General features: G+C 56.9%; 64 protein-coding genes, 1 other RNA gene and 1 riboswitch (2 of these 66 running past the window's edge). Of the genes, 46 read left to right on the top strand and 19 right to left on the bottom strand.

The window, feature by feature from the left end:
• The 9 genes from kdsC to npr all read left to right on the top strand — a co-directional run.
• Positions 1 to 446, top strand: the 3' portion of a protein-coding gene (gene kdsC, locus AB5Z09_RS19830) for a 3-deoxy-manno-octulosonate-8-phosphatase KdsC (protein ID WP_108542371.1). It extends 109 nt beyond the left edge of the window; only the last 446 of its 555 coding nucleotides appear in the window; its start codon lies beyond the left edge, outside the window; its stop codon occupies positions 444 to 446.
• Positions 443 to 1003: an LPS export ABC transporter periplasmic protein LptC gene (lptC, locus tag AB5Z09_RS19825; protein ID WP_005336338.1), complete on the top strand. Its 561-nt coding sequence runs from the start codon at positions 443 to 445 to the stop codon at positions 1001 to 1003. Before kdsC ends, lptC begins: the two co-directional genes overlap by 4 nt.
• Positions 990 to 1517 carry a lipopolysaccharide transport periplasmic protein LptA gene (gene lptA, locus AB5Z09_RS19820; protein WP_368196061.1) on the top strand — a complete coding sequence of 176 codons (528 nt, stop codon included), beginning with the start codon at positions 990 to 992 and terminating at the stop codon, positions 1515 to 1517. The genes lptC and lptA overlap by 14 nt, the downstream gene beginning before the upstream one ends.
• 3 nt (positions 1518 to 1520) lie before the next feature.
• The gene (lptB, locus tag AB5Z09_RS19815) at positions 1521 to 2246 is read left to right on the top strand and encodes an LPS export ABC transporter ATP-binding protein (protein ID WP_005336333.1); all 726 of its coding nucleotides are present in this window, start codon (positions 1521 to 1523) and stop codon (positions 2244 to 2246) included.
• A 65-nt stretch (positions 2247 to 2311) separates the two neighbouring features.
• Positions 2312 to 3751: an RNA polymerase factor sigma-54 gene (locus tag AB5Z09_RS19810; protein WP_005336331.1), complete on the top strand. Its 1440-nt coding sequence runs from the start codon at positions 2312 to 2314 to the stop codon at positions 3749 to 3751.
• 20 nt (positions 3752 to 3771) lie between these two features.
• Entirely contained in the window at positions 3772 to 4059 is a 288-nt protein-coding gene (gene hpf / locus AB5Z09_RS19805; RefSeq protein WP_005336323.1) for a ribosome hibernation promoting factor, read from the top strand.
• Positions 4060 to 4061: 2 nt separating this feature from the next.
• Positions 4062 to 4508, top strand: a complete 447-nt coding sequence (ptsN, locus tag AB5Z09_RS19800) for a PTS IIA-like nitrogen regulatory protein PtsN (protein ID WP_005336322.1) — start codon at positions 4062 to 4064, stop codon at positions 4506 to 4508.
• 45 nt (positions 4509 to 4553) lie between these two features.
• Positions 4554 to 5420, top strand: coding sequence for an RNase adapter RapZ (gene rapZ / locus AB5Z09_RS19795; RefSeq protein ID WP_005336320.1), 867 nt, complete (start codon positions 4554 to 4556; stop codon positions 5418 to 5420).
• 20 nt (positions 5421 to 5440) lie between these two features.
• A complete protein-coding gene (gene npr, locus AB5Z09_RS19790) occupies positions 5441 to 5713 on the top strand; it encodes a PTS phosphocarrier protein NPr (protein ID WP_231720003.1) in 273 nt (90 codons plus the stop codon).
• A 17-nt stretch (positions 5714 to 5730) separates the two neighbouring features.
• On the opposite strand, the gene AB5Z09_RS19785 is transcribed toward npr, so the two are convergent.
• The 12 genes from AB5Z09_RS19785 to AB5Z09_RS19730 all read right to left on the bottom strand — a co-directional run bounded on the left by AB5Z09_RS19785 (position 5731) and on the right by AB5Z09_RS19730 (position 16652).
• Complete coding sequence (locus AB5Z09_RS19785; RefSeq protein ID WP_368196044.1) at positions 5731 to 7635, bottom strand: transcription antiterminator; 1905 nt, start codon at positions 7633 to 7635, stop codon at positions 5731 to 5733.
• A gap of 107 nt (positions 7636 to 7742) precedes the next feature.
• Positions 7743 to 8483, bottom strand: coding sequence for a KDGP aldolase family protein (locus tag AB5Z09_RS19780; protein WP_368196043.1), 741 nt, complete (start codon positions 8481 to 8483; stop codon positions 7743 to 7745).
• The gene (locus AB5Z09_RS19775) at positions 8483 to 9598 is read right to left on the bottom strand and encodes a DgaE family pyridoxal phosphate-dependent ammonia lyase (RefSeq protein WP_368196042.1); all 1116 of its coding nucleotides are present in this window, start codon (positions 9596 to 9598) and stop codon (positions 8483 to 8485) included. The genes AB5Z09_RS19780 and AB5Z09_RS19775 overlap by 1 nt, the downstream gene beginning before the upstream one ends.
• Complete coding sequence (locus AB5Z09_RS19770) at positions 9582 to 10721, bottom strand: amidohydrolase/deacetylase family metallohydrolase (protein ID WP_368196041.1); 1140 nt, start codon at positions 10719 to 10721, stop codon at positions 9582 to 9584. Before AB5Z09_RS19770 ends, AB5Z09_RS19775 begins: the two co-directional genes overlap by 17 nt.
• Before the next feature lie 42 nt (positions 10722 to 10763).
• Positions 10764 to 11414 carry a DUF4310 family protein gene (locus tag AB5Z09_RS19765; protein ID WP_005355144.1) on the bottom strand — a complete coding sequence of 217 codons (651 nt, stop codon included), beginning with the start codon at positions 11412 to 11414 and terminating at the stop codon, positions 10764 to 10766.
• Between the two features lie 11 nt (positions 11415 to 11425).
• Positions 11426 to 12202 carry a DUF4311 domain-containing protein gene (locus AB5Z09_RS19760; RefSeq protein ID WP_005341754.1) on the bottom strand — a complete coding sequence of 259 codons (777 nt, stop codon included), beginning with the start codon at positions 12200 to 12202 and terminating at the stop codon, positions 11426 to 11428.
• Between the two features lie 39 nt (positions 12203 to 12241).
• Positions 12242 to 12538, bottom strand: coding sequence for a DUF4312 family protein (locus tag AB5Z09_RS19755; protein WP_227272907.1), 297 nt, complete (start codon positions 12536 to 12538; stop codon positions 12242 to 12244).
• Positions 12538 to 12903: an SFCGS family glycine-rich protein gene (locus tag AB5Z09_RS19750; protein WP_005355141.1), complete on the bottom strand. Its 366-nt coding sequence runs from the start codon at positions 12901 to 12903 to the stop codon at positions 12538 to 12540. Before AB5Z09_RS19750 ends, AB5Z09_RS19755 begins: the two co-directional genes overlap by 1 nt.
• A 17-nt stretch (positions 12904 to 12920) precedes the next feature.
• Positions 12921 to 13280, bottom strand: a complete 360-nt coding sequence (locus tag AB5Z09_RS19745; protein ID WP_005355140.1) for a transcriptional regulator — start codon at positions 13278 to 13280, stop codon at positions 12921 to 12923.
• A 314-nt stretch (positions 13281 to 13594) separates the two neighbouring features.
• On the bottom strand, positions 13595 to 14719 hold the full coding sequence (gene degS / locus AB5Z09_RS19740; protein WP_005336297.1) for an outer membrane-stress sensor serine endopeptidase DegS: 1125 nt from the start codon (positions 14717 to 14719) through the stop codon (positions 13595 to 13597).
• Positions 14720 to 14828: 109 nt separating this feature from the next.
• Complete coding sequence (locus tag AB5Z09_RS19735) at positions 14829 to 16190, bottom strand: Do family serine endopeptidase (RefSeq protein ID WP_005336295.1); 1362 nt, start codon at positions 16188 to 16190, stop codon at positions 14829 to 14831.
• Between the two features lie 81 nt (positions 16191 to 16271).
• Positions 16272 to 16652, bottom strand: coding sequence for a YhcB family protein (locus AB5Z09_RS19730; protein ID WP_058053452.1), 381 nt, complete (start codon positions 16650 to 16652; stop codon positions 16272 to 16274).
• Positions 16653 to 16792: 140 nt separating this feature from the next.
• On the opposite strand from AB5Z09_RS19730, the gene zapE reads away from it, so the two are divergent.
• From zapE to AB5Z09_RS19690, 8 genes are all read left to right on the top strand, one after another.
• Entirely contained in the window at positions 16793 to 17887 is a 1095-nt protein-coding gene (gene zapE, locus AB5Z09_RS19725; RefSeq protein ID WP_368196040.1) for a cell division protein ZapE, read from the top strand.
• 266 nt (positions 17888 to 18153) lie between these two features.
• Positions 18154 to 18582, top strand: coding sequence for a 50S ribosomal protein L13 (rplM, locus tag AB5Z09_RS19720; RefSeq protein WP_005336289.1), 429 nt, complete (start codon positions 18154 to 18156; stop codon positions 18580 to 18582).
• Positions 18583 to 18597: 15 nt separating this feature from the next.
• Complete coding sequence (gene rpsI, locus AB5Z09_RS19715; RefSeq protein WP_005336286.1) at positions 18598 to 18990, top strand: 30S ribosomal protein S9; 393 nt, start codon at positions 18598 to 18600, stop codon at positions 18988 to 18990.
• 295 nt (positions 18991 to 19285) lie between these two features.
• A complete protein-coding gene (gene petA / locus AB5Z09_RS19710; RefSeq protein WP_040068840.1) occupies positions 19286 to 19876 on the top strand; it encodes a ubiquinol-cytochrome c reductase iron-sulfur subunit in 591 nt (196 codons plus the stop codon).
• Positions 19877 to 19878: 2 nt separating this feature from the next.
• Positions 19879 to 21096: a cytochrome bc complex cytochrome b subunit gene (locus AB5Z09_RS19705; protein WP_040068842.1), complete on the top strand. Its 1218-nt coding sequence runs from the start codon at positions 19879 to 19881 to the stop codon at positions 21094 to 21096.
• On the top strand, positions 21093 to 21827 hold the full coding sequence (locus AB5Z09_RS19700; RefSeq protein WP_204384592.1) for a cytochrome c1: 735 nt from the start codon (positions 21093 to 21095) through the stop codon (positions 21825 to 21827). The genes AB5Z09_RS19705 and AB5Z09_RS19700 overlap by 4 nt, the downstream gene beginning before the upstream one ends.
• An 87-nt stretch (positions 21828 to 21914) precedes the next feature.
• Positions 21915 to 22544 (top strand): stringent starvation protein SspA, encoded by a 630-nt coding sequence (gene sspA, locus AB5Z09_RS19695; protein WP_005336279.1) that lies wholly within the window; start codon positions 21915 to 21917, stop codon positions 22542 to 22544.
• The gene (locus AB5Z09_RS19690) at positions 22541 to 22966 is read left to right on the top strand and encodes a ClpXP protease specificity-enhancing factor (RefSeq protein ID WP_005336278.1); all 426 of its coding nucleotides are present in this window, start codon (positions 22541 to 22543) and stop codon (positions 22964 to 22966) included. Before sspA ends, AB5Z09_RS19690 begins: the two co-directional genes overlap by 4 nt.
• Positions 22967 to 23008: 42 nt before the next feature.
• Here the strand turns inward: AB5Z09_RS19690 and dolP are convergent, their stop codons facing one another.
• The 4 genes from dolP to AB5Z09_RS19670 are packed head-to-tail and all read right to left on the bottom strand — an operon-like array spanning position 23009 to position 26292.
• Entirely contained in the window at positions 23009 to 23587 is a 579-nt protein-coding gene (gene dolP, locus AB5Z09_RS19685; RefSeq protein WP_005336277.1) for a division/outer membrane stress-associated lipid-binding lipoprotein, read from the bottom strand.
• Between the two features lie 4 nt (positions 23588 to 23591).
• Positions 23592 to 24182 carry an SIS domain-containing protein gene (locus tag AB5Z09_RS19680; RefSeq protein WP_005336275.1) on the bottom strand — a complete coding sequence of 197 codons (591 nt, stop codon included), beginning with the start codon at positions 24180 to 24182 and terminating at the stop codon, positions 23592 to 23594.
• Positions 24183 to 24191: 9 nt separating this feature from the next.
• Positions 24192 to 24584 carry a YraN family protein gene (locus AB5Z09_RS19675; RefSeq protein WP_085941981.1) on the bottom strand — a complete coding sequence of 131 codons (393 nt, stop codon included), beginning with the start codon at positions 24582 to 24584 and terminating at the stop codon, positions 24192 to 24194.
• Complete coding sequence (locus AB5Z09_RS19670; protein ID WP_234919907.1) at positions 24505 to 26292, bottom strand: penicillin-binding protein activator; 1788 nt, start codon at positions 26290 to 26292, stop codon at positions 24505 to 24507. The genes AB5Z09_RS19675 and AB5Z09_RS19670 overlap by 80 nt, the downstream gene beginning before the upstream one ends.
• Positions 26293 to 26491: 199 nt before the next feature.
• On the opposite strand from AB5Z09_RS19670, the gene rsmI reads away from it, so the two are divergent.
• The 16 genes from rsmI to lfiJ all read left to right on the top strand — a co-directional run bounded on the left by rsmI (position 26492) and on the right by lfiJ (position 41692).
• On the top strand, positions 26492 to 27325 hold the full coding sequence (rsmI, locus tag AB5Z09_RS19665; RefSeq protein WP_201958477.1) for a 16S rRNA (cytidine(1402)-2'-O)-methyltransferase: 834 nt from the start codon (positions 26492 to 26494) through the stop codon (positions 27323 to 27325).
• Positions 27326 to 27482: 157 nt separating this feature from the next.
• Positions 27483 to 27869, top strand: an RNA gene (gene rnpB, locus AB5Z09_RS19660) — RNase P RNA component class A.
• A 227-nt stretch (positions 27870 to 28096) separates the two neighbouring features.
• A complete protein-coding gene (lfiM, locus tag AB5Z09_RS19655; RefSeq protein WP_368196039.1) occupies positions 28097 to 28969 on the top strand; it encodes a lateral flagellar motor switch protein LfiM in 873 nt (290 codons plus the stop codon).
• A gap of 8 nt (positions 28970 to 28977) precedes the next feature.
• Entirely contained in the window at positions 28978 to 29355 is a 378-nt protein-coding gene (lfiN, locus tag AB5Z09_RS19650) for a lateral flagellar motor switch protein LfiN (RefSeq protein ID WP_019444828.1), read from the top strand.
• The gene (fliP, locus tag AB5Z09_RS19645; protein WP_005336248.1) at positions 29355 to 30089 is read left to right on the top strand and encodes a flagellar type III secretion system pore protein FliP; all 735 of its coding nucleotides are present in this window, start codon (positions 29355 to 29357) and stop codon (positions 30087 to 30089) included. The genes lfiN and fliP overlap by 1 nt, the downstream gene beginning before the upstream one ends.
• 1 nt (position 30090) lies before the next feature.
• Positions 30091 to 30360, top strand: a complete 270-nt coding sequence (gene fliQ / locus AB5Z09_RS19640) for a flagellar biosynthesis protein FliQ (RefSeq protein WP_005336246.1) — start codon at positions 30091 to 30093, stop codon at positions 30358 to 30360.
• On the top strand, positions 30357 to 31139 hold the full coding sequence (lfiR, locus tag AB5Z09_RS19635; protein WP_005336245.1) for a lateral flagellar biosynthetic protein LfiR: 783 nt from the start codon (positions 30357 to 30359) through the stop codon (positions 31137 to 31139). Before fliQ ends, lfiR begins: the two co-directional genes overlap by 4 nt.
• Positions 31136 to 32272 carry a flagellar biosynthesis protein FlhB gene (gene flhB, locus AB5Z09_RS19630; RefSeq protein ID WP_100646895.1) on the top strand — a complete coding sequence of 379 codons (1137 nt, stop codon included), beginning with the start codon at positions 31136 to 31138 and terminating at the stop codon, positions 32270 to 32272. Before lfiR ends, flhB begins: the two co-directional genes overlap by 4 nt.
• 3 nt (positions 32273 to 32275) lie before the next feature.
• A complete protein-coding gene (lfhA, locus tag AB5Z09_RS19625) occupies positions 32276 to 34351 on the top strand; it encodes a lateral flagellar biosynthesis protein LfhA (protein WP_076493233.1) in 2076 nt (691 codons plus the stop codon).
• Between the two features lie 175 nt (positions 34352 to 34526).
• Positions 34527 to 34614: riboswitch (cyclic di-GMP riboswitch) on the top strand.
• A gap of 135 nt (positions 34615 to 34749) precedes the next feature.
• A complete protein-coding gene (lafK, locus tag AB5Z09_RS19620) occupies positions 34750 to 36132 on the top strand; it encodes a lateral flagellar response regulator transcription factor LafK (RefSeq protein ID WP_368196038.1) in 1383 nt (460 codons plus the stop codon).
• Between the two features lie 3 nt (positions 36133 to 36135).
• Positions 36136 to 36465, top strand: a complete 330-nt coding sequence (gene lfiE / locus AB5Z09_RS19615) for a lateral flagellar hook-basal body complex protein LfiE (protein ID WP_080764955.1) — start codon at positions 36136 to 36138, stop codon at positions 36463 to 36465.
• A 17-nt stretch (positions 36466 to 36482) separates the two neighbouring features.
• Positions 36483 to 38225 (top strand): lateral flagellar M-ring protein FliFL, encoded by a 1743-nt coding sequence (gene fliFL / locus AB5Z09_RS19610; RefSeq protein ID WP_368196060.1) that lies wholly within the window; start codon positions 36483 to 36485, stop codon positions 38223 to 38225.
• Positions 38212 to 39240 carry a lateral flagellar motor switch protein FliGL gene (gene fliGL, locus AB5Z09_RS19605; RefSeq protein WP_040068863.1) on the top strand — a complete coding sequence of 343 codons (1029 nt, stop codon included), beginning with the start codon at positions 38212 to 38214 and terminating at the stop codon, positions 39238 to 39240. Before fliFL ends, fliGL begins: the two co-directional genes overlap by 14 nt.
• A gap of 12 nt (positions 39241 to 39252) precedes the next feature.
• Positions 39253 to 39945, top strand: a complete 693-nt coding sequence (gene lfiH / locus AB5Z09_RS19600; RefSeq protein WP_040068864.1) for a lateral flagellar assembly protein FliH — start codon at positions 39253 to 39255, stop codon at positions 39943 to 39945.
• Entirely contained in the window at positions 39938 to 41269 is a 1332-nt protein-coding gene (lfiI, locus tag AB5Z09_RS19595) for a lateral flagellar FliI-like assembly ATPase LfiI (protein ID WP_042053512.1), read from the top strand. The genes lfiH and lfiI overlap by 8 nt, the downstream gene beginning before the upstream one ends.
• A 9-nt stretch (positions 41270 to 41278) precedes the next feature.
• Entirely contained in the window at positions 41279 to 41692 is a 414-nt protein-coding gene (gene lfiJ / locus AB5Z09_RS19590; protein WP_040068866.1) for a lateral flagellar protein LfiJ, read from the top strand.
• Between the two features lie 9 nt (positions 41693 to 41701).
• Here lfiJ and AB5Z09_RS19585 read toward each other — a convergent pair whose 3' ends face one another.
• From AB5Z09_RS19585 to flgA, 3 genes are all read right to left on the bottom strand, one after another.
• Positions 41702 to 42145, bottom strand: coding sequence for a flagellar protein FlgN (locus AB5Z09_RS19585; RefSeq protein ID WP_040068868.1), 444 nt, complete (start codon positions 42143 to 42145; stop codon positions 41702 to 41704).
• On the bottom strand, positions 42142 to 42417 hold the full coding sequence (gene flgM / locus AB5Z09_RS19580) for a flagellar biosynthesis anti-sigma factor FlgM (RefSeq protein ID WP_040068869.1): 276 nt from the start codon (positions 42415 to 42417) through the stop codon (positions 42142 to 42144). The genes AB5Z09_RS19585 and flgM overlap by 4 nt, the downstream gene beginning before the upstream one ends.
• Positions 42418 to 42493: 76 nt before the next feature.
• Complete coding sequence (gene flgA, locus AB5Z09_RS19575) at positions 42494 to 43285, bottom strand: flagellar basal body P-ring formation chaperone FlgA (RefSeq protein ID WP_040069034.1); 792 nt, start codon at positions 43283 to 43285, stop codon at positions 42494 to 42496.
• A 59-nt stretch (positions 43286 to 43344) separates the two neighbouring features.
• Between flgA and lfgB the strand changes: the two genes are divergently transcribed.
• The 13 genes from lfgB to AB5Z09_RS19510 all read left to right on the top strand — a co-directional run.
• On the top strand, positions 43345 to 43734 hold the full coding sequence (lfgB, locus tag AB5Z09_RS19570) for a lateral flagellar basal body rod protein LfgB (protein ID WP_019444816.1): 390 nt from the start codon (positions 43345 to 43347) through the stop codon (positions 43732 to 43734).
• A 2-nt stretch (positions 43735 to 43736) separates the two neighbouring features.
• The gene (gene flgCL, locus AB5Z09_RS19565; protein ID WP_019444815.1) at positions 43737 to 44162 is read left to right on the top strand and encodes a lateral flagellar basal body rod protein FlgCL; all 426 of its coding nucleotides are present in this window, start codon (positions 43737 to 43739) and stop codon (positions 44160 to 44162) included.
• 3 nt (positions 44163 to 44165) lie between these two features.
• Positions 44166 to 44873 (top strand): flagellar hook capping FlgD N-terminal domain-containing protein, encoded by a 708-nt coding sequence (locus tag AB5Z09_RS19560; RefSeq protein WP_349930264.1) that lies wholly within the window; start codon positions 44166 to 44168, stop codon positions 44871 to 44873.
• An 18-nt stretch (positions 44874 to 44891) separates the two neighbouring features.
• The gene (gene flgEL / locus AB5Z09_RS19555; protein ID WP_368196037.1) at positions 44892 to 46091 is read left to right on the top strand and encodes a lateral flagellar hook protein FlgEL; all 1200 of its coding nucleotides are present in this window, start codon (positions 44892 to 44894) and stop codon (positions 46089 to 46091) included.
• A 9-nt stretch (positions 46092 to 46100) separates the two neighbouring features.
• A complete protein-coding gene (gene lfgF, locus AB5Z09_RS19550; RefSeq protein WP_368196036.1) occupies positions 46101 to 46835 on the top strand; it encodes a lateral flagellar basal-body rod protein LfgF in 735 nt (244 codons plus the stop codon).
• A 78-nt stretch (positions 46836 to 46913) separates the two neighbouring features.
• Positions 46914 to 47699 carry a lateral flagellar basal-body rod protein LfgG gene (lfgG, locus tag AB5Z09_RS19545; protein WP_040068879.1) on the top strand — a complete coding sequence of 262 codons (786 nt, stop codon included), beginning with the start codon at positions 46914 to 46916 and terminating at the stop codon, positions 47697 to 47699.
• Positions 47699 to 48370, top strand: coding sequence for a flagellar basal body L-ring protein FlgH (flgH, locus tag AB5Z09_RS19540; RefSeq protein ID WP_040068881.1), 672 nt, complete (start codon positions 47699 to 47701; stop codon positions 48368 to 48370). Before lfgG ends, flgH begins: the two co-directional genes overlap by 1 nt.
• An 8-nt stretch (positions 48371 to 48378) precedes the next feature.
• Complete coding sequence (gene fgIL / locus AB5Z09_RS19535) at positions 48379 to 49485, top strand: lateral flagellar basal body P-ring FlgIL (RefSeq protein ID WP_040068883.1); 1107 nt, start codon at positions 48379 to 48381, stop codon at positions 49483 to 49485.
• 8 nt (positions 49486 to 49493) lie between these two features.
• Positions 49494 to 49892, top strand: coding sequence for a rod-binding protein (locus AB5Z09_RS19530; RefSeq protein ID WP_019444809.1), 399 nt, complete (start codon positions 49494 to 49496; stop codon positions 49890 to 49892).
• Complete coding sequence (lfgK, locus tag AB5Z09_RS19525; RefSeq protein ID WP_368196035.1) at positions 49892 to 51211, top strand: lateral flagellar hook-associated protein LfgK; 1320 nt, start codon at positions 49892 to 49894, stop codon at positions 51209 to 51211. Before AB5Z09_RS19530 ends, lfgK begins: the two co-directional genes overlap by 1 nt.
• An 11-nt stretch (positions 51212 to 51222) precedes the next feature.
• Positions 51223 to 52140, top strand: coding sequence for a lateral flagellar hook-associated protein LfgL (gene lfgL, locus AB5Z09_RS19520; RefSeq protein ID WP_139442804.1), 918 nt, complete (start codon positions 51223 to 51225; stop codon positions 52138 to 52140).
• A gap of 152 nt (positions 52141 to 52292) precedes the next feature.
• A complete protein-coding gene (locus AB5Z09_RS19515; RefSeq protein ID WP_234879790.1) occupies positions 52293 to 53162 on the top strand; it encodes a hypothetical protein in 870 nt (289 codons plus the stop codon).
• A gap of 252 nt (positions 53163 to 53414) precedes the next feature.
• Positions 53415 to 53663, top strand: partial view of a flagellin gene (locus AB5Z09_RS19510; protein WP_368196034.1) — the 5' end (the start) only. The gene runs 882 nt beyond the window's last position; the window shows 249 of its 1131 coding nt (coding positions 1-249); its start codon is at positions 53415 to 53417; its stop codon lies off the right edge, out of view.

Below are 53663 nucleotides of genomic sequence, written 5' to 3'. Positions count from 1 at the left end.
TCATCTACATGGGAAACAACGGCGAAGAGCTGAAAACCTTCTGCACCCGCGATGGTGCGGGCATGCGAGCGTTGCTCAATGCCGGGATCGAGATCGCCATTATCACCGGGCGCAACTCCCGTATCGTCAGCGATCGGATGAAAAGCCTGGGGGTGGCTCATGTGGTGCAGGGGGCTGATAAAAAGCTGCCTCACTTCGAAGCGCTGCTGGCCAAGCTGGGGCTGAGTCCGGAACAGGCCGCCTATATGGGCGATGACACCATCGATCTGCCGGTGATGGCCGCCTGCGGCCTGGGTATCGCGGTGGCCGATGCCCATCCGCTGGTGCTGAGTCGTGCCGATATGGTGACCCGGCTTGGCGGTGGCATGGGCGCGGTGCGTGAGGTGTGTGACCTCATTTTGCAGGCGCAGGGCCACGACGATTATCAGCCCGAGGCTTCGGTATGAGCAGACAGACCCTGTTGTTTGCCCTGCTGTTTCTGGTCGCGCTGGTTGCTTGGCAGTTGGGCAAGGTTGAGCTGGTGCCTGAGAGCGCCGTCAAAATCGAAAACTATCAGCCGGATTTTGTCGCCAAAGATCTGGTGACCACCCGTTTTGATATCAACGGCAAGCGCACCGAGCGGCTGGAGTCGACCTACGCCGAGTATTATCAAATCCTCGAGCAGGCCACCTTCGACAAGCCGGTGGTCTACATGTATGACGATCAGGGTGCCGCCGAGTGGAAGGTGACCGCCGAAACCGGCGTGCTCAACACCGGCGACAACGTCATCCTGCGGGACAAGGTGCATCTGGATGGTCTGCTACCTACCTCTTTCATCTCCACACTGGATACCCCCTATCTGGAGCTGGATCTGGTGACACAGGATGTGCGCAGCAACCGGGAAGTGAACATTCTGGGTCGGGATTTCCAGACCCAAGGGGTTGGCCTCAAGGGCCATCTGGACCGCAAATATTTTGAGTTACTGGATCAAGGCCATGCCATCTATTTCAATGAAAAACGCTAATCTGGCCCTCGCAGCCCTGTTGTTGTGTGGTGCGGTGACCGCCAAAGAGTCCGACTTTGCCGAGAAGGTCTACGTCGATGCCGTCAAACAGGTGGCCGAGATGCAGGACAACCGCATCACCTTCGAAGAGGATGTGACCATCAATCAGGGCACCATCCGAATCAAGGCTGACAAGGTGGTAGTGACCCGTTCCGGCGAGAAAGGGGCCGAGGTGATGACTGCCTACGGCAAGCCCGCCACCTTCTTCCAGATCCTGGATAACGGCAAGCCGGTCAATGCCCACGGCAATACCATCCGCTACGAGCTGAAGAACCGTCTGGTGACCATCACCGGCAATGGTCAGCTCAAGCAGGAAGATAGCCAGGTCAATGGCGATCTGATCCGCTACGACATCGTCAAACAGAAGATGATTGCCGAGAGCAAGAGCCCGAGCCAGCGGGTCAAAACCGTGTTCCTGCCTGATCAGGTAGAGAATTTCGACAAGCCCACCGACCAGAAGAAGCAGGGAAAATAAGCCATGGCAGTGTTAAAAGCAGTGGGCCTGCAGAAGAGCTACAAGCGCCGCATGGTGGTGAGTGACGTCAGCCTTGAAGTGGGCACCGGCCAGATTGTCGGCCTGCTCGGCCCCAACGGGGCGGGCAAGACCACCTCCTTCTACATGATCGTGGGGCTGGTGCAGCGCGATGCCGGTCTCATCACTATCGACGATCAGGACATCAGCCTGCAGCCCATGCATGTGCGGGCGCGTAACGGCATCGGTTACCTGCCGCAGGAGGCCTCCATCTTCCGTCGCCTGTCGGTGTTCGACAACCTGATGGGCGTGATGCAGACCCGCAAGGGGTTGAGTCGCGAGGAGCGTGAGGACAAGGTTCAGCAACTGCTGGAAGAGTTCAACATCACCCACATTCGCGACAACCTGGGTCAGAGCCTCTCCGGCGGTGAACGCCGTCGGGTCGAAATTGCCCGTGCGCTGGCGGCCGAGCCGCGTTTTATTCTGCTGGATGAACCCTTTGCAGGGGTTGACCCGATTTCTGTGATAGACATCAAGAAGATCATTCAGCATCTGAAAGATAGAGGCCTTGGCGTCTTGATTACCGACCACAACGTCAGAGAGACTCTGGACGTATGTGAGAAGGCCTATATCGTCAGCCACGGCAAGATGATTGCCGAAGGTGCACCGGCTGACATCCTTGCCGATGAGCAGGTCAAGCGCGTCTATTTGGGCGATCAATTCAGTCTATAGTAAGGGGGCATGCCTTCATTTCCTTTGACGAGTGCCTCGCTGAACATAAGGATATCCCGACGTAGATGAAGCCGACATTACAGTTGCGTCTCGGTCAGTCCCTGACCATGACGCCGCAATTACAACAAGCGATTCGTCTGCTCCAGCTCTCCACTCTGGAACTTCAGCAGGAAATTCAGCAAGCGCTCGAAAACAACCCTCTGCTGGAGCAGGAAGAGAGCGAGGCGCAAGAGACCAGTCCGGAAGCGCCGGTCGATGCCAGCCAGCTGGATTCCAGCGATGCCATGGCCCAAGAGCAGATGCCGGATGAGTTGCCGGTGGATACCACCTGGGACGAGGTTTACTCTGCCGGCACCGCCCAGAGCGCGGGCCCCATCCACGATGGGGAAGATAGCGTCTATCAGGGTGAAACAACCGAAAACCTGCAGGATTATCTGCTGTGGCAGATGCGACTCACACCGTTCAGCGATGTGGATGCCGCCATCGCGCTCGCCATCATCGATGCCATCGACGAATCCGGTTATCTGACCGTTGCGCTGGAGGATATCCAGGCTGCCGTCACCAGCGATGACGTAGAGGTGGAGCTCGATGAGGTCGAGGCGGTACTCAAGCGGGTGCAGCACTTCGATCCGGTCGGCATTGCTGCCCGTTCTGTGCAGGAGTGTTTGCTGATCCAGCTGGATCAGTATGACCCGCAGACCCCCTGGCTCAACGAGGCCAAGGAGGTGATCCTCGAGCACATGGAGCTGCTCGGCAACCGGGATTACCGCACCCTCGCCCGCAAGACAAAACTCAAGGAGAGCGACCTCAAGGAGGTGCTGGATCTGATCCAGCTGCTGGAGCCGCGCCCCGGCAACGGCATCATCCAGAGCGACTCCCAGTACGTGATCCCCGACGTCTCCGTGGTCAAGAAGGGCAGCAAGTGGGTGGTCGAGCTCAATCCCGACTCAGCCCCCCGCATCCGGGTCAACGAGACCTATGCCGCCATGGCCCGCAACGCCCGCAGCAGCACCGACACCCAGTTTATCCGCTCCCATTTGCAGGAAGCCAAGTGGTTCATCAAGAGTCTGGAAAGTCGCAATGACACCCTGCTGAAAGTGGCAAGTTGCATTGTCGAGCAGCAACAGGGCTTTTTCGAGTATGGTGAAGAGGCGATGAAGCCGATGGTGCTCAATGACATCGCCGAAGCGGTGGAGATGCATGAGTCGACCATCTCCCGGGTGACGACCCAGAAGTACATGCATACCCCCCGTGGTATCTTCGAATTGAAGTTTTTTTTCTCCAGCCATGTGAACACCGAAGGAGGAGGAGAGTGCTCATCGACCGCAATTCGCGCGCTTATCAAGAAGCTGGTCACGGCAGAGAATCCTGCCAAGCCGTTAAGTGATAGCAAGATCGCGGATTTGCTGGCCGAACAGGGTATTATGGTGGCGAGACGCACGATCGCTAAGTATCGCGAATCCTTGTTTATCCCACCTTCCAATCAGCGCAAACGCCTGGTTTAGGCAAACAAAAGGATGATGTTATGCAAATTAACCTGACCGGACACCATGTCGAGATCACCGAAGCTCTGCGTGATTATGTGAATAACAAATTTGCCAAACTCGAGCGTCATTTCGACCACATCAACAATGTTCATGTGGTGCTTAGCGTGGAAAAACTGAACCAGATAGCGGAAGCCAAATTGCACGTCAGCGGTGGCGAAGTGTTTGCCAACTCTGAACATGCCGATATGTATGCTGCGATAGACACCTTGCTCGACAAGCTGGACAGGCAGATCATCAAGCACAAAGATAAGTTAAATAAAAAATAACCATGCAACTTGAACACATACTGAGTCGGGACTGCACCAAGAGTGCAGTCCCTTGTACCAGCAAGAAACGCGCCCTCGAAATCATCAGCGAGCTGGCCGCCGAACGCCTTGGCACCTCCCGTCAGGCACTGTTTGAATGCTTGCTGGCCCGCGAAAAAATGGGTAGTACCGGGATCGGTGCCGGTATTGCGATCCCCCACGGTCGCATTGACGATGAGTTCCCGCCAACCGCGATCCTGATGACCTTTGCCGACCCTATTCCTTTCGACTCCATCGACAATCAACCGGTTGACCTGCTGTTTGCCTTGCTGGTGCCGGAAAGCGAGTGCAAGCAGCATCTCAAGACCCTTTCTCTGATGGCTTCCAAGCTGGGTGACAAGGCGGTGTGCCGCCAGTTGCGTCAGGCAACCAGCGACGAAGAGCTCTATCAGATCATGACCTCGGCCTGATAGCAGGCCAAGGATGAGACACCCGTTTTGGCGTGAGGGAACAAGATGCAGTTAATCGTGGTAAGTGGACGTTCGGGCTCCGGTAAAACGGTAGCCCTGCGAGTGCTGGAAGATCTGGGTTACTACTGTGTGGACAACCTGCCGGTCAATCTGCTGCCCCAGCTGATTGTTTCGGTCGAGAGCCAGTATGACAAGCTGGCGGTCAGCATCGATGTGCGCAACCTGCCGAGCGATCCGGAGAAACTGGAAAATCTGCTAGCTCAGGTGCGCAATGAGGGGCGGGTAGAGTTCTCCAGCTTTTTCTTCGATGCTGACAACGGCACCCTGCTCAAGCGCTATGGCGAGAGCCGCCGTTTGCACCCCCTCTCACGCAACAAGCTGTCGCTGGATGAGGCGATTCGGGAGGAGACCCACCTGCTGGCGCCCATCTCCTCGACCGCTGACCTGCGCATCGACACCACCACCCTCAGCATTCACGACCTGAGCGAGCTCATCAAGACCAGGGTGCTTGGGAAGAAAGAGAACGAGTTGGTGCTGGTGTTCGAGTCGTTCGGCTTCAAGTACGGCATTCCCAAGGATGCCGACTTCGTGTTCGATGCCCGCTTCCTGCCTAACCCGCACTGGATCCCCGAGCTCAAGCCCTTCACCGGCAAGGATGAGCCGGTCGCCAACTACCTCTCGGCGCAGGCTGACGTGATGCTGTTTACCCAGCAGATCGAAAACATGCTGGCGACCTGGTTGCCCCATCTGGAGCGCAACAATCGCAGCTACCTCACGGTCGGCATCGGTTGCACCGGTGGTCAGCACCGCTCGGTCTTTATTGCAGAGCGGCTGGCCAGTGCATTCCGTTTGCTTGGCAAGAACGTGCAGATCCGCCACCGCACTCTCGACAAGAGTGCCCCCCAATCCTGACGGACCAATAGGACGACCCGATGACTGTTTCCGCCTCGGTTGAAGTGAAAAACAAACTGGGTATTCATGCCAGACCTGCCATGATGCTGTTCGAGCTGGTGCAGGGTTTCGATGCCCACGTGCTGCTGCGCAATGAAGATGGTGTGGAGGCCGATGCTGACAGCATCATCGGCCTGCTGATGCTGGATTCCGCGCAAGGGCGGCAGGTGGAAGTACAGGTTGAGGGCCCCGAAGAGATCGAGGCCCTGGCCGCCGTGGTGGAGCTGTTCACCTCCGGCTTCAACGAGGAGTAGTCACTCCTCGTTCTATGTTATGAGCCGGTACGCGCCAGTGCTTTGAAGCTGGCAAAATCCTGACAAGCCAGCAGATTCCTGCTGGCTTTTTCGTTCATCAGTGCCAGAAACAGGTCGTAGAGACCCATCGCCTCCTCGTAGTCGGCCTTGCTGATGGCCAGCACGAAGATGAGCGTCGCGATTTCCCCGTTCCCCCAGTCGATCCCCTGCGGTGCCAGCACGGTGTAAACCAGAGTGCGGCGCGCCAGCAGACCGAGGGAGTGGGGCAGGGCGATCCCTTCTCCCAGCATGGTGGAGACGATCCGCTCCCGCTCCTGCAGTGAGGCTCTGAAGCCGCTCTCCACCAGATCTTCCGCCTCCAGTTGATCACAGATGTGGGCAAACAGTTCGGCCTGAGTAAGGGGTTCTTTGACCACCATGAAGTGGTCGGCATCGAAATATTTGTCGAGCATGTAGGGGCGGGTGCGGTCGATCAGCACCAGCTTGCCAAGCTGCTCTAGCTGGTATTGGGTCGGGAAGGGGGCAACGAGTACCACGGGAGCGTTTTTTTCGTTCACCTTGACGGTGCTGATGACAAAGTCCTGCGCGATCTGCGCCAGTCCTTCGTAATCCCGCACCGACTCCAGCGTGGTCAGCTGCAACTGGGGATACTCCCGCTTGATGCGTGCTTCCAGTACCCGGAAGGTGGCGTTGCCCGCATCGCAAAGCAATAGCGCCTGCGGGCGGCGGGTATAGCCGATATCGTAATGGCGCTCCAGCCCGACCCCGATATGGATCACCAGATAGCCGATCTCGTGGTGGGTCAGTCGGTAGGGGGTCTGCTTGATCCACTCCGAAATGGCCGCCAGCGTGATGTCGTAGGCGAGGGGATAGTACTGCTTGATGTGATCGGCCAGCGGGTTGTGGTTGCCTATCTGGTATTTGACCCGTAGCAGCATGGCGCTGATATGGGTTTGCAGGTCGGCCCGCAGCTGTTGGTCGCCTCGCAGGTCGTAAGGGTAGTGTTGATGAATGTAGGTCAGCAGATGCTCCACCAGCTGTTCGCTCTCGGCAGCCATCGCCGGGCTGAGCTGGGGAGTATCGGCAATCAGGCGCGCCTGGATCTGGATGGCGAGACCGGCGATCTCGTCCTCTACGGGGGGCGTCAGGGTGGGCAATACCGCATATATATCGCGAGATACTGCCAGCAGCGGCAGAGTCAGATCTTCGCTGGCGAAGTGGCGCAACTCGTGACCGGATGCCTGACGTAGCAGGGCAACGGCGCAGTAGATGGTGAGCTGCTGCAGGCTCTCGTCAGCGAGACGCAGCTGATGTCGGGCCTGCTGGGCATGGATATGATTGCCCACTACCTCCATCGTCTTGCTGGGACAGAGGTTCGGTAGCAGGGTTTGCAACTGGTTGTTGTGCAGCAACTCCTGATAGAGCAGTTGGGTCAAACAGGCCCGGATCGCCGTCTCCTCCCCCTGAATGCGCATCCCCAGGCGGGGTTTGCTCTCGACGCTGAGCCTGAAATGGCTGAGTTGCTCACGGACTTCCGCCATATCCCCCTGCAGTGCCGCCCGGCTTAGATACCAGGTATCAGCCAGCTCATCGAGCTTGATCCCCTGCTCTGCCGTCAATAGCAGGATCTGCAGGTGCAGCACCCGCTCGCGGCTGGTGCGTGGCAGGCCGCTATCCTGACCCTGGGCCGCCAGCAGAGCGTCGAACAGTCCCTGATTGTAGATCTTGAGCTGGTAGCCGCTGCCACGCTGGTGGATCAGGTGAGCACCGTGCGTGGCAATCAGTTCGTTGAGGGTCGCCACATCGGTGCGCACCGTGCGGGTGGAGACATTGAGGCGGCGAGCCAGCTCCTCCTGTGGCAGCGGTTCGGCGTGGAGCTGGATCAGCAGTTGATGGAGCCTGGGGTGTGGCAGCTTGATCATAGGGGGTATGCAAGACTCCTGTTGCGAGATAAAGGGTCGATGTTAACAAGTGGGTCATCAACAAGCCAGGCACCGGTCAGTGATTGAACCGGTGCCCGTGGCTGCCATCAGGCCAACAGTCGTTTCACTATGGCCAGCAGAGTCCGCACATCCTCGGGGCGAGTGTGCCCGCTCGCGCTGTCGATGATGGAGCTGTAGACGTGCGGGATCACCTTCTCGACTCCGGCGTCCAGCGCAATCCGCACTATCTCCTCGAAGTTCTCCAGATCGATGCCGCCAGTCGGCTCCAGCCAGAAGTTGTTGCGGGCACAAGCCTCGGCCACTGCCTGATACTCGTCGCGGCAGGCCAGCCCGCCCATGGGGAAGAACTTGACCGAGCTGCCACCCATGTCCTTGAGCAAGGCGATGGCGGTATCGATGGGCACTATGCCATCCGGCTGCCCGGCGCTGAGTGGGCCGGTGGAGATCTTCACCATGCCCGGCATGCCGGTGGGGGAGAGCAGGCCGTTGACCAGCGTTTCCGACTGGCCGAGCAGCGCCCTGCTGGCGCCAACGCCAGTGAACACCTGGTTGACGTGCTGGGGCTGTAGCTGGCAGGCCAGCTCGGCAACCATGGCGGATTGGCGCGGATCGCCGGCGCCCAGCCCGATGGAGAGGGCGTTGTCGATAAGCTTGGCGTACTCCTTCATATCGGCAACTGCGGAGGGAATATCCGGGTAGTTTTTGGAGAGCACACCGACCAGCACGCGGCCTTCGGCTGCGTCGTATACCTCGACGGCATTCTCTTTGGAACCTGCCAGCACGTTGAGACAGACCCGATCACGGTAGTAGTTGGGGGTAAGGGACATCAGCGATTCTCCTGAACGAGGTTGGCAATGGCGGAGTGGATTTGGTCGAGTTGGGGCACGGTGACGCTGCGCACATCGATCTCGATATGCCCCTCGTTGGCCTTGTAGCCACGGCAGTAGATGGCAGGCGTGCCCTGTTGCAGACGGTTGACGACCTGCACTGTGGTCATGCCGATCTGCTGGTGGTCGAAGGCGATATCGGTGCGGGCGATGTCGCGTCCTGCGCTGTCCCACACCACTTTGGCGGTGACGCCGGGCAACTGGTTGAGACGCTCGATGAAGGGGGTCATCTTGGCGACCATGGCGGCGCCGCTCTCTTTCTCTTTGGCCAGATAGCGCTCGATGGCGTGGGTCAGGCCAAGGATCCCCTCCTTGCCCACCTTCATGGCGCGGCCGATGCCGTTGGCCTGCTGCTTGACCCACTCCACGTACTGACGCTTGCCAACTACCAGCCCGCTGGTGGGCCCTTCAATGGCCTTGGCGCCGCTGTAGATGACCAGGTCCGCCCCCTGGTTGTAGTAGAGGCGCAGATCCTCTTCGGCAGCCGCATCGACGATGAGCGGGAGCCCGTGGATCTTGGCGACCTCGGCGGCCTCTGCCACCGACAGAATGCTCTTCTGCACGCAGTGGTGGGATTTGATGTAGAGGATGGCTGCTGTGTTGGCATTGATGGCAGCGGCCAGCTGGGAAGGGGAGCACTCGTTGGCGTAACCGGCTTCCACTACTTTGCCGCCACCCAGATTGACCATGGTACCGACCGGGGCGCCGAAGTTGACGTTATGCCCCTTGGGCAGCACGATTTCGCTTGGCACGTCATGGGGGTGGGCATGCAGGTGCTCAAGGCGGTAGGGGTCGCCGCGCACTATCACGGCGGCCACTGACTGGGCGATGCCGGCGCTGGCACAGGAGACCACCACCGCATCTTCCACATCCAGTAAACCAGCCAGGTAGGCGCCGGTCTTGTTGACCAGATCCTTGACCTCGAAGTAGTGGCCCAGGCCAAAATTGACCGCATCGACCACCTCCTGCTCGGGGGTGGAGACGCCGAGAATGGTCATGCGCCCGGAGGCGTTGATCACCGGTTTGAGCTGATATTTCTCATAAACAGAAGGCATGGTGTGATTTCCCATAGTGAGTCAGAACCAGTTCGCCGCCGACCAGGACGGCGATAGGCTGCAGTTGTTGGTCACCGCGGCGAGACTGGGCTTCGGTATCCATAAACAGGGTCGGGCCGCTGGCGACCTCGAACAGGGTCAGATCGGCATCGGCGCCCACCTCGAGCCGACCCTTGCCGGAAAGGCGCAGGGCATCGGCGGCCTGATGGGTGACGCAGGCGAGCACCTGCTCCAGCGTCATACCGATGGCGAGAAACTTCGACATCACGTGGGCCAGACTGTAGACCGGCCCCTTGATGCGGTTCTTGCAGTAGATGTCTGAGCTGATGGTGCGGGGCAGGATCCCCTGCCGGATAGCCAGCTCCGCCACCTCGAAGCTGAAGCTGGCGCCGCCGTGGCCAATGTCGAGCAAGAGCCCCCGTTTCATCGCCTCGCGCACCGCGACCCGCAGCTCGCCGGCCGGAGTCAGGATGCGGTTCGGTTTGCCGTTGAAGCAGTGGGTCAGCAGATCGCCATCCCCCAGCAAGGCAACTATCTCGTCCAGATCCGGCGGCGTGTTGCCCACATGCACCATCAGCGGTAGCTGGTCGTGGGCCTGTTGCAGTGCCTTGGCCATGCGCAGCGGTTGCAGACCGTTCTCACCCACCACGCTGCCGCTCATCCGTGCCTTGATGCCGACAATAAAATCGGGGTGGCGGCGAATGGCTGCCGAGGCGAGATCCATATCGAGGTCCCGGCTATCCGCCAGCTCGTTCTGGCGCAGCAGACCGATGCGGGAGATGTTGAGCAGGGCATGCACCCGGGTCTTGTAGCCCGCAGCGATCTGCTGGAAGTCATCCACATCGTCGGCACCGGTACTGCCGGCGTCGATGACGGTGGTGACGCCGGACTCTACGCCCACCTTGTCCGGCTCATCGTGATAGATGGGGGAGGCGGGGTAGCAGTGGGTGTGGCCATCGATCCAGCCAGCGCTCACATGCACCCGGCCGCCGAGATCCAGGGTCTGCCGCGCCGTTGCCATCTCCGGCAGGGAGCCGATGGCGGCGATTTTGCCCTCCCTGATGGCGATATCGACGAGCTGGCCATCTCCCTGGCGCCCCGCTTTGATGATGATGTCGTACATGCTGAGAACCTCTGGCGAGCCGCCCCGCAGGGCGGCTGGTACTTACACAAGGGCGACCGGGAAAAAGGTACCCAGCAGCATGGCTCCCAGGATGGCACCGCCGGTGATGGGTTTGCCCCATACGTAGAACAGCAGCGCACCCAGCAGGGAACCGATACCGATGGGGATGGAAGCGCCCATGGCGGAGAGGATGATGAGGGGGCCGAGAAAGCGGCCAGAGCTGTTGCCAGCTCCCATCATCACGTCAGCACCGTAAGTGGAGTTGCTCTGGTTGATGGTGAACTTGCGCGCCAGAATGATGACGTAGCCGATGGCCAGACCAATCCCCATGCCGGTTGCCAGCGAGGCACCGAAGTTCTCCACCGGATAGACGATGCCGGCCCCCAACAGCAGGGCGGGAACGCCCAGTCCGACCCCGGTCTGGATAGCGCCGCCGATATCCAGGATCCCCACCAGGGATCCCTCGATGATGCGGGCGAACAGGAAGCTGGCACCGAACGCGGCTACTGCGCCGTAGGCACCCGTGTCCATTCCGGCTTTCAGCATGGCGACGAAGGCTACCTCGTTGAAGGCACCGACCCCGTACAGATAGAACATGTGGGTACCGGCAAAGACCCCGGCCGAGAGCAGGCCGACGAAGATGGGGAATGACCAGTCGGCATACCAGAAGTTGTTTTTCAGTTTCTCATCCATGGTGTGACCCCTTATTTGCCGCTCAGCAGGTTATGGACGTTTTCCAGCCACAGGGGGACGCCCATATGGAAGGATTCAATCAGTTTCATGTCGAAGCCGCGGAAGAAGCCGCTCAGCACGAACAGCAGGACGATGGCTGCCATCATCACCTTGGTGACATGGTTCCAACCGCTCTCTTCCACACCCTTGCCGATCAGGATGCCGAGCACCAGACCCGGTACCGCGTTGCCCATGATGAGCTGTGCCAGACCGCCGAAGATGGTGGCCCAGAAACCGGATTTCTTGCCCGCCTCGATGGCGGCCAGCCAGAAGATCACCGGCATAACGGTGTTGACCAGCAGGTTGGCGGCCGGTACCAGCACCTTGACCGCAGTGACCTGCAATGCTGCAGGGACGGCTGCGGCCGTGCTGTTGAGGAAGGCAACCACGATGGCACCTATGATGCCGCCGGCGATGGCCATCTTTTTCGGGTCGTGCAGGGTGGTGGCGAGATCCCGATTTTTGAACAGCAGTGCCGCCGTGGCCCAGTGCGGGATGATGCGGTGATCCACATCCTGGGTGAAGGCGCCTGCCGCCACAGTCGAGGCCCAGGCGTTGAAGAAGAAGCCCAGACCAAACGAGAAGTGGGAAGCGGGATCCCCTTCGCAGGAGTTAAGTTCGCCCAGGGTGCGGAAGGCACCCATGCCCTGTACGGTCGGGGCGTGGAACATCCGCGCCGCGCCGGCCCCCACCCCGACGCCAACCAGGCCGCCAATGATGAGTGACTTGATAAAAATGATTAGAAACATCCAACGTATCCTTCTTGTGGGGTTGTGCCTGCGCAGGCATCACACCTGGGTGAATGTCACCTTGGCGACATCCAGACTGGTGACCTGAACCGTGATCTCCAGCTGGACGCGGTATTCGCGGCGCTGGCGCGGCAGGAAGAAGAACAGGAACTTCTCCACCCGGACCGACTCCTCGGCTTTGAGCACCTGTACATCGACCGGCTCAATGCGCAGCAGTACCTGCTGGTTGTCCTTGAGCAGTGTGGGTTGCACCTGGCTGAGGGCGGAGGCAAACGCCTGCTGACGGGTCGTCCCCTTGCCGTTGACGATGACCTGGGTGGTGAAGTTCTCTTTCATCAGGCGCGTCCGTGCTTCTTGGCGAAGGCTTCGACCAGCTTCTGGCCCAGCTCTTCCTTGTCCATGAAACCGAAGCCCAGCACGACGCACCCTTCGTTGATGGCGGTGACGCCCTCTTCAACAGAGCGCATGCCGTAGCGGCACTTGTAGCCGTATTTGGTCTGGGCGGTGATCGCCCCGGCGCCGCCGCTGCCGCAGAAGGAGATGCCGAGATCCGCCTGCTCCTTGTTCATCACATCGCCGAGCTTCATGTCAGCGGCCATGCCGGGGATGATGGTCACGTTGGCCCCGGCAGCTTCCGCGCCTGCGCCCACTTTCTGACCCTTGCCGAGACGGTCTCCAATCACGAGTTTGATGGCTGTCATATCGATTTCTCCTTGAGTTACGGGTTCTGCACCGAGCTGAGTTCGTTTTCTTTGGCGACTTCAAAATGGACGGACAAGAGGTGTGCCTCCTCATAAGCAAGCTGATCCAGCCAGCTGACGACCTGTTCGGCGAGACGCAGTGAGAGGGGGGAGATCTCTTCAAACAGGCTGAGGTCAACTTCTGGCAGGGGCTCGCCGCTGTGGGAGCGCCACACCATGGCTTTGACATGGGAGGCCAGCATTTGCCGTTGCACCTCGTTGGGGATGATGCCCTGTTCGGCCAGCAGGGGATAAATGCGCGCGAGGATATGATCGGTCTGGCGTAGCAACTCCGGGCTGTTCGGGGTCAGGGTCTGGTCGTGAGTCTCTGTTTGCAATGTCTGCTCTCCAAGGCTGGCAGAAGGTATGGCGTTACCCTAAGCCTGCGCGTCAATGTGGAGGAGGCAGTGTTTTTCCGATTCGAAGCGGAAATTCCTGAGGAATTGGCCCCGAAGTGATCGTTTGGATACTGAAAAGGCAAAAAGAGTGCTTATTGAAGCTGGTTTTGTGTGATCGGTAGCGCACTAATCAGGGGGCGGGGAGAGGGCAAGCGTTGTGGGAAACTGTGAGTCATCTCACGGTAAGCGACGTTGTCGAGGGGGCAGATATGGAAAAGGGCGGTTTCCCGCCCTTCTCATAAAAAGGAGTGACGCTAGCTGGCCGATGCGGCGCTCGAGCTGGCCGTTCTCTGCTGATAGCGCAGGTCTTCCTCTATGGTGACCACCACTTCCAGCGGCTTGCCGGAGCGGAATACCGAGATGGTCAGCTTGGTGCCGGGGCGGCTCTCGACAATCTTGTCCATAGCGCTGCGTACGCCACTGATGGCCTCTCCGTTGATCTTGAGCAGCACATCCCCTCGCTGCAGGCCACCTTTGGCCGCCGGGCCGTTGGGATCCAGACTCTCCACCACCAGACCACGCAGGTCGCCGAGGTTCATCATCCGCGCGACTATGGGGTTGATCTCGACGCTGGAGATCCCGAGGTAGCCGCGGATCACCCGGCCGTTGGCGATCAGTTCATCCATGATCCGTTTTGCCAGCCGGTAGGGGATGGCGAAGCTGATGCCGTAGCTCTCCTGATTGCCGTTGAGGTGATAGGTAGCGGTGTTGATACCCACCAGATCGCCACGGCCGTTGACCAGTGCGCCACCCGAGTTGCCCTCGTTGATGGCTGCATCGGTCTGCAGCAGATCCTGACGGCCATTGCTGTCGGGCCCCATGCTGGAGAGGCCGGTACGGCCGGTGGCACTGATGATGCCCTGAGTGATGGTCTGGCCGACGTTGTAGGGGTTGCCGATGGCGAGCACCACATCCCCCACTTCTGGTAGCCGCTCGGGATCCTGCGGGATCACCGGCAGGTTGTCTGACTCGATATAGAGCACGGCGAGGTCTGTGAGCTGATCGGTTCCGACCAGCTCGGCACTGAAGACCCGACCATCCTGCAACGCGACGATGATCTGGTCGGCATCGGCGATGACGTGGTAGTTGGTCAGTACATAGCCGCGCTGATTCATGATGACGCCAGAACCCAGCCCTTGCGGGCGCAGTTCCCCCTGATTGCCCTGATTGGGGGCAAAGCTGCGGGTGTAGATGTTGACGACGGCAGGGCCTGCCCGATGGGCGGCATAGGAGAAACTCAGTTCACGGGCATTGGTGATGATGCCGGGCAGTTGGGCACCACCGCGAAAATGGGGAAACAGCAGCAACAGCAGCGCTGCGACGGTCAATCCAAAACCGACAGACTTGCCCAAGTAACTGACTAAAGGGGGGATTTTCATGTCATTCTCATCCGTACAGGCTGCGCGCAGAGAATAACACTATCGATGGATAAAAATCACCCGCGGTGAAGGCCGCGGGTGATAGAGGTGTTGGCGAACAACTTGAGCGTTAGCGGATCACCAGATAGAGCGAGGAGTCGCCACGCTGGATGTTGAGCGCCAGCACGTCAGGCTTGTTCTTGAGCGCCTTGGTCAGCTCGCCCAGGGTGTTGATGCGCAGGCGGTTGACCCCGATGATGATGTCACCCTTCTGCAGGCCGGAAGCGGCTGCCGGAGAGCGAGGATCAATATCGGCCACCGCGACACCGGAGACCGGGTCGGTGGTGGTGCTCAGCTTGGCCCCTTCCAGTGCCGGATGCAGCGCGCTGGCGCGTACTTCGCTGTCATCGGCCTGTTTCAGGGTCACCTTGGCAGTTTGTGACTTGCCATCGCGGATCAGCCCCAGTTCGACCTGCTTGCCAGCGCCCATGGTGGCAATCTTGGCGCGCAGCTCGCCGAAGGAGCGAACCGGTTTGCCATCGATGCTGACGATGATATCGCCCGCCTTGATGCCCGCCTTGTCGGCAGCCGAATCAGGCATGACCTGATTGACGAAGGCGCCGTCCTTCTTGTTGTAACCGAAGGTTTTGGCGATATCGGAGGTGAGCTCGGTGCCGGTAATGCCCAGCTGGCCGCGACGCACTTCACCATACTTGACGATCTGCTCGGTCAGATCCCGCACCATGTTGGAGGGGATGGCAAAGCCGATGCCGATGTTGCCGCCGTTCGGGCCCAGAATCGCGGTGTTGATACCGATCAGCTCGCCACGCAGGTTGAGCAGGGCGCCGCCGGAGTTACCGGAGTTGATGGCCGCATCGGTCTGGATGAAGTTCTCCAGATTCTCGATGTTGAGGCCGCTGCGACCCAACGCACTGACGATACCTGAGGTGACGGTCTGACCCAGACCAAACGGGTTGCCGATAGCCAGCGCATAGTCACCCACCCGCAGTTCATCGGAATCGGCGAACTTGATCTGCACCAAGTCCTCGGCCTTGATTTGCAGCAGGGCGATGTCGGACTGCTTGTCTTCACCGATCTTCTTGGCCGCATATTCACGACCATCTTTCAGGTTGACCTTGATCTCGTCCGCCTCGTGAACCACGTGGGCGTTGGTGATCACGTAACCCTTCTTGGCATCGACGATGACACCGGAGCCGAGCGCCTGAAACGGCTGCTCGCTCACCTGTTCGTCGGGCATGTTGGGGCCGAAGAAGAACTTGAACTGTTCCGGCAGACGCTGACGGGTAATTTTTTTGCCAGAAACCGAGATATTGACCACAGCCGGAGTGACCTGTTCGAGAACAGGCGCCAAGCTGGGCATCTCCTGATTTGAGCCTAACAGGGAAGGCAGTGCAGCCTGAGCAGGGGCCGCAGACATGGCGATACCGACACTGAGGGCTAGCACACTGAGCATGGAAAGAGGTTTACGCATATGAAAAACAGCTCCCAGAAAAAGTTGCATTGCAATCGTCAAGGTCAGACCACAGGACTGGCCAATTAGTTCCGCGAGGAACTAGTTTGGCTGTTTGAGCAGTCCGGAAGAGGCACCCGCATAGTCGCGAGGCGGAACGCCCGGCTCTTCTGCCACATTGGCAGGGGCTTCTTCTGCCAAGGACTCGCGGAACAGCGGTTCCTGCGCCTTGGCCAGGAATTTGCTCTGCTCGGCCATGTGGCGATAGAGGGTCTGATACTGCTCGGCCAGTTGCTCCATCAGCGCGGCACTGTCGGCGAAGTGGGTATTGATCTGGCCCTGATAACTTTCGAGCTCCTTGTGGGCCTTTTTCAGTTCCTGTTCCAGACGGCCGGCATCGCGGCTACGCACCGAAAAACGGCCGAGAACGATACCGATAATCAAGGCCGCGACAGCCAGCAGGATCCCAGTTAACAGACTCATAGATGCTCCTTGTTACAGCTAAAACAGTGTGGGTTTATGCGGTCGTCACAACCGCCATGCCTTGATGGCACTATACCGTGCGTCCTGAGGCCGTGATACCATTTTGTCCTCGATTCAGGGACTTGGAGAGGCGCTCAAGGATGACACCGCAGCAAAAATACCAGCAGGATCTGCTGCGCCCCGGTTTTGTGGCCGACCCCGCGCAGGGGATGGCCATCAGCAGGCTGGAGCGACTGTATCAGGATTTGCTACGGCGCCCGACTCCGACCAGATCTCGAGGACTGCTGGGTTGGCTGCAAAAGCCCAAGCCGCCGGAGCCGGTCCTGGGTATCTATATGTGGGGCGGAGTGGGCAGAGGCAAGACCTGGCTGATGGATACTTTTTTTGACAGCCTGCCGGGGACGCGCAAGATGCGCAGCCATTTCCACCGCTTCATGCACCGCATTCACGATGAACTACAGGGGCTGAGCGGGCAACCCGACCCCCTCAAACTGGTGGCTAATAAGCTTGCCAGCGAGACAGACATCATCTGTTTCGACGAATTTTTTGTCTCCGACATCACCGACGCCATGCTGCTGGGCACACTGTTCCAGGAGCTGTTTGGTCACGGTGTCGTACTGGTCGCCACCTCAAACATTCCGCCGCAGGATCTTTATCGCAACGGGCTGCAGCGAGCCCGTTTTCTGCCTGCTATCGAGCTTATCGAGCGCCATTGCGAGGTACTTAACGTGGATGGCGGTATCGACTATCGCCTGCGTACGCTGGAACAAGCCGAGATTTATCACTGCCCGCTGGACTTGCAGGCAAAAGCCAATCTTGACCACTATTTTCAGCAATTAACCGGTGGGCACACGGCTTGCGAGGGGGCGTTCGAGGTCAATCATCGTCAGCTGAGGTCGCTCGGGATGGGGGAAGGGGTGCTCTATATGGAATTTGAGCAACTTTGTTGTACCCCCCGCTCCCAGAACGACTATATCGAGCTGGCCAGACTGTTCCATACCGTTCTGCTGGCCAATGTGCAACCAATGGGCACAGGCTCGGATGACGCGGCTCGCCGCTTCATTGCCATGGTCGATGAGTTTTACGAACGGCACGTCAAACTCATCATGTCGGCAGCGGTTCCCATGACAGAACTCTACGGCGAAGGGCTGCTGAATTTCGAATTCAAACGCTGTCTTTCGCGGCTTCAGGAAATGCAATCGCACGAATACCTTGCCAGAGTGCACCTTCCTTAGTCACAATACCGCGCCTGCCAGTCGGATGGGCATCTGCGGCAGGTAGGGCCGGGCGACATTTGCTGGTTTCATGGCAGTGAAATTAGCAGGTGATATTTAAGGCAACTTCACTTATAATCGCCCGGCCCACGTTACAGCTGTCGATAAGACAGCAACACTTTAAGCTTTACTTGTATTCGAAGGGGTACAGGTAGGCCATCGTTTGTTGTTTGTGGGAGAGCCCCCATAAGCAATTGGGTCTGTAACAGGTAATTGGGTTTAACTTAATGAAAACTTTCGTTGCCAAGCCAGAAACCGTAAAACGTGACTGGTACATTGTGGACGCAGAAGGTAAAACTCTGGGTCGTATCGCAACCGAGATCGCTGCTCGTCTGCGTGGTAAGCACAAAGCTGAGTACACTCCGCACGTTGACACCGGTGATTACATCATCGTTGTAAACGCTGAGAAGGTACACGTAACCGGTAAGAAATTTACCGACAAAATGTACCACGCTCACTCCGGTTTCCCGGGTGGTATCAAGTCAATCAGCTTCGACAAGCTGATTCAGCGTAAACCGGAAATGGTAATCGAAGCAGCCGTCAAAGGCATGCTGCCGAAAGGTCCTCTGGGCCGTGCCATGTTCCGTAAACTGAAAGTTTACGCAGGCGCCGAGCATGCTCATGCTGCTCAGCAACCTCAAGTACTGGATATCTAATCGGGAACTGGCAACATGGCAGAAAATCAATACTACGGTACCGGCCGTCGCAAAAGCTCCACTGCTCGCGTATTTATCAAAGCGGGTAGCGGCAAGATCGTAATCAACCAGCGCTCCCTGGAGCAGTACTTCGGCCGTCCGACTGCCCGCATGGTAGTTCGTCAGCCGCTGGAACTGGTTGAGATGACCGAGAAACTGGACCTGTACATCACCGTTAACGGTGGTGGCATCTCCGGTCAAGCTGGTGCGATCCGCCACGGTATCACTCGTGCTCTGATGCAGTACGACGAAACCCTGCGTTCCGAACTGCGTAAAGCTGGCTTTGTTACTCGTGATGCCCGTAAGGTTGAGCGTAAGAAAGTTGGTCTGCACAAAGCTCGTAAGCGTCCGCAGTACTCCAAGCGTTAATTCGCTTTTGGTACTCACTCTTTCGAGTGTCAAAAAAGCCTGGCAACTGCCAGGCTTTTTTTATTGGTAATATTACCGACATCAATGCTAACCACGCGTCACAAAAGACAAAAAATTGTTTCTTTATTGTTTTCATTGCTCACCGCTCTTTCTTGTCAAGTTGTTATCTTTTCTTTAAAATTTCCCCTGTTTTCTGTGGCAATTGTAAATCCAGCTTCCGCCGCTGTTGTCACGGGAAAAATGGGGAACAGGGACACTATAAGAATGTGCGGAGTCCACATGGGAGAGTTTTTGGATGAGCAATGCGCCAGTTGATACCGGTCGCCGCAGATTTCTTACCTGGTCAACGGTTGCCGTTGGTGGGGTAGGAGCTGCGTTTACCGCAGTGCCGTTTATAAAGTCATGGAATCCGAGCGCCAAGGCCAAAGCAGCCGGTGCGCCGGTTGAAGTCGATATCAGCAAGTTGGAACCGGGTCAGCTCATCCGTGTCGAGTGGCGAGGCAAGCCTGTCTGGGTGGTGAAACGCACCAAACAGACGCTGGATGCCTTGGCCGCACATGATGACAAGCTGCGGGATCCCTCATCTGAAGAGCCGCAGCAGCCTGACTATGCCCATAACGGGTACAGATCGATCAAGCCAGAAATTTTTGTCGCGGTCGGTATTTGCACCCACTTGGGGTGTTCACCTTCCTATCTGCCTGACAGCTTTGGCGAGCAGGTGCAGGGCGTTACGTCCGGCTTCTTCTGCCCGTGCCATGGCTCCAAGTTCGACATGGCCGGCCGTGTGTTCCAGGGGGTGCCTGCACCGCTGAACCTGGTCATTCCGCCCTATCAATTCATTAATGACACCACCATCCTGGTCGGTGCCGATGGCAAGGAGGCCTGACCATGTTGAGTAAACTGATGGGCTGGATCGATTATCGATTCCCGCTCACGGCCATGTACAACGACCACATGGCCAAGTATCCGGCACCGAAGAACCTGAACTTCTGGTACTTCTTCGGCTCGCTGGCCATGCTGGTGCTGGTCAACCAGATCATCACCGGTATCTGGCTGACCATGAACTACAACCCCTCTGCGGAAGGTGCGTTTGCCTCCGTGGAGTACATCATGCGCGATGTGGAGTACGGCTGGCTGCTGCGTTACATGCACTCAACCGGTGCGTCTGCATTCTTCATCGTGGTCTACATGCACATGTTCCGCGGCATGATCTATGGCTCTTATCAGAAGCCTCGTGAACTGTTGTGGATCTTCGGCATGCTGATCTTCCTGGTGCTGATGGCAGAGGCCTTTATGGGCTACTTGCTGCCCTGGGGCCAGATGTCATTCTGGGGGGCTCAGGTCATCATCTCGCTGTTTGGCGCCATTCCGGTCATCGGTGACGATCTGACCCTGTGGATCCGCGGTGACTACGTGATCTCCGGTGCGACCCTGAACCGCTTCTTCGCGCTGCACGTCATCGCGTTGCCGCTGGTGCTGGTGATGCTGGTTGCCATGCACATTCTGGCGTTGCACGAAGTGGGCTCCAACAACCCGGATGGTATCGACATCAAGAAGCACAAGGACGAAAACGGCTGGCCGCTGGATGCGGTGGCGTTCCACCCTTACTTCACCGTCAAGGACATGATCGGTGTGGCGGGCTTCCTGTTCTTCTTCTGCGCCATCATTTTCTTCAAGCCGGATATGTGGGGTTACTTCCTCGAGAAGCCGAACTTTGAAGTGGCCAACGGCCTGAAGACTCCTGCTCACATCGCGCCTGTGTGGTACTTCACCCCCTTCTACGCGATTCTGCGTGCGGTACCTGACAAGCTGCTTGGCGTCATCATGATGGGCCTCTCTATTGTGGTGTTGTTCCTGCTGCCTTGGCTGGATCGCTGCAAGGTGCGTTCTGTTCGCTATCGCAGCAAGCTGCACAAGCTTAACATCGCCCAGTTTGTGGTCTGCTTTATCATCCTGGGGGTGCTGGGTGTACTGCCGTCGACGCCGACCCTGACGCTGGTTGCCCAGATTTGTACCTTGGGTTATTTCGGTTTCTTCGTGCTGTTGTTCTTCTACAGCAAAAACGAACGCACCAAGCCGCTGCCGGAGAGGGTGACATTTAAATGAAAAGAATAATATTTGCAGTGCTGACCCTGCTGCCATCTCTGGTATTTGCAAGTGGCGGAGCTGTTCATCTGGACAAAGCCAATTACGATCTGAGTGACAAGGCATCGCTGCAACGTGGCGCGGCCACCTTCATGAACTATTGCGCCGGATGCCACTCTACCCAGTATCAGCGTTATAACCGGGTCGCAGAAGATCTCGGGATCCCCGAAGATTTGATGAAAGAGAACCTGATTTTCACCGGCGCAAAGGTCGGTGACCTGATGAAGAGCGCCATGTCAGAGAAGGATGCCGCCAAGTGGTTTGGTGCGCCGCCCCCTGATCTGACTCTGGTTGCCCGGGTGCGCGGTGCAGACTGGATCTACACCTATCTGCGTTCTTTCTACGTGGATGAGACCCGTCCGTTCGGGGTGAACAACGCCGTGTTCCCGTCCGTGGGCATGCCCCATGTGCTGGAGCCGTTGCAGGGAACCCCCCGTGCCGAGTTCGTCACTCACACGGTCGATGGAGTCGAGACCCAGCAGGTTGTCAGCATCAAATCTGACGGTAATGGTGAAATGGATGACGAAGAGTATGATCAGACGGTACTGGATCTGGTAAACTTCTTGGTCTACTCAGCTGAACCGGTACAACAGGAGCGTGAACGCATGGGCTTCTGGGTGCTTGGTTTCATCGTGATCTTCTTCATCTTCACTGTGCTGTTGAAGAAGGAATTCTGGCGCGACGTTCACTAAGCGACCAGATACGGGTAATATAATGCACGGCAATGAAGACCAAGATGCTTCATTGCCGTTTCTGCTTTTTAATGACGGGAGGGTTCAATGGCTGTAGCTGCCAATAAGCGTTCGGTAATGACGCTGTTTTCCGGTGCCAACGATATGTTCAGCCATCAGGTGCGTATTGTCCTGGCGGAGAAGGGTGTTAGCGTGGATATCTGCCAGGTTGATCCAGCCAATCTGCCGGATGAGCTGGCCGAGCTGAACCCGTACAACTCTGTACCGACCCTGGTTGATCGTGAGCTGGCACTCTACACCTCGCGCATCATCATGGAGTATCTGGACGAGCGCTTCCCGCATCCGCCCCTGATGCCTGTTTACCCGGTTGCCCGTGGTAACAGCCGTCTGATGATGCACCGCATCGAGCTGGACTGGTACTCCCTGGCCGACAAGATCATGGCCGGTACCGATGCTGAAGCGGCACGCAACGAACTGCGTGACAACCTGCTTGCCATCGCGCCGATCTTCGGTGAAATGCCCTATTTCATGAGCGAAGAGTTCGGTCTGGTGGATTGCTACATGGCACCGCTGCTGTGGCGTCTGCCGAGCCTTGGCATCGACCTGACCGGTCGTGGCGCCAAAGAGCTGAAGGCTTACATGGTTCGTCTGTTCGAGCGTGAGTCCTTCCAGGCTTCCCTGACCGAAGCCGAACGCGAGATCCGTGCTGGCGTATGAGCATGGAACCGACAATGACACCGAGCCGCCCGTACTTGTTACGGGCGTTCTTTGACTGGTTGCTGGACAACGATCTGACCCCTCATCTGGTGGTCAACGTCAACATTCCCCATGTGATGGTGCCGATGCAGTTTGCTCAGGACGGGCAAATTGTGCTGAATATCGCGCCCCGAGCCGTGATGCAATTTCACATGGATAACGAGGCTATCAGCTTCAGTGCCCGTTTTGGCGGGGTCTCCCAGCAGGTCTATATCCCGATGGCAGCCGTACTGGCTATCCATGCCCGGGAGAACGGCGTGGGCACCATGTTCCCGCCCGAGCCGGGTTACGATATCTGGCTTGAGCAGGCTGAAGCGCCGGTGGAGCCTGAGCCGGAACCGCCGCGTCCAAGCGGTCGTCCGACCCTGAAGGTGATTAAATAAAAAACGCAGCCGATTGGCTGCGTTTTTTATGTGCGGTCAGGCTTAGTTCTGGGCGAACTCGAAGGCCTTGATCACACGCTTCACCCCGGTGACATGGCGCGCGATGTTGACTGCCTGCTCTCCCTCCTGGCGAGTCACCAGACCAATCAGGAACACCTCGCCGTTCTCGGTGACCACCTTGACCTTGGTGCTGTCGAAGTTCTTGGTGCCGAACATATCAGCTTTCACCTTGGAGGTGATCCAGGAGTCATTGCTGCGAGTGGTGAAACTGGCAGGTTGGCCGATGCGCAATTCGTTGTAGACGTGGCGCACCCCTTCGATGCGACTGACAATTTTGCCCGCCTCAATCTTGTAAACGTCAGAAGGTGTCTGGCCGACCAGCAGCACGCGGCCATTGTTGCTGTAGACGCTGATCTTGCTGGCTGCACTTAGGGGTTTGTTGTCGGCCAGCAGATTGGCCGCTTTCAACTCGATGGTCTGGTCATCCCACTGCGCGCCCAGCGTTCGGCGATCGCCAGAGGCCTTGGCAGTCCCTGCGGCGCCGCCAACAACCAGGGCTGCGCAGCCTTGCAGCAGCAGGGTGCTAACCAGCAGACCGAGCAGGATAGTGTGCTTTTTCATGGTTTCAATCTTCCTGTTGCGGGAAAAGTGTCTGGTCGATGAGATCACACAGGCAGTGCAGGGTCAACAGGTTCACTTCCAGAATGCGAGGGCGACGGGCGGAGGGAACCCGGATCTCCACATCATTCGGACCGAGCAGACCTGCCATTTCGCCACCGTCACCCCCGCTCAGCACCACTATGGTCATGTCGCGGGAGAGGGCAGCCTCGGCGGCCTTGATCAGGCTACGGCTGTGGCCGGAGGTGGTGATGACCACCAGAATGTCGCCAGGCTGGCCCAGCGCGCGGATCTGCTTGGCGTAGACCTCTTCAAAACCGTGGTCGGTGGCGATGGCGCTGATGGTCGCCATGTCCGGAGTCAGGGCCATGCCGGGCAGGGAGGGGCGCTGGGTCTCGTAGCAGTTGACCAGCTCGGAGATGAACAGTTGCGCCAGTGCGGCAGAAGGACCGTTACCGCATGCCAGCACCTTGTGGCCATTGAGCAGGCAGATGGTGATCATCTGGGCTGCAGTATGGATGGCATCCGGCAGCGCCTCGGCGGCGGCTATCTTGGTCTGGATGCTTTCGGTGTAGTTCTCTTTGATGCGGTCAGTCATAGGGTCCTCTTAAAATGCGTTCTGGATCCAGGCTGGCTGGTCGCCCTCGAACGCAATCACATCGAATCGGCAGGCCTGATTGGCCTCGTTGATGGCATGTTGCTTCAAATAGTGGCGCGCTGCCAGCATGATCTTGTGCTGTTTGCTGCGGGTGACCGAGCTGGCGGCCCCGCCATGGCTGCCGGTGGCCCGGTAGCGCACCTCAACAAACACCAGGGTCTGGCCCTGGTGCATGATGAGATCTATTTCACCGCCACGACAGCGGTAGTTGCGAGCTACCGGTTGCAGGCCCCTAGCCTGCAACCAGCGTTCAGCGACTTGTTCAAAGTGCTGTCCCTTGCTCGTTGGTGAGGGGAACAGGCTCGGCAACTGCTGGCGCATCCGTTTCCATAGTTCCTTCATTGGAGGGCTCCTCCAGCTGCTGAACGGCGTTCTCGTCGACCAGTTTGCCGTTCTGGTAAGTACCCCAGCTCAGCATCCGCACGATATTACCCTGGGCATCAACGCTCAGCTGACCGCTCATGCCGGCCTGCTGCATGCCACCCACCTTGCGCATCTGCTGCAGGTTCTCAGCCAGGCTGACGGCATCGTAGCCCATGGCAAACAGGCGCAACAGGTCACCCTGGGTCTGTGGCCAGAGCAGAGCGATCTGCTCGCGTTGTTTCTCGTAGCCGCCCAGCAGCAGCGGCATATCGGCGATATGCATGCCGTTGAGCTCGGAGGTGACCTCGGTTGCGGCGCTGTCGTAGCCACGGGAGCTGGTGTAGATGGGCAGGCTGCCCATCGGATTGACCGAGATATCAACGTAGGGCTTGATCATCCGGGTTTCCAGGCTGTTGGCCACCACATAAACGGCATCGATGCTGCGCGGTGCGGCATCAGAGAGTTGCACCACTTCACCAGCTCGGGCGGTAGAGCGGCCGCTCAGGGCATTCTTGACCATCCCCTGCACTTCGTTGCGGGCACCGAAGGTGGCAACGACCGGCTTATCCTGGCTCAGGGTGGCCCAGCTCTGCTCGAACGCTTTGATACTGCTGTAACCGATCCGACCCTGAGCGGCGATTAGCAGCGGTTTACGGTAGCCCTGGGTGTAGAGGTACTGGGCTGCCTGCGCGGCATCTGCGGCGGCAGAGAGGGAGAAGTAGTAGGTGGTGTCGTTGACGACCGGCTTGTCCAGCTCGTTGAGCGCCAGTACCGGCACGGTCGGATTGGCCTTGAGCAGCTCCTCGACCCGGTCTTTCAGCAGCGGGCCGATGATCATGTCTGCCCCCTCCTGAATCGCCTGCTTATAAAGGTCGCCGGTCGACTTGCTCTGGGTGTCGTAGAAGTTCAGGGTGAATCGCCCCTGATTTTCCTTATAAGACATCAGCATACCGTTACGGATGGCGGCGCCCTGCGGCTCCAGATTGCCGGAGAGGGGTAGCAGTACAGCGATCTGTTGCACCGAGGTGCTGGCCGTGGCCGCCAGATCGCCCAATCCTGCCGGCATATCCTTCTGGGCTGGATGGTTGGGGAAGTCGCGCTTCCAGCCTGCCAGCTGGCGGGCCAGCAGGTTCGGCTGGGCGCCAAACTCGTTGACCAGTGCCGCCAGTCGCAACCAGCCGGTGGTCACATCAGGGGCCGGAGCCTCTTCCAGCGCTTGCAGGGTGGAGGGGGTCATGCTCTTGAGCAGCGACCAGATCTGCTGATGGTTGGTCGCCTGCTCGCTCTGATTGAGGTAGGGCTCCAGTGCAATCAACGACTTGGCTGCGCCAAACTTGTTGTTGATGTCGAGCTGCAGCACTACGCGCTGGCGATACCAATCCTTCTGGGTATCGGCATCCAGCACCACCTCAGGTTTGCCTTCCAGCAGGATCAGCGCCTGATTGGCGTGGCCTTGCGCCAGCAACAGATGGGCTTGCAGCAGTTGCAACTGCGCCTTCTGAACGGGATCCTTGGCCTGCTTCTGCAATTGCTGGAACAGTGCCGAGGCCGGTTTGGCCTGGCCCAGCGCCAGATAGCTGCGTGCCGCCAGCATCTGCCAGGTAAAGGCCTCGGCCGGCTTGGCGGGGTCCACCTGCTCAAGATACCACTGGGCATTCTTGGTCAGATTGGAGAACGCAGAGGGCATGCCTGACTGCCCTGACGGTTGATTGGGCTCCGACGCACAGGCGGCGAGCAGTACTGCCGCGAGTATGATGCCGAAGAGTCGTGATACACTTAGCTGCTTTGTAACCCGGTTCAAGTTCATTCCCCGACCAGTGTTGAAGTTCCCCATAGTGTAAACGGGCCAATATGGCGACACAATTGTCGGGGCACTCGGAGATCCCATGAGTGACATCCCAACCCTGTATATAGTCCCCACTCCGATCGGCAATCTGGCGGACATCACCCAGCGTGCATTGGATATTTTACGCAGTGTCGATCTGGTGGCCGCCGAAGATACCCGTCATACAGGTATCCTGCTCAGCCACTACCAAATCTCGGTGCCGACCTTCGCCCTGCACGATCACAACGAGCAGCAGAAAGCCGATGTGCTGATCGGCCGGATCAAAGAGGGCAAGAGTGTTGCGCTGGTCTCCGATGCCGGCACTCCGCTTATCAGCGACCCCGGTTATCACTTGGTCACCCGCTGTCGTGAAGCCGGGGTCAAGGTGGTGCCGCTGCCCGGTCCCTGTGCTGCCATCACCGCGCTAAGCGCGGCCGGTCTGCCCACCGATCGCTTTGCCTTTGAAGGCTTCTTGCCCGCCAAGAGCAAGGGACGCGACGATCGCCTGCAAGCCGTTATTGAAGACACCCGCTCGCTGGTGTTTTACGAATCTCCGCGCCGTGTGCAGGATACAGTGGAAGCGATTGCTCGCATTCTCGGTGAGCGTCAGGTGGTGGTGTGCCGCGAGCTGACCAAGACCTTTGAGTCGATCCACGGTTTGCCAGCTTCCGAAATGCTGACCTGGCTGGGCGAGGATGACAACCGCTGCCGCGGCGAGATCGTGCTGGTCGTGGCTGGCGCTTCCAAAGATGAAGAGGATCTGCCAGCCGAGGCGATCCGTACTCTGGGCCTGCTGGTGGCCGAGTTGCCACTGAAAAAAGCGGCCGCCCTAACCGCCGAGATCCACGGTGTGAAGAAGAATGCCCTCTATAAATACGGTCTCGAGCACTATTGAGCCGATGAAATAGGCCAGTAGACTTTTTTCTGACCTGTGCAATCCCCCGAACCGGCGAGCATTCAGTCTGTAAACGATGGCCAAAGCGCGATAAATGGTTGTAAACGGGAATTGCCGGTTTACCCCGTGCGTATCGCAAGGCTATAATCCGCGCCTCGGAGTTGGCTGGGCAATCGCTGCTTCGTCGTTGTGTCCCTCGGGACAGACGGGCGGAGGGGAGGAAAGTCCGGGCTTCACAGGGCAGGGTGCCAGGTAACGCCTGGGGGGCGCGAGCCTACGACCAGTGCAACAGAGAGCAGACCGCCGATGGCCCGCAAGGGATCAGGTAAGGGTGAAAGGGTGCGGTAAGAGCGCACCGCGCGACTGGCAACAGTTCGTGGCACGGTAAACTCCACCCGAAGCAAGACCAAATAGGCCCCTATTGGCGCGGCCCGCGTTGGGGGCGGGTAGGTTGCTTGAGCCAGCGAGCGATTGCTGGCCTAGAGGAATGATTGCTACCCGGGGCAACCCGGTACAGAACCCGGCTTACAGGCCGACTCCGACCTCATTCCGCGTGAACCGTCACGCTAAAATCCCGGTGCCTAACGGCACCGGGATTTTTATTATTCACGCCGATATGCACCGCATGGCGGCTTTCTGGAATTTGTAATAAAGTTCTCACCCTTTTTGGTCGATATACGTCGGCTGGACTGTCTGTATCTATCACACTGCTGGCCTGATGAGCGACCCTGTGGCAATAAGGCGAGATGAAATGGTTAAGGTGGATTATTAATGTCATCAAGCAGCGCAATGCTCACACCTTCCCGGCTGCTTAGCGCAGAACGTGGCAGAACCCTGCCTCATTATGATCTGTTGGGTGTCGAGCGGCTTAATCACGCCCGCTTGAAGCAGGTCAATGGCCAGTTGAGCACATTTTCCCTGCAAGCTGCGAGTTGTATGGCCCAGCTGTTCAACAGTGCGGAGTGCGAACTGAATTATGGTGAGTTTGCCTTTTCCGGTCCGGCAGAGACTGATGGCGCTGATATCTGGGTCGAGGCGAGAAGTCCGCTTGAACCACAGCGCGCCGTCTATTTCTCGATCGCACCTCTGGTCATCTATCGTCTTGCGGTCCTCTTTTTCGGCGGCACCTTGCAGCAAAAAGAGGAGCATGTTCAGTCTGGCAAAGGGCTGACCGATACCGAACAGCGGCTGTTATTGCGGCTTTGCCAGTATCAGGTTGATATCTGGTGTGCTTGTCTGGGGTTGGGGGATTTGAAGTGGCAGTTGCATGTCGTGCCACGGGATTCCATCGCCCACCGTCAGCTCTGGACCACGCTGGCAACCCTGCAGGCAGGTAATTGCACTCATCATTGGCAGATGTGGTTGCTTCCCCCCGAGGAGTCCATTTCTCAGGTCAGTCATTCATTGCCGGCAGGTCAGTTGGAACAGGCTCTGACTCATGTCCCGGTTCGTCTGCGGGTGGTGATGGGCCAATTGTCCATGACGCTGGCGGATCTTGAGTGTCTCAAGGTGGGTGATGTGCTGTCACTGGACCTGCCTGAGGTGGTGCCAGCACTGATTGGCAGCCGTCCCTGCTTCAGTGGACGAATCGCAGAACACAAAGGCAGCCTGGTCTATCAGGTTGCGACGGTTGTAGAGGAGTAAATTGAATCATGAGCGAGCACAATATGAATGATCCGCTGGATCTGGATGGACTGGATCAACTGTTTGGTGACGACATCAGTATGCCTAGCGCTGCAGACTACTTGGCCCCCACCAGTAGCAGCAAACAGCGGGATCTCTCCTTCTTTCGCCAGATCCCGGTCAAGGTGACGCTGGAAGTGGCCAGTACCGAAGTGCCGCTCGGCGATTTGATGCGCGTCGAGGAGGGGGCTGTCATTGAGCTGGACAAGCTGGCGGGTGAACCGCTGGATGTGCGGGTGAATGGCCGTCTGCTTGCCAAGGGCGAAGTCGTCGTCGTGAATGGCAAATATGGTCTGCGCCTGGTCGATGTTATCGATACCAACCTGCTGGGTGGCATGGACGACTGATGCGCTATCTGCTGCTGACGCTGCTGTTATTTTCGCTGCCTGGCTGGGGCGCGGACATGACCCTGTTCTCGGTATCGCCAGGCGCTTCAGGGGGCGAGGACTACAACATCAAGTTGCAGATCCTCTTCTTCATGACCCTGCTGGGTCTGCTCCCGACCTTGTTACTGATGATGACCAGTTTTACCCGGATCATCATCGTACTGGCCATATTGAGACAGGCACTTGGCTTGCAGCAGAGCCCTCCCAACCGTGTGCTGATCGGCATCAGCCTCATCCTGACTGTGGTGATTATGCGTCCGGTCTGGACGGACATGTATCAAAATGCATTTGTCCCTTATGACCAGAATGAAATAACCCTGTCAGAGGGGATCGCCAAGGCAGAAAAACCCCTGCGTAAATTCATGCTGGCCCAGACCCGTGAACCGGATCTGGAGCAGATGCTGCGCATCTCTGGCGAACCAACTACGGTCGCCAAAGAGGATGTGCCTTTCGGGGTGCTGTTGCCCGCGTTTGTATTGAGTGAGTTGAATACCGCATTTCAGATTGGCTTTATGCTGTTCATTCCCTTTCTGGTGATCGATTTGGTGGTCGCCAGCGTCTTGATGGCGATGGGGATGATGATGCTCTCCCCGCTGATCATCTCCTTACCCTTCAAACTGATGGTGTTTGTGCTGGTCGATGGCTGGTCGATGACCGTCGGCACCTTGGCCGCCAGCTTTGGTGGGGGAGGCTGATATGACCCCTGAGCAGAGCGTTGCCCTGGTTGGTGGCGCGGTCAATCTGGTGGTGACCATGGTCTCGGTGCTGATTGTACCGGGCCTGATCGTAGGTTTGGTGGTCAGTATTTTTCAGGCGGCCACCCAGATCCAGGAGCAGACGCTCAGTTTTCTTCCCCGTTTTATCGTGACTCTGATGACCCTTATCTTTACGGGTAACTGGCTGTTGTCGCAGATAACCACCTTGTTCCAGGATCTTTTTCTTAAAATCCCCGGGTTTATCGGATGAATTCGCTGCTGTCCCTCAGTGCTGCTGACCTGACCGCATGGTTGGGACAGTGGTGGTGGCCGTTTATCCGGATCGGTATGGCATTCTGGGTGATGCCGGTCTTTGGGGATACCCGGGTGCCTGCGCAAGTTCGCCTGATGCTGGCGTTTATTATCAGCCTGCTGCTGGCCCCCATGATGAAGGATATGCCGGTTGTCGATCCTTTCAGTGCCGGTGCGCTGGTCCTAGCGGTCGAGCAGCTGCTGTTTGGTTTGTTGTTTGGTCTGTGTGTCCAGCTGCTCTATATGGTGATGACCACTGCGGGGCAGATCCTCTCCATGCAGATGGGGCTCGCGATGGCGGTGATGAATGATCCGGTCAACGGGGATTCAGCCCCCATCATCAGTCAGGTCATGATGGTGTTTTGCGCCTTGCTCTTTCTGGGGCTGAATGGCCACCTGGTGGTACTGGATATTCTGGTGCAGAGCCTGCGTAGCTGGCCGCCGGGTTCATCTCTGGATCTGATCGATATGAAAGGTGTGATCGGGTTGTTTGGCTGGTCTATCGGTGCCGCCCTGTTGCTGACGTTGCCAGCCGTTGTCGCCATGTTGATGGTTAACCTGACCTTCGGGGTGATGAACCGGACCGCCCCTTCGCTCAATATCTTCTCTCTCGGTTTTCCCATGACCCTGTTGCTCGGGTTGCTCACCATGGCGCTCTCCATCAGTGGTGTGCCCTCCCGTTATCTGGATTTGGTTACCCATGTGCTTGAACAGCTGCGAGGCTTGACCCCAGCATGAGTCAGAACAGCGCACAGGACAAAACCGAAGAGGCCTCCAGCCAGAAACGCCAGAAAGCGAGGGATGAGGGGCAGATCGCCCGCTCAAAAGAGCTCAGTTCTGCCGGTTTGCTGCTGCTTGGCGGGTTGGTGATGCAGTGGATGGTGCCGGGATTTGGCCAGTTCTTTGCCGAGTTGATGAAGCGTCCGCAGCGTTTTGACTGGCAAGGTGCCCGTGACCCGCAGATGATGATCCATTGGCTGGGGGAAGCGCTGATAAACATGCTGTGGGTGCTGCTGCCCCTGTTTGGCTTTCTGGCCCTGATGCTGGTGTTGCTCAGCATAGTGCCGGGCGGTATGGCGCTGACCTGGAAAAAGCTGCTACCCAGTGGCGAGAAGATGAACCCTTTGAAGGGGCTGGGGCGGATGTTTTCCAAGAACAGCCTGATGGAGTTGCTGAAGTCACTGCTCAAGGTGACGCTGATCGGCGGCACGCTGGCGTTGATGTTAAATCATCAATGGCCTTCTTTGTTGATGATGAACCGGATGCCCCCTCAGGCGGCCCTCGAACAGGCGCTACGGATCCTCTCCCAGGCATTTATTCTGCTGGGGAGTGTACAGATGCTGATTGCCGTGCTGGATGTGCCCTATCAGCGCTGGTCGCTTAACAAGCAGCTCAGGATGACCAAACAAGAGGTCAAGGATGAGCACAAGAACAGCGAAGGGCGTCCCGAAATCAAAGCCAAAATCCGCCAGGTACAGGGAATGCTTGCCCGCGCGCGTATCGAGCAGCGGGTACCGCAGGCAGATGTGATTATCGTTAACCCGACCCATTATGCGGTGGCCATAAAATATGATGCGGCTCGTGCCAATGCCCCTTTCGTTATTGCCAAAGGGGTCGACAGCATGGCCGAGCGGATCCGTCAGGTGGCCAAGCAGCATGACAAGATGGTGATGAGCTTGCCCGAGTTGACGCGAGCCATCTATCACTCGACCAAGGTGGATCAGGAAGTCCCTGCGGGGCTGTACACGGCAGTTGCCTATGTATTGAACCATGTATTGCAGTTAAGGGCGTATGAGGCAGGCAAGGGGAGGAAACCGACCCCTCTTGCCCCGTTATATGTACCGCCCGAGTTACGTCAACCTGAGAGGTAAGTTGTGAACTGGCGTGTATTCACCCAATCCTATACCGCAATTCCGCTGATGTTATTGGCCATTCTGGCCATGATGATCCTGCCTCTGCCCGGTTGGCTGCTGGATGCGCTCTTTACCTTCAACATCGTGTTGGCGGTTCTGGTGTTGCTGGTATCCGTCTCGGCCCGCAGACCACTCGATTTCTCGGTATTCCCAACCGTGTTGCTGGTTGCCACCCTGATGCGGCTGTCGCTGAACGTGGCCTCTACCCGTGTGGTGTTGCTGCACGGTCATGAAGGGCATGAAGCGGCCGGTAAGGTCATTCAGGCGTTCGGTGAAGTGGTGATCGGTGGCAACTATGTCGTCGGTCTGGTGGTCTTCGTGATCCTGATGATCATCAACTTTGTGGTGATCACCAAGGGTGGCGAGCGGATTTCGGAAGTATCCGCCCGCTTCACTCTGGATGCGATGCCCGGCAAGCAGATGGCCATCGATGCCGACTTGAATGCCGGCACCATGGATCAGCATCAGGCCAGGGCTCGCCGTGAGGAGATCGCGCGAGAAGCGGACTTCTATGGTGCAATGGATGGTGCTTCCAAGTTCGTTCGTGGTGACGCGATAGCTGGCATGCTGGTGCTGATCATCAACCTGGTGGGTGGGTTGGCCATAGGTATTTTCCAGCATGCCTTACCCGTTGCCGAAGCCTTCCAGCGTTATGCGCTGCTGACCATTGGTGATGGTCTGGTTGCCCAGATCCCGTCCCTGCTGATGTCGACTGCTGCGGCCATTATCGTGACCCGGGTCAGTGATGAGGGGGAGATGGCTGATCAGGTTGGTCAGCAGATCCTGGCATCCCCTCGCGTTATCTATACCTCTGCAACCATCATGCTGATCCTGGGTCTGGTGCCCGGGATGCCGATGCTCGCATTCCTCAGTTTCGCAGCTGTACTGGCCTGGACTGGCTGGAGTGTCAGCAAGCGAGCCGTCAATGTGCCGGATCTGGATGCAGCACAAGAGCTGACTCGTCAAATGATTCAGCCTGAACAGCAGGCACTGGAGTGGCAGGATTTGCCGCCAGTCGATACGGTCGCCATCGAGCTTGGTTATCGTCTGGTGCCATTGGCTGAAACGGATAAAGGGGCTGAACTGCTTGCACGAGTGCGCGGGATCCGCAAAACCCTCTCCGAGCAGTACGGTTTTCTGCTCCCCGAGATACGGGTGCGCGACAATCTGCAGTTGCAGCCGGATCAGTACCGGATCAAGTTGTCCGGTGTCGCGTTGGCGATGGGGAATGTGGATTGCCAGCGCTTGATGGCCATCAGCAGTGGTGAGACCTATGGCGCGCTAGATGGCGAGTTGACCCAGGACCCGGCCTACGGCATGAGTGCGGTCTGGATCTCCCCGGAGCAAAAGGCCAAGGCCCTGAATCTTGGTTACTCGGTGGTAGATTCGGCCACCGTGATTGCCACTCACGCCAGCAAGTTGTTGCGTGAACAACTTGATGCACTGTTTGGTCACGATGAAGTTGGCAAACTGGGCCAATATCTCGCCAGTCAGTCCCCCCGGTTGGCTGAAGAGCTGAATCTGGCGCTGACCCAGATGCAGCAATTGAGAGTGTTTCGTCAATTGCTAAAGGAGCAGGTCAGTCTGACCGATATACGAACGGTTGCCACGACGCTACTGGATGCGAGCGAGCTGACCAAAGACCCTGTCTTGCTGGCATCCGATGTGCGCTGTGCCTTGAAGCGCCAGATTGTGCGGCAGGCCATTGGTAATCGCGATGTGCTGGCTACGTTTACGCTGGATGATCGCCTTGAGCAGACATTGCTGGCTGCAATGAATCAGTCACAACAGCAGGGCAAAATCCAGCTGGACAGCTTCCCGGTTGATCCACAACTGCTGGCCCAATTGCAGCAAAATATGCCGTTGGTGAAGGAGCAGTTGCAGCAGTTGGGGCATGCCCCTGTGTTGGTTGTTATGCCACAACTGAGACCGCTTATGGCCCGTTATGCACGATCATTCTCAAAAGGCCTCAAAGTGCTGTCTTACAATGAGATACCTGAAGAATTACGGGTGGAGGTAATTGGTACACTTGGTTAATTGCTGTTGGATAAATGCGCTGATGGGGAAGTGTTTTTTCCGCCTTTGCTTGAATTGCCGTATGAATACTATATGATGTGGCGAAAATTGACGCAGCAATGTGTGAAAGTTAAATAACAAAAACAATATTAATTGTGTTGCTACACGCCTAGGCAATCAGGTCGGGCGTGTTATCACATTGTAAGGGCAAACTGAACTGAAAAGTCAGGACGCAAAGCCTCCGGTCTAACAGCATGAAAGCTAATGACAGCGGGGTTACCAAGGTAAATTTGGATACATTTTTGTTACCATCTAGATACAAAGTTCACTTTTTTAAGTGCGAATTTGTATTTCTCCTTTGTGTCTGATAATTCAGCTCTATTGATTGTCCTATCCACAGTCACAGGTATCAGACGTCTATGTCTTCGGGATTATCAATAAATAAAACAATCGGGTTGTGTGGTGATGGTTGTGCTGAACCACATATATTATTGATTCAACCGTTAGTCGCTAGGAATGAGGTTGTAAATATTCTCTCCAGAGAAGGCCTTAGAGTATCAACGGTTAATTCTGTAAAACAGTCAAAGAGCATTATTGCTGGCAATAATGTTCATCTTATATTGCTCGATATGGATGCCATGACCGAGCTTGGGCCACGTATTCTGCATGAGTTTGAAGGGCTCGATAGTGTCATTATGGTTAATGAGCATCAGGCCGCAATTGCTGCAGAGGCCATGTGTGCCGGAGCTATAGATTATATTGTCAAACCCTTCCGTTCCCAGCAATTGCTCGATGCTGTACGTGGTGCTTTACGCCTTCGTCAGGCGATCCCCAATCTTATCGCTGTGTCGCCCATGAGCCTGCAGGTCTTGCAACTGGCTCGACGTGCCGCCAAAACCTCCGCCACCATTCTGATTGGTGGTGAGTCAGGCACCGGTAAAGAGCGGTTGGCCCGTTATATTCATGATATGTCAGTCAGGTCTGAAAAACCGTTTGTTGCAATTAATTGCGCTGCCATTCCTGAGACAATGCTCGAATCGATTCTCTTTGGCCATAATAAAGGTGCGTTTACCGGTGCTATATCTGCCCAACCTGGCAAGTTTGAGTTGGCACAGGGGGGTACCCTGTTATTGGACGAAATATCTGAATTATCTTTGAACCTGCAAGCAAAGTTATTACGGGTTTTGCAGGAGAAAGAAGTGGAGCGGCTTGGTAGTAATCAAACGATTGCGCTGGATGTTCGTATCATTGCCGCCAGCAATAAAGATCTGCGTACTTTGGTTGCTAATGGATTGTTCCGTGAAGATCTGTTTTATCGTCTTGATGTTTTGCCTATGAGCTGGCCTGCATTGCGTGATCGCCCTGACGATATTATTCCTCTGGCCAACTATTTTCTTGAGCGTTATGCACCTCAGCAGGGTTATCGCCTGAGTAAGCAGGCGTGCCAATTGCTGTTGTCTTATGAATGGCCAGGAAATGTGCGAGAGCTTGATAATGTTATGCAACGCGCATTAATTATGGCGCGCGGTTTGCATATACAGTCCGTCGATTTGATGTTGCCAAACTGTATTCTTCCCCAAGAAACAGTCACATCAGACACGTGGCATGCTCCCGAGGGGTTGAGTGAAACCCGGCGGCATGCCGAGTTCCAATTTGTATTAGAGACCTTGCGCCGCTTTCGTGGCCATCGTACCCGCACAGCCGATGCACTGGGCATGACAACCCGGGCACTGCGCTACAAGCTTGCGGCGATGCGTGAGCAAGGCATTGATATTGAACAGCAGATTCAAGCAGAGGGATAAAGAGTGAAGATTCAAATGATGTCATCGCAGGTGACACTCCTGCAACAGATGCAGGAAATGCAGCGTGTCGCCAGTCAGACACCGTCCATCGAATCCAATAGTGATGTATCGGGAGCATCGTTTTCAGAGGCTATGCACGACGTAGTCGGGCGTGTCAATGAACAGCAAAATATTGCCTCAAAATTGATGGCATCGGTCGATGCCGGACAGAGCGATGATCTGGTGGGAGCCATGGTGGCGAGTCAAAAAGCCGGCTTGAGTTTTTCAGCTTTGATGCAGGTTCGCAACAAGCTGATGACCGGTTTTGACGACATTATGCGCATGCCGCTCTGAGGTAACAGATGACTGAACTGGTAACATCCCCTCAGGGGGCCGCCCCTGATTCGCTCAAAATCAGGTTGCAAGAGGGGCTACGCAATTGGCGTACTCTCTCCCGTGACAATAAATCGATCCTGACTATTGCTCTGCTGGCTGCCATTGTGGCCGGTACCATAGTCGTTATCCTTTGGACCTCCAGCAAAAACTATGTGCCTCTGTATGGCAAACAGGAGCTATACGATACCGCCAACATCATGGAGATGCTGGAGAAAGAGCAGGTACCTTTCCGTCTGGAAAAGAGCACCGGTCAGGTACTGGTTCCTGAAAATCAGCTGGCTCATGTCCGGATGGCACTTGCTGCGCGAGGGGTGCGTGCAGCCATGCCGTCGGGTCTGGAAGGGCTGGACAACGTAACCGGGTTGGGTACCAGCGAATTTATGGAAGGGGCGCGTTATCGTCATGCCCTAGAAGGGGAGCTGGCCCGCACCATCATAGCGCTCGATGCCGTGCGCAGTGCCCGTGTTCATCTGGCTATTCCGAAGCGCACGCTATTCGTTGGACGCGATGAGGAGAAACCCAGCGCGTCCGTAATGCTCGATATGCAACCGGGCCAATCCATCGAAGCGGGTCAGGTCGAAGCGATAGCCAACCTGGTGGCGGGCAGCATTTCCGGAATGAAACCTGGTGCCGTGACCGTGGTTGATCAATCCGGCCAGTTGCTCAGCGCAGAGCTGGGGGACAAGGTCGGTTTTGGCAAGCAAAGCGTCCAACAGATGGAGTATGTCCGCAAGCTGGAACAATATATCCGTCAGCGTGCCAATGACATGCTCTATCCCATGTTGGGCAGCACCAATTTCAAGGTGCAGATCGCGGCAGACGTGAACTTCAATGCCGTCGAAGAGACCCAGCAGCAGCTCGATCCGCAAGGTGTGGTGACTCAAGAGTCCAACAAGTCCGACAAGACTATCGATGCGCTGGCGATGGGGATCCCGGGGGCGTTATCCAACCGCCCGCCTGAAACGGCGGCAAAAGATGAAAAGGCTGGTGCTGACAAAGGCAATGCAAATGCCAATACCGCGACACAACAGAACGACACTCGTACCGAGCGTCAGGAAATCAGCAAGCAGTACGAAAACAGTCGCACCATAGTGCACACCCGTTACCAGCAGGGGCGGCTGGAGCGAATTAACGTCTCCATTCTGCTTAACCAGCAGATCGCACCAGAAGGAGGTTGGAGTGCCGAGCAACTGACACAGATCCGTCATATGGTGGAACGTGCAGTCGGTTTCGATGAGACGCGTGGCGATCAGATCAGCCTGCAGGCCTTCGATTTCAATGGTGCAGTACAAGTAGCCGCGCCCGAATCCAGTTGGTGGGAAACCCCTTACTGGCAAGACTCCCTGCGTTATCTGGTCGGCGGTTTGCTTGGCCTGACACTGGTCTTCTTCGGTATTCGTCCGCTGGTGAAACATCTGGTTCGTACCCAGCAGCAGCCGGATATGGAAATGAGTGAGACTGAGGAAGATCTGGAGCCCACCGTCGGATTGTCGATGCGCAGTGATGACCTTCAACCTCCGGTCACATTGTCCAGTGGCTTGATCCATGCAGACAATGAGATTGAACCCCAATTCACATCATTGGATTTGGACTCACTGCCAGAGCCGGGATCTGAACTTGAAGTGCAACTCAAGCATTTGCAGTTGTTGGTGGAAAAAGATACCGCCCGCGTGGCGGAGGTTTTCAAAGCGTGGGTGAGTGGCAATGAACAGCGTTAACTTGAATCAGAGTGCTGTCGATATCGATATCGACAACCTTGAGAAGGCCGCCATCTTGTTGCTGAGCATGGGGACAGAGTCAGCAGCCAAGGTGATGCAGAAGCTCTCCCGTGACGAGGTGCAGCGGTTGATATCCAAGATGGCCGCGCTCTCTGGCGTCAGTGCTATCGAAGCGAAATGGACATTGCAACAGTTCTTCAATCAATACCGTGAGCAGAGCGGTATTGGCAGTGCCTCACGGGAGTATCTGGAGCAGACGCTGGATCTGGCGTTGGGCCAACGTCTCTCCCGCAGCCTGCTCGACAGTTTGTATGGCGATGTGATGAGTCAGGATATCCAGCGTTTGCAGTGGGTGCCAGCCGATGTACTAGCTCGTTTCTTCCGTAATGAGCATCCCCAGATGCAGGCTGTGCTGCTGGCCTTCCTGCCGCCTCAGACTGCGTCCGCCGTGCTAGATGCCTTGCCCGGATCGGTACACGATGATTTGTTGGTGCGTGTCGCCAGTCTCACCAGTGTCAGTGAACATGTGCTGGGCGAGCTCAGGCTGACGCTGGATCGCTGCCTCACCTATGTGGCGGATCAATCCGGTGCCAAGGTAAACGGGGTGCGGCAGGTAGCCGATATTCTCAACCGTTATCAGGGTGACAAGGAGCAGATGCTGTCCCTGCTGCGTGAGCACGATGGTGATATGGCGTTTGAGATCGAGAAGAACATGTTCGACTTTATGACGTTACGCCGTCAGAGCGACGACACCTTGCAGCGATTGGTGCAGGAATTGCCCAGCGAATTGCTGGCACTGGCTCTCAAGAATACCGACCCTGGCTTCCGCAAAGTTATTCTGGGGGCTATGCCGAAACGTATGGCTCAGGCGCTGGACGATCAGATCCAGAACCAGGGCAGTGTCTCTTTGCGCAAGGTCGAACAGGCAAGAGAGGAGGTCATGCAATTGGTCCGCGAGTTGGTGGAGCAGGGCGAGATCGAGTTCCAACTGTTCGAAGAGCCTACCGTCAGCTAACAGGAGGCATTTATGAGCCAGTATGTGCGTAAATTGGTGCCTGGAGCGACCAGACTGTATCGCTTCCCTGCGCTCGGTCAGAGCGGGGAAGAAGCACAGAGTCAACAAGAACAGTTTGAATATGGTTACCAGCAGGGGCTGGAGCAAGGCCACGACGAAGGTTATCAAGCTGGTTATCAGCAAGGGCTGACCAGCGGCCTGCAGGAAGGCGAGAGTACCGGTTTGCAACAAGGGCAAACCCGCGGGTTTGCTCAGGGCCTTTCAGAGGGGCGCGCTGCCTTCGAACAGGCGATGTTGCCGTTTGCCAAGCTGCAAGAGCAGTGGGAGTCACTGAGCCGGGCCCGAATGGCCGAGCAGAAAGAGCTGATTGCCCAGCTGGTAGCGCAGGTTGCCAAGCGGGTCATCATGGCGGAGTTTACCCTCAATCCGCAGCAGGTGATGAATCAGGTCGAGCAGGCGCTGGCTACTTTGCCGAGTGAGTCGGAAGAGCTGGTGATCTACCTCAACGAGGAAGACCGACAGCGACTCGCCGAGCAGGGGGTGACTCGCTGCGAAGGGTGGCCATTGCAAGTTGATGCAGCGCTCGGGGTAGGGGATGCCCGTATCGAAACCCGCGCTGCCGTCGTCGAGGTGAGCACCAGCTCCCGTCTGGCAACCTGCATCGAACAGCTCAACAGCTCGCTGGACGTGCCGCAAGATGCATGAAGCCTTGCAGCAGGCACTGACCAGTGCGCTGGATAATCTGGATGAACTGCCCGCATTTCGTCGTTTTGGCCGGTTGGTGCGAGTCACCGGTTTGACTCTGGAAGTAGTCGGCTGCCAACTGGTGATGGGGCAGCGTTGTCGTGTCAGCACTGCAAGTGGTGCACCGCTGTTGGCCGAGGTGGTCGGTTTTAACCGGGATATCTCTTACCTGATGCCGCTGCAGCCGATGAGTGGCCTCTTCGCGGGGGCCCAGGTCGAACCGATCGATGGAGAAGAAACTGTTCGGCTTGGTTGTCATCTGCTGGGGCGGGTACTCGATGGACTGTTGCAGCCCCTCGACGGGCAGCCGTTACCCGACGTTGGTGACAGTGTTCCCCTGTTTGCTCTTCCCCCCAATCCACTATTGCGAACCCCGGTACGTGAACCACTGGATGTTGGTATCCGTGCCATCAATGGCCTGCTGACGGTTGGCAAGGGTCAACGTTTGGGGCTGTTCGCCGGCTCGGGGGTCGGCAAGAGTATGTTGCTGGGCATGATGACCCGCAATACCGCCGCCCAGATTGTGGTGGTGGGGCTGATTGGTGAGCGGGGCCGTGAGGTGCGCGAGTTCATCGAGCACAGTCTGGGGGCGGAAGGTCTGGCTCGCGCCGTGGTCATCGCGGCGCCAGCAGATCAATCTCCCCTGATGCGGCTGCGAGCGGCCCAGCTATGCCACCGGATTGCCGAGTATTTCCGTGAGCAGGGGCAGGATGTGCTGCTGCTGATGGATTCACTGACTCGCTATGCCCAGGCGCAGCGGGAAATTGCGTTGGCTATCGGTGAACCCCCCGCGACCCGGGGCTATCCGCCCTCGGTATTCAGCATGCTGACCCAGCTGGTGGAGCGAGCCGGTAACGGCACGCATCCGGATGGCAGTCTGAGTGCTTTCTACACCGTGCTGGCGGAAGGGGATGACCAACAGGATCCGGTGGTCGATGCGGCGCGCGCCATTCTCGATGGTCATATCGTGCTGACCCGCCGTCTTGCGGAAGAGGGCCACTATCCAGCCATCGATATCGGTGCCTCGGTGAGTCGGGTCATGCCACAAGTCGTGCCTGCCGAATGGCAAAAGCTGGCGGTCACCTTGCGCCAGCTGTGGGGACGCTATCAGCAGGTGCGTGAACTGCTGCCACTGGGCGGTTATCAACCCGGGGCCGATCCGCAGATGGATGAGGCTGTTCAGCGTTATCCGGGGATTGCCGCATTCCTGCAGCAAGGCTTGCATGAAGAGATGGCCTTTGAACAGGTGATGGTTGGTCTCAAGCAGGTGCTGGGGCAGGGATAAGGATTCGTTATGCTGAAGTCTTATCTGGGGTTGCAACAGGAAGAGCTGGAAAATCTTGGTGCTGAGCGTCAGCGTTTGCGGGAGCTGGCGTTGCGGGAAGAGCAGCGAGCACACAAATTGCAGGAAGTGATCTCCTCGTTGCGACCCGGTTCCGACAAGTTTCACCCTTTGCTATGGCAAAACAAGCAACAGATGGATGGCCAGTTGCGCCGTTTGCTCTCCCATCAGGTGCAGCAATCGGCGCTGGCCAGACTGGATCTGGAGCGCCACGAAGGGGAGCTGGTCCGGCAGTTCGGACGGGTCAAGGGGCTGGAGCTATTGCTGGCAAGACGTGATGATGTTGCTCGTCAGCAGCAGGAGAGGCGGGATCAGCTACAGCTGGATGAGCTGGCGAGTTTGCGTCACCTGACCTGTAAAGAGTAAGGCGGAAGGTTAATCCGTAATGCTGTCCGGGTCGCGATAACCTGAATCTTGTCCCAACAGTGAATGAATCGTCTCCATCTGGCCTGCCAGCAGACGGCCATTGAGATCATTCTGGCGCAGACACTGGTGCAGCAGCTGTTCAAGCTGTTGCCATTGATTGGCTACCGTGGTGCGCAGGGGAAGTGGCAGCTTGGCTATCAGGGTGGTCATCCCCTTCTCATCGGGTTTGAGGCCCAATGCCTGCAGCTGCTGGCAACGCAATTTTGCCTGTTGTGTCACCTTGGCCATCAGTTCGGTCTGCTGTTCGTTATGGACTTGCAGACCATCGACATCGTGGCTTGCCAGCAGTGCATGCTGGCGCAGCAACAGGGCTGTGAGTTCGGTATAGTGGCCGTAATCCTGCTGGATCCCGAGGAGCAATGCCTTGACGGTGGCCTTGGTATCCACGCTCATCGGCGATGCATATCCAGAATGGCTTGACCCAGCGCATCCAGATCGATCTCCAGCTTGCCTTCACTGATGGCTTTGCGGATCTCGTTGACCTTGTCCATGTCGACGTCGGATGTGGTGGCCAGCTGGCTGCGGGCGTTGGCGACTGACTGCGCTGTGCTGCTGATCCGAGCTTCGGATGACTGTGAAGATTTGGTTTCCGGTTTGGCCGTCACATCCGGTTTGCGGCCAGACTGGTTTTGAATATAGAGCGGGTCAGTTCGGGTAATTTTCATAACGTAACTTCCTGATGGTCTGTCTATGACAAGCGACCCAAGGTTTGTCAAACTTGAATCAAATAGTGGCCTGGGTTCAAAAACGGGTTTCCACCTCTCCTTTATCTACCACCCATGCCTGTATCTGCTTGCCTGAGCTAAGATTTTTCACTTTAATGCCATCGCCAATTCTGCCATTTTCGAGGGCTTCCCCTCTGGTTGTGGCGGAGAACTCGCCCTCCCCTGCACGAATAAGTACCCCTTCTCCCTGTTTGACCGCCCAACTCTTTTGTAAATCGAGCTCACCGATGAGCTGTCCGCTTCTCAGATGCCGGTTGCTTTTATGGCCTAGCAGGGAGTGATTGCTCGGGATAAACCCGCGTTGTATACGGCTGACATCCAGCTCTTTCTCCACCAGATCGCTGGCACTGATGGCCTGACCTTTTGCGATATCCCGTGCAGCAACCCAGACCGGCAACAGTAACGAGACCTCTACCCGCCCGCGCACCTGCCAGGCGGGGTCGGTGCACTCGATGAGATAGGGGCGTCGTCCCCAGGGTTGCCGATATTGGCCACCTGCTTGTAACGAGAGGGAATGTGAGGGGCAGGGAGGGAGATGCTCGACGGAAGGGGCAAGCCAGACTCGAAATTCTCCTGTGGTTACAGGCCATCCCTGCTGGGTGATGTAGCCCTCAAGACTTTTACGGGCATCCTGTTCAAGCAACTGCTCAAGCATGTCGCTTTGTGCTTGCGGCGTGCCATGGGCTGGCGCGCCTGATAGCAACCAAAGCACACCGGCCAATTTCCACACGGGAAGTCGTACTTCCTCATTTCTCGCTGTATTGAGGTTAATGAGGTGCGCTAACCGCTTGATATCAGGTCTTTTCATGATTGGCATGAGTCTTGATAAGGAAAACACCGGTCTGAGTGAACGATAAAGGATGAAGCATGAGTATCTCATTTGACAGCGCCCTCGGCGTACACCCTTATGCCCTCGATGTCAGGGCTGAGCGGGCGCGGATTTTGGCGGGGAATCTGGCCAACGTGGATACACCGGGCTATCTGGCTCGGGATGTCGATTATAAGACGATTCTGGGCCGTGTCGCCCAACAAGTTGCTGCGGGTGAAGAGAGCCAGGCTATCAGCCAGGGCGCCATGCGTGACGATATGCGTCACCCCCTCTATCGCATTCCTTATCAGGTCTCCATGGATGGTAATACCGCTGAGTTGGGCGTGGAGCAGGGCAAGTTTGCCAACAATGCCACCGATTTCCAGACCAGCCTCACCTTCCTCAATATGAAAATTACCGGTATCGCCAAGGCGATTGAGGGCCGTTAACCATGTCGTTCAACAAGATTTATGACATCGCAGGCAGTGCTATGCGTGCCCAGACCGTGCGGCTGGATACCGTAGCCTCCAACCTGGCCAACGTGGATAGCGCTGCCGCCAGTGAAGATGCTGCGTTTCGTGCCATCAAGCCGGTTTTTTCCACTCTCTATCAGAAGATTCAGGATGCCGATGGCCTCGGGGCTGCGTCGGTGCAAGTGGCGGGTATCGTGCAGTCCGACCGTCAGGTCGAGAAACGGCTGGAGCCGACCAACCCGATGGCTGATCAGGATGGTTTTGTTTACTACTCCAACGTCAACGTGGTGGAAGAGATGGCTGACATGATGAGCGCCTCTCGTGGTTTTGAAACCTCGGTGGAGGTGATCAACCGCATCAACAGTATGCAGCAAGGTTTGTTGCGTCTTGGTCAGGGAGCCTAAGCCATGAGTCTGCCACAGATAAGCAGTCTGGATACGGCGCGCGGTACAACACAGACCAATACCGATCCCAAGATCGCCAGCAATGGCAGCGGTGCTGCCCAGGATGTGCAAGCCAGCCAAAATGGTGGCATGCAACTGCGCAATGAATTTCTGCAGATGATGGTGGCGCAGATCCAGAACCAGGATCCCACCAACCCGCTTGATGGTGCCCAGTACGTGGCTCAGCTTGCCCAGTTCAGCATGGTTGAAGGGGTCGAAGGGCTGAAGAAGCTCCAGCTCCAGAGCAATACCAAGATGGATACCCAGCAGGTGTTAGAGAGTACCGCGTTGGTCGACAAAGAGGTCATGGTGCCTAGCAAAACCCTCAAGCAGCAGCAAGAGCACAAGATCCGCGGTCAGATCGAGTTGCAAGGTGTGGCGGAACAGGTGGATCTCAAGGTATATGACCAGCATGGCGTGCTGGTAGCGAGCAAGAGCTGGGGTGACAGCAAGGCGGGTGGGCTGGATTATGAATTGCCCCCTCTTCCTGCCGGGGAGTACCGCTTTGAGGTCAAGGCCTCGGCAGGCAAGACCCTGGTGGGGGCCAAAAATTATGTGGCGAGCAAGGTGGAACGTGTTGCCTTGCCCGGTACGGGAGAAATCATGCTGCAGGTTGCCGGTGTGGGCGATGTCCCGCTCTTCAGTGCAATCCAGTTCGGCAAATCAGCGTAATCAGAGAGGAGCGACACTGTGTCTTTCAGTATCGGATTGAGCGGCCTGCGCGCCGTAAACCAGGAATTGAGTATTATCAGTAACAACGTAGCCAATGCCAGTACCGCGGGCTTCAAATCCAGCCGTGCCGAATTTGCGGCAATTTACGGTGGTGGTCAGGCTGGCGGTGTCGAGATGAACAACGTCTCCCAGAATTTTGACCGCAATGGTGATATGACTCGTACCGGTCGCGGGCTGGACCTGGCGATTTCTGGCAGTGGTTTCTTCGTGCTGAAAGATGGCAGCGGCCAGACGTCCTATACCCGTGCCGGTATGTTCCAGCGTGATAATGCCAACTACCTGACCACTGCAGGCGGTATGCGGTTGCAAGGTTATACCACTGATGACGCGGGCAAGCTGCAATCTGGTGTGGTTGGTGATATCCAGGTCAAGGCGGGCAGCCTGCCTGCCAAGCCATCCGACAAACTGGAGTTTGTGGCAAACCTCAAAGCTGATGCCAGCAAAATTGATCAGACGGTAGCTGCTAATAAGTTCGACCCGACAAAGTCAGAGACCTTTAACTATTCCCAATCCAGCAAGGTTTATGACTCTTTGGGCACAGAACACACTGTGACCCAGTATTTTGTCAAAACAGATCCTAATAAGTGGGATGTGCATTACTCCTTCAACGGTAAACCGGCGGGGGGGGTAGTTAATATGGTATTCAATAAAAACGGTACATTAGAGTCACCAGCATCGTTTCCTGATCTCGAACTGAAGCCGGATGGCGCTACAGAAATATCACTTAAGCTGGACATGGCGCGAGTCAGCCAGTATGCCTCTGACTTTAATGCCACCCGCAACCAGTCGAATGGTTATACTGCTGGGGATTTGACGGAGGTGCGTGTGGATGGGGACGGCGGTGTCTACGCCACCTTTACCAACGGTCAGCGCCTGTTGCAGGGGCAGGTCGTGATGGCGAACTTCACCAATCCCAATGGCCTGCTGCAGACCAACAATACCTCTTGGCAGCAATCTTTCAGCTCAGGGCAGCCTGTACTGGGGGCTCCGGGAACCGGCACTATGGGCAAGCTGACCGCCGGGGCTTATGAGAGCTCCAACGTTGATCTGACCGGTGAACTGGTAAGCCTGATGACTTCCCAGCGTAACTATCAGGCCAACGCCAAGACCATCAGTTCGGCTGACAAGATGAGCCAGATCCTGTTCAACTCCTTCTAAGGGTAATCCGTGGAAAAGCTTATCTACACAGCCATGTCCGGGGCACAACATACCCTGATGGCTCAGCAGATCCGTGCAAATAATCTGGCCAACGTCAACACAGCCGGCTTTCGGGCTGATTTTGAGCGGGTTTCGGCTTATGCCCTGACTGGCGATGGTTACCAGAGTCGGGTGATGGCCAAGGAGGAGATGGCGGGCACCAATTTCAAGGTTGGCCCTCTGATGCAGACCGGTCGCAAGCTGGATGTGGCGATTCGTGGCGAAGGCTTTCTTGCCGTACAGACTGAGGATGGCAAAGAGGCCTATACCCGTGCTGGTAACCTGGAAGCGGATGCTGACGGGCTGTTGACCCTCAATGGCCGGCCGGTACTGGGGGAAGGTGGCGAGCTGGTGCTGCCCGCTTATCGTGACATCAGTTTCGGCAAGGATGGCACTCTGAGTATCACTCCTCCGGGGGGCGGCGCCCGGCTCGATGTGGGGCGTCTGAAACTGGTCAATCCAGAGCCAGCCGAATTGGTCAAAGGTCATGACGGTCTGTTCCGGATGCGTCAGGGAGAGGATGCAGAGGTCAGTGACCAGGTGGTGATGGCATCCGGTTTTCTGGAAGGGGCCAACGTCAATGCCGTGGATGAATTGGTGAGCAGCATGTCATTGACCCGCAACTTCGAACTGCAGGTCAAGTTGATGAAAGCAGCGGATGATCAGGCTCGTCAGGGAGCCAAATTGATTTCCGGTCAGGGTTGATTTTGACGGCATCGGGCAGATACCCGATGCCTTGCCACATCCCAGTGGATGAGGCTTGATGAATAAGGTGGAATAACAATGCACGCAGCATTATGGGTCAGTAAAACAGGTCTGTCGGCACAAGATGCCAAGATGTCCAGTATCTCCAACAACCTAGCTAACGTGAACACGGTCGGTTTCAAGCGCGATCGGGTGGCATTTGAAGATCTTTTCTATCAGGTGCAGCGCCAGCCGGGTGCTCAGCAGGATCAGCAGAATCTGGCGCCTATCGGTATTCAGATGGGTAATGGTGTGCGGGTAGTGGGTACCCAGAAGGTCTTCACCTCCGGCCAATTCCAGAATACCAATCAGGAGCTGGATATGGCGGTGGTCGGTGCCGGTTTCTTCGGCGTCGAGCGCCCGGATGGCGAGACGGCCTATACCCGCAATGGTCAATGGCATCGCAATGCCGAGGGGCAACTGGTTAACGCGGATGGTTTGCCCATGGTACCGCAGATCCAGATCCCCGATAACGCTACCAAGATCTCCATTGGTACGGATGGTACCGTCAGTGCATCTTTGCCGGGTCAGCAAGAGAGTGTCGAGCTGGGCCGTATCACCCTGACCAACTTCGCCAACCCGGCCGGTCTGGAAGCGCTCGGTGGCAACCTCTACCGTGCAACCGGCGCGTCCGGTGAGCCGATTGAAGGTGTGCCTGGTGAGGAGGCGATGGGGGCCGTCAAGCAATTCGCGCTGGAGAGTTCCAACGTGAACGTGGTTGAGGAGATGGTCGACATGATCACGACTCAGCGGGCTTACGAGATGAATGCCAAGGTGGTCTCTTCTGCCGACCAGATGCTCAAGTTTGTCACTCAGGCACTGTAATGATGAAGTCGATGCTGCGTTATATCTGGTTGGTATTGTTGCTGGGCGGCTGTGCCACCTATGAGCTGCAGGCACCCGAGCCGGGTGACGAGAAATGGGCACCATCCCGTCCCAAGGTGACCGCGACTGCGCAGGGCGAAGATGGTGGCCTCTATCGGGGCAACTACATGATGACCCTGTTTCAGGATCGGCGTGCTTACCGTGTTGGTGACATTCTCACCGTGGTGTTGGAAGAGCGTACCCAGTCGAGCAAGAAAGCCAATACCAGCATGAGCAAAAACAGCAGCATGAATGTGCCGGCCCCCTCTATTGGCGGTAAACTGCGCCCCGACTGGGGGGCCGCCCTCAGTGCGGATCGGGATTTTGATGGTGGAGCGACCTCCAGTCAGCAAAATACCCTGGCAGGTTCCATTACCGTGACCGTAGCAGAAGTGATGCCCAATGGTGTGCTGGGGATCCGCGGTGAAAAGTGGATCCGCCTCAATCAGGGGGATGAGTATATCCGCTTGGGCGGCATGGTGCGGGTTGAGGATATTGATCAGAGCAACCGTATCTCGTCCCAGCGCATTGCCGATGCCCGCATCACCTATGCCGGTCGTGGAGCCCTTGCAGACAGTAACCAGATGGGGTGGCTGGGCCGCTTCTTTAGCTCGGCGTTTGCGCCATTTTGAGGAATCACATGAACAGATGGTTTATCGCCCTGCTGTGTCTCTGCTTGCCCTGGTTTAGTCAGGCTGCCGCACCGGCCAAACGAGCCTTGCTGGATATTGCCGATGTGCAGGGGCTGAGAACCAACCAGCTGGTGGGTTATGGTCTGGTGGTCGGTCTCTCCGGGACCGGCGACAAAAGCCAGGTCAAATTTACCGGCCAATCCATGGCCAACATGCTCAAACAGTTTGGTGTGCAGTTACCGGACGATATCGATCCCAAGCTCAAGAACGTGGCAGCCGTTTCGGTTCAGGCCACGCTACCCGCCTTGGCTGGCAAGGGGCAGTTGCTCGATGTAACCGTGACTTCCATTGGTGATGCCAAGAGTCTGCGTGGCGGTTCTCTGCTGCTGACCCCCCTGCGTGGTATCGACGGTGAAGTCTATGCCGTGGCGCAGGGCAATCTGGTTGTCGCCGGGGTGAAAGCGGAAGGGCAATCAGGTTCATCGGTCACGATTAACGTGCCGACAGCCGGGATTATCCCCAATGGCGCCACCATCGAGCGAGAGGTGGTCAGCAATTTTGCCGAAAAGCCGGAAGTGACCCTCAATCTGCATCAACCCAACTTCAAGACGGCCCGCAATGTGGAGCGTGCCATCAATCATCAGCTGGGGCCGGTTGCCCGCGCGGTGAGTGCCGGGCGGGTTCAGGTTGCTGCTCCCAGGGACGAGAGTCAGCGCATCGCGTTTATGGCACTGTTGGAAGATATCAAGGTGGATCCGGGTCAGGAGCGGCCGAAGGTGGTCTTCAACAGTCGAACCGGTACTGTGGTGATGGGGCAGGGGGTCAAGGTTCACAAGGCTGCCGTCAGTCATGGCAGTCTGACGGTGACCATTGGCGAGAGTCAGACGGTCAGTCAGCCCAACGCCTTCTCCAACGGGCAGACCACAACGACCCCCAACTCCAAGATCCAGGTCGATCGGGAACGTAACAACATGTTTGTCTGGCCGGATGGTACTTCCTTGGAAGTGATCGTCAAGGCTGTCAACTCACTCGGGGCAACCCCCGATGATGTTATGGCCATCTTGCAAGCGCTCAATGAGGCTGGTGCCCTTGAGGGTGAGCTGGTGGTTATCTAAGGACTATCATGACAAGAATTAGCTCGGATCCCGGTTTTTATCAGGATCTCAATGAATTGCAGCAAATCAAAAGCAACCCGGATCAGCGTGCCGCGCTGGATGCTGCAGCCGGTCAGTTTGAAGTCAGTTTTCTGCAAACCGTGCTCAAACATATGCGCTCGGCGACGGATGCCCTGCAGGATGAGGACGACAAGATTATCAAGGGACAATCCCTCTATCGCGATATGTATGACAGCCAGTTGGCGATGAGCATGGTCAAACGTGGTGGCATCGGTCTGCGGGAGCAGATGGTCAACCAGCTGGCTCCTTCATTAAAGAATCCGGACGGGGTGGTCGCTTCAGAGCAGCAGACCCTGGCTGCATTCAGCCAGCCTCTCAACTCGGTAAAAATGAAGAAGGTTGACTGATGTCACTGCTCAATATCGGCGCCAGCGGACTAAATGCAGCCCAGATTGCATTGAATCTGACCGCCCAGAATATCGCGAACGTCAATACCATCGGGTATAGCCGTCAGGAAGCCATGATGGGCAGTCTGTCCGGTTTCGGGCGGTTGGATAATGGTGCCGGTGTCGAGGTGACAGGGGTACGCAGGGTAACGGATGACTATCTGGTAGCCCAACACTGGCGTAGCCGTGCGGCCACCGGTTCCTCTTATGCCTTTCATCAGTACATCAATACGACAGAGCAGTTGCTGGGCAGTGAGTCGATGAATATCGCAAAAGGGCTCGACAGCTTTTTTGCTTCGCTCAGTGCTGCGCTCGACAGTCCGGAAACACCGGCACAGCGCAGCCAGATTGTCAGTTCAGCAGGGGCGCTCGCCAACCGATTTACCCAGCTTGACGAGAGCATGGTCACCCAGGAAAAGCAGATCGATGATCAGCTGAACAGCACGGTTTCCCAAGTGAACAGTTACTTGAAGCAACTGACTGAGCTGAACATGCAGATTGGCGATCAGACAGCCAAGGCAGTTAATACCGCTGCACTGGAAGACAGTCGCGAACAGGTTGTGCGGGAGTTGTCTGCCTATATGGAGGTGCGGGTCAATCGTCAAAGCGATGGTTCGTTTGCGCTCAGTCTGCCGCAAGGACAGCCGTTGGTCCTGGGAAGCAGCAGCAGTACCCTCGCGCTAGCGGGCGATAAACTCAGCCTCGCTTTCGGTGGGCAGACGTTTGAGGTGCCTAAATTGCATGGTGGCTCTCTGGCGGGGGTAATGGATTATCGCACTACAGTGCTGCGTCCACTGCGTGGTGAGCTGGATCAGATAGCCAAAAAGCTGGCTGATGAGTTTAATGCCAAACAAGAGACCGGCTCTGATTTGAAGGGGGCGAAAGGCAAACCCCTCTTCTCATACGATCCGCTTAATCCTTCAGGTTCCCTGCGCGTTGTCGCTGGTTTTTCCGGTAGCGACCTTGCCTTTGCCAAGACCGGCGGCGGTAAGGGCGATAACCGCAACCTGCAGGAGTTGCTGACCATCAAAGATAGCCAGTACAACGCATACAGTGCGCTGCTGGGCAAGATGGCGGTGCAGAGTGGTCAGGCCAAGGCGACCATGCAGGCCGATGCCAATATGGAAAAACAGATGGCGACCAAGCTGAGCAGTGTCAGCGGTGTAAATACAGATGAAGAAGGGGTGAAGATCATGGCGTATACCAAGGCTTATCAGGCCAATGCCAAGGTGATCAGCACCTCCGAACAGCTCTTCAACTCCATTCTGAACATGTTCTGAGAGTCATAACCATGCGGATCAGTACCCATCAAATTCAGCTCAGCATGCTCGATAATTTGCAGCATGGTTTCGGCGAGTATGCCCGCCTCGATCGCCAGATCTCCACGCAAAAACGCATTCTTCAGCCCTCAGATGATCCTGTTGGCAGTGTGCAACTGCTGGGCTTGCAGAAAGAGCAGGTGGCGATGGCGCAGTACCAGAAGAATATTGCCAATGCCAAGAGCCAGCTCTCCCAGGGGGAGTTGCAGCTCGATACCATGACCAACATGCTGATGCGGTTGCGTGAGTTGACCCAGACGGCCGCTAACGGCTCCCTGTCTGAGGGGGATCGCAAGGCGGTGGCCAGTGAAGTCGCCATTATCAAGGATGGCCTGCTGGATTTGGTCAATGCCCGCAACGAAAGTGGCTCCAGCCTGTTTAGCGGCAGCAAGGTGGATGAGACCGCTTTGGTGAAGGTGACTGACCCAAAAGATACTGACTTCGGAGGTTATCGCTACAAGGGTGATCATCTGGTACGGGAGGTCGGCATTGCCAAAGGTGTCACAGTGGGGTTAAACCAGACTGCCGATCAGCTTTTTTTGCAGCCTGACGATTTTTTCAAACGACTCGATAGCATGGTGAAGGCAATTAATGACGCAGCACCTGACGCCATCGATCAAGCACGAGGCATGCTGGATCGCAGCCAGACGCTGCAAGATAATATCAGCCAGGCGGTGAGCACGATTGGTGCCCGGATCAATCTGCTGGATCAGATTGACGAGAGCCATGCCGAGAAAGGCGTCTATAGCAAGGAAGTGAGCAACCAGATAGAGTCGCTGGACTATGCCGAGGCCGCGACCCGACAGGCCCACGTCCTGATGGCATTACAGGTGCAGCAGCAAGCTTTTGCCAAGGTTAATGGTCTTAGCTTGTTCAACTACATGCCGTAACGAGCAGAGGAGTCATGATGCAGGTCCAGCAAACCCGTCTTGGAGGCGTTGCAGAGCCACAGGCAAAGCCCAGGTTGCAGGGCCGCGCAACTGCACAGGCTCACACTCCGGAAAACCGCAAGCAGACTGAGCGCCACCCCAATATTATCCGGATGGACAGATGGGCCCTGATCGGTGCTGCGCAACAGCGCATTGCCCATGCCCAGAGCGGCGAACAGGCGCTTAATCTGGTTTGGGGGGAATTGAAGCGGCTGGAACGCCAACTGGGTCAGCGCGAGCTGGCCAGCAGTGACGTGACCAATCGCTTAAAAATGCTGGAAGAGAAAGTCACCCAACCAAGAGGGCCTTTGACGGACGAGCTCAAACCCAGACTCATCGCATCGGCTCAGGAACTGCGTCCCCGCTTCAGTGCCGAGCATCTGGATCTGCTCAGTGCCAAAAATAGCGCTGAGCGGCTGGTGTTCTCGTTTCCCCAGAGTAACAGTGCGGTGGAGGTGACCATTCCGGCCGGAGCGCGAGAGGGTGAGGTTGTCACCATGCTCGATCGGGCGCTGCGTAAAGAGCATATCCAGGCCAGATTGAATGAACTGGGCAAGCTGGAACTCTCTGTTGCTGAACCCCATCGCCGCAAACTGGATGAGCCGGTGCTGATCCGGGGGGAGGGGATTCGTATCCCGGCAGGCAACCCGATCCCGGTGCAGTTCAAGCCCAAGGCCGGAGCGCTGACCCGCATGGCTGATGGGGTTGCCAAAGGGGAAATCCGTCAGGAGCGGCAGCGGCTGCAAAAAGTGCTTGGCGAGATTGAGCAATCGGTACGGGAGTTGAAACAGTTTCGCCAGAAGATGGTGCTGCAACTGGACAAGGTCAAGGCTCGCAGTCAGAACCTGAAACAGGAGGAGCTGGCACAGTTGCAATCCTCTCTGGCCGCCCGCCTCTCACAAGGCGGCTATATGGGCACCATGTCCGGTCTGCTGGCGCAGGCCAATGTCACTCGTCAAGGAGTGGTTGCGTTACTCACCTGATAGCGCTGACCTGTCTCCTCGTAAAAAAACCGCACAAGCTGACTTGTGCGGTTTTTTTATCTCTGTGATGTCCTCTCGTGCCAGTGACGGCGCTGTCTGCTCGCGGGCCCACTGTTTCGCATCCGAACGGGGGGGGCCAAGAGAAACTGCTGTTCAGCAAAAAAAGATTTAATTTTCACGACGCTGTGGTCGTTCTTCATTGGGGTCAACCCAAACGCTGCCTGTGGCAGCATCCATTTCGAGGAAACGAAAATGAGTCTGTCAATTCATACCAACTTTGCCAACATGGTCACCCAGAACCAGCTGAACTCCACCAACAAAATGGCAAGCAATGCCATGCAGCGTCTGGGTACCGGTCTGCGTATCAACTCTGCCTCTGACGATGCTGCTGGCCTGCAAATTGCCACCCGTCTGCAATCCCAGTCCAACAGCCAGAAAGTGGGCATGCGCAACGCTCAGGATGCCATCTCCATGATGCAGACCGCCGAAGGCGCCATGGAC

It is taken from the genome of Aeromonas sp. R2-2, from assembly GCF_040908355.1.
GTDB lineage: Bacteria > Pseudomonadota > Gammaproteobacteria > Enterobacterales > Aeromonadaceae > Aeromonas > Aeromonas veronii.
The sequence above is the reverse complement of the archived record's forward strand: the minus strand, read 5'-3'. Positions and strand labels throughout refer to the sequence as shown.

What these genes read in the sequence shown, in the direction of transcription:
- AB5Z09_RS19730 (WP_058053452.1), bottom strand. Translation starts at nt 16,652, where the DNA reads ATGAGTCTGTTAACTGGGATCCTGCTGGCTGTCGCGGCCTTGATTATC.
- AB5Z09_RS19735 (WP_005336295.1), bottom strand. Translation starts at nt 16,190, where the DNA reads ATGCGTAAACCTCTTTCCATGCTCAGTGTGCTAGCCCTCAGTGTCGGT.
- degS (WP_005336297.1), bottom strand. Translation starts at nt 14,719, where the DNA reads ATGAAAATCCCCCCTTTAGTCAGTTACTTGGGCAAGTCTGTCGGTTTT.
- fgIL (WP_040068883.1), top strand. Translation starts at nt 48,379, where the DNA reads ATGAACAGATGGTTTATCGCCCTGCTGTGTCTCTGCTTGCCCTGGTTT.
- rsmI (WP_201958477.1), top strand. Translation starts at nt 26,492, where the DNA reads ATGAGTGACATCCCAACCCTGTATATAGTCCCCACTCCGATCGGCAAT.
- AB5Z09_RS19670 (WP_234919907.1), bottom strand. Translation starts at nt 26,292, where the DNA reads ATGCCCTCTGCGTTCTCCAATCTGACCAAGAATGCCCAGTGGTATCTT.
- lfgK (WP_368196035.1), top strand. Translation starts at nt 49,892, where the DNA reads ATGTCACTGCTCAATATCGGCGCCAGCGGACTAAATGCAGCCCAGATT.
- AB5Z09_RS19810 (WP_005336331.1), top strand. Translation starts at nt 2,312, where the DNA reads ATGAAGCCGACATTACAGTTGCGTCTCGGTCAGTCCCTGACCATGACG.
- AB5Z09_RS19765 (WP_005355144.1), bottom strand. Translation starts at nt 11,414, where the DNA reads ATGGATGAGAAACTGAAAAACAACTTCTGGTATGCCGACTGGTCATTC.
- lfiI (WP_042053512.1), top strand. Translation starts at nt 39,938, where the DNA reads ATGCATGAAGCCTTGCAGCAGGCACTGACCAGTGCGCTGGATAATCTG.
- rplM (WP_005336289.1), top strand. Translation starts at nt 18,154, where the DNA reads ATGAAAACTTTCGTTGCCAAGCCAGAAACCGTAAAACGTGACTGGTAC.
- fliQ (WP_005336246.1), top strand. Translation starts at nt 30,091, where the DNA reads ATGACCCCTGAGCAGAGCGTTGCCCTGGTTGGTGGCGCGGTCAATCTG.
- lfgL (WP_139442804.1), top strand. Translation starts at nt 51,223, where the DNA reads ATGCGGATCAGTACCCATCAAATTCAGCTCAGCATGCTCGATAATTTG.
- lptB (WP_005336333.1), top strand. Translation starts at nt 1,521, where the DNA reads ATGGCAGTGTTAAAAGCAGTGGGCCTGCAGAAGAGCTACAAGCGCCGC.
- npr (WP_231720003.1), top strand. Translation starts at nt 5,441, where the DNA reads ATGACTGTTTCCGCCTCGGTTGAAGTGAAAAACAAACTGGGTATTCAT.
- AB5Z09_RS19530 (WP_019444809.1), top strand. Translation starts at nt 49,494, where the DNA reads ATGACAAGAATTAGCTCGGATCCCGGTTTTTATCAGGATCTCAATGAA.
- petA (WP_040068840.1), top strand. Translation starts at nt 19,286, where the DNA reads ATGAGCAATGCGCCAGTTGATACCGGTCGCCGCAGATTTCTTACCTGG.
- dolP (WP_005336277.1), bottom strand. Translation starts at nt 23,587, where the DNA reads ATGAAAAAGCACACTATCCTGCTCGGTCTGCTGGTTAGCACCCTGCTG.
- lfiH (WP_040068864.1), top strand. Translation starts at nt 39,253, where the DNA reads ATGAGCCAGTATGTGCGTAAATTGGTGCCTGGAGCGACCAGACTGTAT.
- AB5Z09_RS19780 (WP_368196043.1), bottom strand. Translation starts at nt 8,483, where the DNA reads ATGTCCCTTACCCCCAACTACTACCGTGATCGGGTCTGTCTCAACGTG.
- AB5Z09_RS19585 (WP_040068868.1), bottom strand. Translation starts at nt 42,145, where the DNA reads ATGAGCGTGGATACCAAGGCCACCGTCAAGGCATTGCTCCTCGGGATC.
- lfiN (WP_019444828.1), top strand. Translation starts at nt 28,978, where the DNA reads ATGAGCGAGCACAATATGAATGATCCGCTGGATCTGGATGGACTGGAT.
- AB5Z09_RS19770 (WP_368196041.1), bottom strand. Translation starts at nt 10,721, where the DNA reads ATGTACGACATCATCATCAAAGCGGGGCGCCAGGGAGATGGCCAGCTC.
- lfiJ (WP_040068866.1), top strand. Translation starts at nt 41,279, where the DNA reads ATGCTGAAGTCTTATCTGGGGTTGCAACAGGAAGAGCTGGAAAATCTT.
- rpsI (WP_005336286.1), top strand. Translation starts at nt 18,598, where the DNA reads ATGGCAGAAAATCAATACTACGGTACCGGCCGTCGCAAAAGCTCCACT.
- lfiR (WP_005336245.1), top strand. Translation starts at nt 30,357, where the DNA reads ATGAATTCGCTGCTGTCCCTCAGTGCTGCTGACCTGACCGCATGGTTG.
- AB5Z09_RS19775 (WP_368196042.1), bottom strand. Translation starts at nt 9,598, where the DNA reads ATGCCTTCTGTTTATGAGAAATATCAGCTCAAACCGGTGATCAACGCC.
- ptsN (WP_005336322.1), top strand. Translation starts at nt 4,062, where the DNA reads ATGCAACTTGAACACATACTGAGTCGGGACTGCACCAAGAGTGCAGTC.
- hpf (WP_005336323.1), top strand. Translation starts at nt 3,772, where the DNA reads ATGCAAATTAACCTGACCGGACACCATGTCGAGATCACCGAAGCTCTG.
- AB5Z09_RS19675 (WP_085941981.1), bottom strand. Translation starts at nt 24,584, where the DNA reads ATGAAGGAACTATGGAAACGGATGCGCCAGCAGTTGCCGAGCCTGTTC.
- lfgB (WP_019444816.1), top strand. Translation starts at nt 43,345, where the DNA reads ATGAGTATCTCATTTGACAGCGCCCTCGGCGTACACCCTTATGCCCTC.
- rapZ (WP_005336320.1), top strand. Translation starts at nt 4,554, where the DNA reads ATGCAGTTAATCGTGGTAAGTGGACGTTCGGGCTCCGGTAAAACGGTA.
- AB5Z09_RS19750 (WP_005355141.1), bottom strand. Translation starts at nt 12,903, where the DNA reads ATGACAGCCATCAAACTCGTGATTGGAGACCGTCTCGGCAAGGGTCAG.
- fliGL (WP_040068863.1), top strand. Translation starts at nt 38,212, where the DNA reads ATGAACAGCGTTAACTTGAATCAGAGTGCTGTCGATATCGATATCGAC.
- AB5Z09_RS19690 (WP_005336278.1), top strand. Translation starts at nt 22,541, where the DNA reads ATGAGCATGGAACCGACAATGACACCGAGCCGCCCGTACTTGTTACGG.
- AB5Z09_RS19755 (WP_227272907.1), bottom strand. Translation starts at nt 12,538, where the DNA reads ATGAAAGAGAACTTCACCACCCAGGTCATCGTCAACGGCAAGGGGACG.
- AB5Z09_RS19700 (WP_204384592.1), top strand. Translation starts at nt 21,093, where the DNA reads ATGAAAAGAATAATATTTGCAGTGCTGACCCTGCTGCCATCTCTGGTA.
- lfgG (WP_040068879.1), top strand. Translation starts at nt 46,914, where the DNA reads ATGCACGCAGCATTATGGGTCAGTAAAACAGGTCTGTCGGCACAAGAT.
- AB5Z09_RS19560 (WP_349930264.1), top strand. Translation starts at nt 44,166, where the DNA reads ATGAGTCTGCCACAGATAAGCAGTCTGGATACGGCGCGCGGTACAACA.
- flgH (WP_040068881.1), top strand. Translation starts at nt 47,699, where the DNA reads ATGATGAAGTCGATGCTGCGTTATATCTGGTTGGTATTGTTGCTGGGC.
- sspA (WP_005336279.1), top strand. Translation starts at nt 21,915, where the DNA reads ATGGCTGTAGCTGCCAATAAGCGTTCGGTAATGACGCTGTTTTCCGGT.
- flgM (WP_040068869.1), bottom strand. Translation starts at nt 42,417, where the DNA reads ATGAAAATTACCCGAACTGACCCGCTCTATATTCAAAACCAGTCTGGC.
- lafK (WP_368196038.1), top strand. Translation starts at nt 34,750, where the DNA reads ATGTCTTCGGGATTATCAATAAATAAAACAATCGGGTTGTGTGGTGAT.
- AB5Z09_RS19515 (WP_234879790.1), top strand. Translation starts at nt 52,293, where the DNA reads ATGGACAGATGGGCCCTGATCGGTGCTGCGCAACAGCGCATTGCCCAT.
- AB5Z09_RS19785 (WP_368196044.1), bottom strand. Translation starts at nt 7,635, where the DNA reads ATGATCAAGCTGCCACACCCCAGGCTCCATCAACTGCTGATCCAGCTC.
- flhB (WP_100646895.1), top strand. Translation starts at nt 31,136, where the DNA reads ATGAGTCAGAACAGCGCACAGGACAAAACCGAAGAGGCCTCCAGCCAG.
- zapE (WP_368196040.1), top strand. Translation starts at nt 16,793, where the DNA reads ATGACACCGCAGCAAAAATACCAGCAGGATCTGCTGCGCCCCGGTTTT.
- fliP (WP_005336248.1), top strand. Translation starts at nt 29,355, where the DNA reads ATGCGCTATCTGCTGCTGACGCTGCTGTTATTTTCGCTGCCTGGCTGG.
- lptC (WP_005336338.1), top strand. Translation starts at nt 443, where the DNA reads ATGAGCAGACAGACCCTGTTGTTTGCCCTGCTGTTTCTGGTCGCGCTG.
- flgA (WP_040069034.1), bottom strand. Translation starts at nt 43,285, where the DNA reads ATGAAAAGACCTGATATCAAGCGGTTAGCGCACCTCATTAACCTCAAT.
- lptA (WP_368196061.1), top strand. Translation starts at nt 990, where the DNA reads ATGAAAAACGCTAATCTGGCCCTCGCAGCCCTGTTGTTGTGTGGTGCG.
- flgCL (WP_019444815.1), top strand. Translation starts at nt 43,737, where the DNA reads ATGTCGTTCAACAAGATTTATGACATCGCAGGCAGTGCTATGCGTGCC.
- lfiM (WP_368196039.1), top strand. Translation starts at nt 28,097, where the DNA reads ATGTCATCAAGCAGCGCAATGCTCACACCTTCCCGGCTGCTTAGCGCA.
- AB5Z09_RS19760 (WP_005341754.1), bottom strand. Translation starts at nt 12,202, where the DNA reads ATGTTTCTAATCATTTTTATCAAGTCACTCATCATTGGCGGCCTGGTT.
- AB5Z09_RS19705 (WP_040068842.1), top strand. Translation starts at nt 19,879, where the DNA reads ATGTTGAGTAAACTGATGGGCTGGATCGATTATCGATTCCCGCTCACG.
- AB5Z09_RS19680 (WP_005336275.1), bottom strand. Translation starts at nt 24,182, where the DNA reads ATGACTGACCGCATCAAAGAGAACTACACCGAAAGCATCCAGACCAAG.